This window comes from Synechococcus sp. JA-3-3Ab, assembly GCF_000013205.1.
In the GTDB taxonomy this organism is placed as follows: domain Bacteria; phylum Cyanobacteriota; class Cyanobacteriia; order Thermostichales; family Thermostichaceae; genus Thermostichus.
In genome coordinates, this window is sequence record NC_007775.1 from 2,009,476 (window position 1) to 2,065,148 (window position 55,673).

A 55,673-nucleotide genomic window follows, 5' to 3' on the forward strand; every position below is an offset into this window, starting at 1 on the left:
GGCCGATGGGGCCAAAGGCTCGATGGCCAAGTGGCTCGGCTTTCAAAACCGGCAGCGCCGCCTGGCTGCCGCCCTGGAAGCAGAAGTGCCCGTCTCAGAGCCAAAAACCGCAGCCGCCCATTTCGACTTTGGCGCCGTGAGCAACGGCTACATTTGGAACTTCCCCAAAGCCGATGGCTACTCCATCGGGGCAGGCACCTTTCGGGGTGGCGAAAAACAAAACTTGCGGGAAATCGCCGCCGAGTATGCCCAAAGCTTTGGTGTGGACTTGAAATCGGTCAGGCAGTTTGGCCATCCCATCTGTCTTTGGGAGGGGGATCAACCCCTGCACAGCCAAAATGCCCTCCTGGTGGGAGATGCTGCCTGTGTCGTCGATCCGTTTACCGCCGAAGGGATCCGCCCCTCCCTCCTCACTGGCATGCTGGCAGCGCAGGCCATCGACCAAGCCCTGGCGGGAGATACCGAAGCCCTGGCGAACTACTCCGCCCGCGTGCAGCAGGAGTGGGGCTCAGAGATGCGTTGGGCCAAGCGGATCGCGGCGCTGTTCTACCGCTTTCCGGGCGTCGGCTACAGGGTAGGCGTCAAGCGACCGGGAGCCACTCGGCGCATGGGCCAGATCTTGGCCGGTGAGCTGCGCTACAGCGATGTGGCCAGCTCGGCCATTCGCCAGTTGAGCGCTGGCCTGTTGGCCTAGGCCGGCCGCTGGGAGAGGGGGGCGGGATCGTCGAAGCGCCTGCTGATCAGCAGGCAGTTGCGGCCATCTGCCTGGCGAGTATAGCTCAGGTGGGTGGAGAGAGCCTTCATCAGCCGAATACCCCGTCCCCCCTCGGATTCGACCTCGGCGTCGGGGGGCCTGCTGGCTGCTCGGTTCTGGAAGAATTCCTCCAAGTTGAACTCCTGCCCTTGATCCCAGATGCGCAGCTCCAGCTCCTGGGGCATCAGAACCAGCTCGATATCGATGGGTGTACTGGGAGACAAAGTGCGGTGGGCATGGCGAACGGCGTTGGTAAAGCCCTCCGCCAAGGCCAACTGGCATTCCAACCAGATGGGGCCCGGAATGCCGGCGTCGCGGAAAGACTCAAACCACGTCAAAACTTGGCTGAGAGCATCCAGGGTTGTGTCTACTCTCAGCGCAAAGGTCTGCTTTTCCCCCGACGGGATCCCTGCCGCGTTCAAAATCGAACCCCAAAGCTCAGACTGTTGCCTTGGCCCTCGCCCCCACCAGGGATCGGACCAGTTGATTCTAGACTAAGGCGCTGTTCAAGCCTGCCAACCCCCAACTTTGGGGGGGGCCACTAGGGGGCGATGATGAGATCCACGCGGCGGTTTCGCTGTCTCCCTTCCTCCGTATCGTTGTCGGCCACCGGCAGGGTGGGGCCAAAGCCAGAGGTTGTCCAGCTGATGGGGTGGTCTTCCGGCAACAGGTTAGCTAAGTAGTCTTTCACAGCGTTGGCGCGGCGCAGGGAAAGGTCGAGGTTATAGTTCAAGGAACCGATGTTGTCGGTGTGGCCGTTGACTTGAACGCGGGCGCCGGGCATTTCCCGCAAAGATTTGGCCACTTCTGCTAACAGGGAGGCCGCCTCAGGCCGAATCTCGGCCTTGTCGAAGTCGAAGAGCAGATCGCCCGGCAGGCTAATGGTTCGGGTTCCCACCTGAAAAGAGGTAGGGGTCGGCGTTGCGGTGGGGGCAGGGACGCTTGCTCCCTCCGGGGCGATCTCGGCAGTGGTGGCCGATTCTCGCCTCGGCTCAGGGGCCGCTGCTGGGGAAGACAGCCGTTGCAGCCGCGACTCCAGTTCTTCAACGCGGATCAAAAGCTGGATGGCCTGCTGGCGGAGTTCTCGAATCTCCCTTTCCAGATCCGTGGAGCCGCCGTGATTTGGATTCCCCTTTGGTGAATCTGCATCTGGGCTCACCGCTGGGAGACTGGCCTGGGGTGGAGACAGGGTGGGCAGGAGCGGCGGCGTGTTGGCCTGCGGCTGGGGAACTGGCAGCGGTTGGGTCTGAAGCGGCTGCGGGAGCACCATTCCCGCCCAGATGCCGCTGCCGACCAGGAGGATCCCACTCGAGAGATTGAGAAAGACCGTTGCACGTTCCGATGGGCGGGGCATCGCAGGCAAACCTCTGGCTAGATGGGCGCAGGCGAGGAGCGAAAACCGGGCTCAACTCAACGCCTAGAGTCGATCCTATCCGGCGACCGCAGCTTGCCAAGGGGATTAGGGGCTGCTCAGGCTACCCCTTCCCGCCATCCTCGGCAAAAGCCTAGTCGAAGCTGAGACGGCCCCGATAGCGTCCTATGAGGATCAGGCCGTTGACGGGATCCGCACAATCGACCACAAAAGACGGGAAGCGAGGGTTGTCGCTGATAACTTTTACTCGGGATCCTGACAGGCGTTGCAGCCGTTTGACCCACAGCTCGCCATCCCTCTGAAAGACGTAGATGCCCTCACCCCCCAGCTCTTTTTGCCGTTCGACAAAGATCCAGTCGCCATCTTCCAAGGTGGGAGACATGCTGTCCCCTTGCACCCGAATCAAACTGAGCCCATCCGGGTTCCCCTTCAGATGGGCCCGTAGCCAGTTACGCTCAAAAGCTAGCACCGACTCGATGGACTCTTCCCGCACCAGCGCCCCCGCCCCTGCCGAGGCGACCACATCCACCAGAGGCACGTATACATACTCCGTTTTGGCGTCGCCAGCCTCCAGCCGCGGGGATCCCTCCCCCGTAATCAGCCAACTGAGACTCACCCCCCCCACCTGGGCAATTTTCACGGCCTTGTCGATGCCGGGCACGGATCCCTTGAGGTAACTGCGCAAGGCTGTATCGCTAATGCCGGCCCGCCGCCCAAACGCATAAATGGCCTCATCGCCGATCACCTGTCGCAAACGGTCGGCAAAGGAGGAATCAGAGGAGGTGGACATCGGCTTAACGCTACGGGTTGTGTACAACTAAATTTCTACCACTACCTGTTGACAAGTCAACCCTCGTGAGGGGCAGGGGCTTATGCTGGGTTGGAGGGAAGAGGGCAGGGTTTCCAGTAGTAGGATCTGAGAGACTTCACCTGCTCTGGCTTGCTCCCTATGACCGTCTCAGACTGGAAACGCTGGCTGGATCATTTTCTCATTGCCCTGGTCTTTCTGGTGTTTGCCGGGTTTGTCTGGTTTGTCTTCTCGGTAACGGGAGCTTTCATCGGGATCCCGCTGGGCTACAAACTTTGGCTGCGGCTGTGGTTGCCTTTGTTCCAGCCGGCACTGGGGATCCTGATGGCTGGAGCCCTGCTGAGTGGGGTGTGGGGTTGGCTGGAGAAACGCCACTCCCGCAATCGAGACCATCAGCAGAACTAAAGATCGGGCAGCGCCGGGAGGCGGCAGACTGGCTCTATACTGAAAACGTAGAAAACGTATCTAAATGTTGAGCACCTGAGGCGGTCTGGCGTCGTGTTTGTCTTATCCGGCTACGAGTATTTGCTGGTCTTTCTGATCGTCTGCGCTCTGCTGCCGGTCTTGGCTCTGGGAGCTTCTGCGCTCTTGGCCCCAAAGCGGCGGGGATCCCTGCGCCGCAGCACCTATGAGTCGGGGATGGAGCCGTTTGGCCAGGCCTGGATCCAGTTCAACATCCGCTACTACATGTTCGCCCTGGTCTTCGTGATCTTCGACGTGGAGACCGTGTTCCTCTATCCCTGGGCGGTGGCCTTTCATCGCTTGGGACTGCTGGCCTTTGTGGAGGCCCTGATTTTCATCGCCATCCTTGTGGTGGGCCTTGTGTACGCTTGGAGAAAAGGAGCGCTGGAATGGTCATGACCTCTCAGGAGCCGGAAGTCTTGTTTCCGGCGTCTGCCCCGCAAGTTACCACAGACCTCTCGAACAACGTCGTTCTCACCACGGTTAACGACCTGTACAACTGGGCGAAGATGTCCAGCCTCTGGCCGCTCCTCTACGGCACTGCCTGCTGCTTCATCGAGTTTGCAGCCATGCTGGGCTCCCGCTTCGATTTCGACCGCTTTGGCCTGTTGCCCCGTTCTTCGCCGCGCACGGCTGATTTGATCATCACGGCGGGCACGGTCACTATGAAAATGGCCCCAGCGTTGGTCAAGCTCTACCAACAAATGGCTGAGCCGAAGTACGTGATCGCCATGGGGGCCTGTACCATTAGCGGCGGCATGTTCAGCTCCGATTCCTACACGGCGGTGCGAGGGGTGGACAAGCTGATCCCTGTGGACGTGTACATTCCCGGCTGCCCGCCGCGTCCGGAGGCGATCATGGATGCTATTGTCAAGCTGCGCAAGAAGATCGCCGCCGAAGACATGCGGGAGCGGGGCCGCCTGCAACAAACCCACCGGTACTACACGGTCAAGCACAACCTCAAGCCGGTGCCGGAGATCATCACCGGCAAGTATCTGGAGAGCGAGACCCGCCAAGCTCCTCCACCGGAACTGGCGGCGGCTATTGGCCTGCCGGTGCCTCCGGCCTTGCAGACTGCCGACTTCAAGCAGGCGGAACAGCAGCTCAAAGCTTTGCGGGGAGGGATGTGAGATGACAGAGGACAAAGCCCAGCAAAAGCCGTCCTCGACAGCCGAGCCGACAGAGCCGTTGGCGACGCTGGAACGGGGGCCGGTTTCCCAGTTCCTCGCCGATAACGGCTTTGACCATCAGTACCTGGGCAGAGATGCCGCCGGGGTGGAGCTGCTGGAGGTGGAGCGGGATTTTCTCTTGCCTGTGTGTACTGCCCTCTATGCCTACGGCTTCAATTACCTGGAGTGCCAGTGCGGCTACGACCTGGGGGCAGGGCAACCCCTGGTCAGCCTCTATCACCTGATCAAACTGGCGGACGGGGCAGATCGGCCGCAGGAGGTGCGGGTTCAGGTGAAGCTGCCCCGCCAAGATCCGCGGGTGCCCTCGGTGTACTGGATCTGGAAGTCGGCGGACTGGCAGGAGCGGGAGACCTATGACATGTACGGCATCATCTTTGAGGGACACCCCAACTTGAAGCGGATCTTGATGCCGGAAGACTGGATTGGGTGGCCGCTGCGCAAGGACTATATCACGCCTGACTTCTATGAGTTGCAGGACGCTTACTAGGGGGGATCCCTTAACCGGCTGAGCAGCGTTCGCAGGACGTGAGAGAAATGTGGCCTTTTTTGCTCTTGGCAATCTACGCAGGGGGAGTTTGGTACTCAGCCCGCAAGGCGGATCGCATCTACTCAGGCTCTGGAAAGTGGGCGGTGTCGGCCCTCTGGCCACTGCTGCTCTTGACCAACCGCCAGTTTCGCCAAAATTGGCGTCGTCCCTTGAACAAGTGAGTCTATCCCCATTGGTAAGCCCTTCTAGGCAAGACTTAGGCTTGGGCAATCCGGATTTGCCCTTGTCGCCCTCGCAGGCCGACCGGAGGTTGCCAGAGCTGATCGGCAGCCGCATTCGCGCCCGAGGACCCGTGACCTTTGCCCAGTTCATGGAGTGGGCCCTCTACGAGCCAGGTCTGGGTTACTACGAGCGGGAGCATCTCCCCCTCGGCTGGGACTATCGCACCTCCCCTCACTTGGCGGCGGATTTTGCCCAACTGTTGGCTGAGCAGATCTTCCAGTTCTGGCACATTTTGGGATCCCCTCCCCATTTTGCGGTGATTGAGATGGGGGCGGGCAGCGGGCGCCTGGCCGAAGATTGGCTGGCCTATGTGTGCTCCAATTGGCCCGACTTCTGGCAAGCCCTGGAGTACGGGATCCTCGAGCGCTCTGCTTTTTTGCGGCGGCTACAGCAGGAGCGCTTGGCCGGCTATGGCGAGAAGGTGCGCTGGCTAGAGTGGGACGAGATCCCAGATGGTTCGGTAACCGGCTGTTTTTTTTCCAACGAGCTGGTGGACGCCTTCCCAGTCCATCGGGTGCAGGTGCAGGCGGGGGCCTTGCGAGAAATCTACGTGGATTGGGCGGAGGGGGAGGGCTTCCGAGAAGTGTTAGGGGATCTCTCTACGCCCGCGCTGGAAGCGTACTTTGCCCGCCTGGGGATCCCGATTGCCACCTATCCCTCCGGCTACCAAACGGAGGTCAACCTCAAGGCCCTAGAGTGGCTCCAGCTTCTGGCCCGCAAGCTGCGGCGGGGCTACGTGCTCACCCTTGACTACGGCCACACCGCCCAGCGCTACTACAGCCCCCAGCGCTTCCAGGGCACGCTCCTGGCCTACCGCCAACACGGCACCTACGCGGATCCCTATGTCTGGGTGGGATCCCAAGATCTCACTGCCCACGTGGACTTTACCACCTTGCAGCAGGTGGGGGAGTCTCTGGGGCTCAAGTGCCTGGGCTTCACCCAGCAGAGCTGCTTTTTGGTGAACCTGGGATTGGCGGAAAGGCTGGCCGCCCTCGGCCAAGTTGGCGACGAGGGGGGGGATCTGGGCCAGGTGTTGCAACGGCGACATGCCCTTCACGCTCTGCTGGATCCGCTGGGGTTGGGGAGCTTTGGGGTGTTGCTGCAGGCCAAGGGCTTGAGCGAGGCGGAAGCGGCCCAGCCGCTGCAGGGCTTTGTCGAGCCGGAGCTACACTTATGAACCTCACCTTTTGGGTGGGCCTATCGGCTGCTGCTCTGACCACTGCCAGTTTCTTCCCGCAAGCCTGGAAAACTTGGCATAGCCAAAAGGCGGACGATTTTTCTTGGAGCTACCTGCTGCTGTTTGGGGCAGGGATCCTGATGTGGGATCTGTACGGCCTGTTGCGCCAAGATGCGGTCATCCTGCTTGCCAACACGGTAACCCTGGCGCTGGTGGGAGTGATTATCCTAACCAAACTGAGAACCTCGGCTCGCTAGGGGGAGAGGGGAGTTGCTCTGCATCTGGCCTGGGTTTTAGGCCTTGCTTGCCTAGAACTCCTCCTGACTAAGGGATCCAGGCCAGTGCGCTGCTGCTCAGCGGCAGGCGGCGACGGCTGTTGGGGATCGGCAGCCCATCTTGCAAGTCCACCAGCCACACTTGCCCGCTGCGGATCGCTTGCCCAGTGCGGCTAAAGGGGGCCCAGGGATCCGGGATCTCCTCTTGCAAGGGCTCCAAAAGCGTGTAGGCCAACAGGCGGCCGTCAGGGGAAAGGCTGAAGTCCAGCTCAAAGGGATAGTCGGCCCGCCCCACCTCTACGGTCTTGCCCGCCGGGGCCGCGCCGCCGCTGCCGAACACCACTGCCAGCAAGCGGGGGGACTCGGTGTAGGCCAGAGATGCCAACGCGCCCTCACCAACAAACTCGGCCTCGCTGACCAAGCCGTAAAAGACGGGTGCCCTCGGCGAAAAAGCTCCTTTGGTTACGGATCCCTCGGTAACCCAAATCTCCTCGCTGGTGCCGGTATTGCTGACGATAAAGAGGCTGCGGGTGTAGTCGGGATTGAAGCGCAGCAAAGCCCCGAAAGCCCCATCGGGACGGATGGCCAAGGTTTGGCCGAACTGGGCCAAAAAGCTCTCCGCTGCCGCCCGCGGCTGCAAGGGCACAATCCCCACCCCCTGCCCCTGGGAGATGAGCAGGCTGCTCTCATCAGGGCTGATGAAAAAGTCTCCCCCCAAAGCCGTATCCAGATCCAGCCGCTCAAAGGGATCCCGGCTCCTTTTCTGGATCCACAGTTCCGTCTGGACGGGAGCCAGGGGATCCCGTTGCAGGGGGATCCGCTCCGCTACCACCAGCTCCCCCGTCGGCGAGACCTGGAAGCGCAGGTTTTGGTAGCCCTGGTGGTCCAGCAGCAACCGGGAAGACAGATCCTCCAGATCCAGGCGGTAGAGATCCTGCTGCTGGATGGTGCTGGCGGTGGCAAAGTAGTAGACGAAGCGGCCATCGGCGCTGGGCTGCATCTGGGTAACCTTCAGCCCCGCCGGCGTCAGCAAAGTGGTGGATCCCGTCTCCAGGTTAAAGAGCAACAGCCGCCCCCGTTGGTCTGCTTCCGTGCCGATCCCCAACAACTGCCGATCCGGCGTGCGAAACTCGCCCTCAAAAGGCCGCGCCATGGGCTGGCCCCGCTCATCCACGGCTGCCTGCAGGCGCACCCGGTAGGTCTGGCCGTAGGGGGCCGGCTCTGTCAGCGTCCAAAAAAAGCGGCGGCCCAGCTTGCGCATCCGGCCCGGCAGAGGCGGCTGGATCTCCAGGTTGGCCGCAACGCTGTCCGCATCCATAGGGCGGTTGAAGGTCAGCACCATCTGCAGTTCCTGGGATCCCACCCGCTGCTGTTGCCAGTTAAAGTCCCGCACATAGGGGGCCGTGTGGTTGCCCAGCAAAAATAAGATCACCCCAACCGCCAAGTTGCAGAGGGTGATCCCGGCCACCCAGCGATCCAGGGGCTGGGTCAGCCCTCGCTGCAGAGCTGCATAGAAGCGACGTGCCGGCCAGGCAGACATCCGAGTCGTACAGTTTTCGACCTGATACATTTACGCTGAACACTGCTGAGCATTACTGCTCAGCGGTGAAGCGATAGCATTCTGTCCGTTTCCGTTGTCACTACGCGATGCTGACGCGACCGCGCTACTCGGACGGAGTCCAAACAGAAAGGCGGTATCCCGCAAAGCCCTGAGCATAACACCCAGAGCGCCTTGCCAATCTCGTGGTAGCCTATGGTTGCACTTTGGGCATCTAAACACCTTTGCGCCACCCAACTTGGTGTGGATGTGCCCGCACTTGGTACAGGTTTTGCTGGTGTACGCTTCCGATACTTCCACGACAACCACGTTTTTCTTCTTGGCTTGAAACTTCAGGAGCTGCTTGAACCGGTAGTGCGCCCAGGTGAGCATCGCCCTTGCTGTCTTGCTACCAAACTTCCTCCCTGCCTTGGCAACCATCTTGGCTGACTCGAAAGTGGGGAGGAATATCAATCGGTAGTTATCCGTCAAGAACGCTGCTACCTTACGATGGCACTCGTCCACCAAGTTCCTGATTCTCTCCCGCAGACGAAACGCCGCTTGCCGCATTCGCCTACGCTTGGGTCTCGGTGCTTTACTCAGCCTAGACTGCAGATCGTCTAGGTGGTAGCACAGCCGAACGATCCTGCCAAAGTCTCCCTTGGCGATATCTACAAAGCCCGCCCCATCAAACCCTGTAAGGAAGCTTCTTACTCCAGGATCAAGTGCGATCACCCCCTTTGCTAACGAACACTGCTCGTTCACGGGCTCAGGGAAGATGGCATACCATCTGTCTTTCACCCGCATTAGCTCAGTTCCACGTGCCCATTCTCTGGGCATCTCCTCGGATGCACGGAACGTCAAGCCTCGGGTGAGTTTCGGATACCACGTCCCATTGCGAAAGTTGCCGGCGTTGAATTGCAGCGTATGCGACCTGTCCCGCACACTGCGAAACCTCGCGTCTTTGCTTCGGCGAAACGCCAGCCACGCCTCGACGACCGCGTTCTGCTTGATGTGGCAAGGGACGTCCTTCACCCACCCGGGCAGGTCGGAGCGCAGGATGATGTCCCGCAGCTTTCTGGCCGTTTTTGGGGCACCATGCTGACGCTGATAGGCAATCGCTTGGTTGTAGCAGTACCGGCACGCCGCTTGCCACCGCTTCCAAACTTTAGCCAGCGCTGGCTCCGGATAAATCCGTATCTTTCTCGATTGCAGCCCGATATTTTCTGAGTCCGTAGAGCCGACTGCTGAAGCAGTGCAGGATGGTGAGGATATCCTCAACCAGTTCCTGTTGGGGAGAAAGGTGATCGTCATCGAGAACCAAGATTTCGCATCCGTATTGACGGCAGTACCACTCAACGAACTCAAATCCAAACCGGCAGAGTCGATCCCGGTGAGCGACCACAATTGTTCCGACATCTCCCGCACGGACTCGTTCCAATAAGGCAAGGAACTTTGGTCTTTTGAAGTTGAGACCGCCGCCAACCTCTCCGACCACTTCGGCTCCAGGATAGAGGTCAACCAGTCTTGCAATCTGTCTCTCCAAGTCTGGTTTCTGCCCTCGACTGCTGACTCGGGCGTACAAAACGACTCGTTTGTCCTTCTTGGGCGCTCTGTTCGCGTCAGCGGGCCGGAGGCCAATGTAGCTGTCGAGGTCATACCTTCTCGCCCTACCGGATGGTGTACGTGTTGCATTGATCCAGCCCTTCTGTTCCCATCGCCTCAAGGTGTGGAGACACACCCCAAAATAATCCGCCGCTTCTCTCGGTTTTACATACCTAGCCATACCAAGCAGCTATACTGAACATATTGTACATTATTTTCAGTATAGTCCAGCATATCATTGACTAGAGTCATGCTCTCAAACCAGATTAAGACACTTCCCAGGCACTCCGCGCCACTGCCCTCACCCCCAACCCCTCTCCCAGAGGGAGAGGGGAGTTGGGATTGGTCGGGAACGGGAAAACGGCTCTACTGCAGCATGACGAATAGAAAGTCTTCCAACGCCGTCAGGAAGGTCAGCACCTCGTCAGTTGCCTGTTCTTCCGTCAGGGATCCCAACTCGACGACCCGCTGAATCAGCTTTGCCACCGGAGTTGGCCCCTGCAGCAGCGGGGCCAGCCATTTCACCTTCTCGGCAGGGATGCGGATCCGCCCGTGGGTGGCCCCTGTCCACTGCATTTCGTAGGTGCAGTTCTCTTGCAGGGCCTTGTTGTACTCCTGGTGGAAGCGAGCGTTGTCCATCAGCAGGGGGTTGAATTGCACGGATCCCGCCAACCAATCTGCATCCGTCCAAGGTAGCACCAGGGAAGAGCCGGCGTGCTCGGCCCAAAAGTCGATGAGGCGATGGGCAGGCCGGATCAGCTCGTAGAGGTGCAGCCGCTCCATGACGCTGAGGGTTTCCAGCCGTTGCCGCACAAACTCCGGCACTTGCTTAAAGAGAGACTCCAGCGACCAGTCGGGCATATCCACCAGGCTTAAAAAGCCCAACCCCGCCTGCTGCAACATGCCAAACACCTCGGGGATCGTGAATCCCTTGTCGTTGGAGAGCAGATAGTTGTTCATGATGGCGGCATCTTCGGTATAGCTGGCCGGGTTCCACAGCACCGCCTTGGCCACCTCTTCCTGCAGGGATCCCATGAACTCCCGCACATGTTGCGCCCCCACCGCCGGCGGGACGTCGAATTGCCCCACCTTTTGCAAAGCTGCCTGCAGGCGGAGAAACACCTGGCGTTGGCGGCGGCTGTGGAGATTGGCGCGAATGATGCCCTCGGGCTTGAGGACTTTTTTCATCGCCCGCAAGCCCTCAGTGGGATCCGCCAACAAATACAAAACATCGTTCAGGCTGATGAAATCGAACTGGATCCCCAGGCGATCCAGCTCCAGCACGTTGAGGACGTAGCACTGGACATCGGTGAAGCCGTGGTGCCGCAGGCGTTCCTCGGTGAGCTTGACCGAAGCCGGCGACAGATCACAGGCCACGATCTGGGCGCCCGGATTGGCCTCCGCCATCATCAGCGTCTCCCAGCCGGAGCCACAGCCGGCGTTGAGCATCACCTTGCCCTCGGACGGGACGAGGGCGTGGGTGCGTAGGTACTGGGCGGTGGTATAGCTCATCTTGAACATCTCCCCCAGGGCATTGCGGGCCGACTGCGAGAGGGGCACGTTGGGGTAGGGCAGAGCCTCGTAGAGGCTGAGGGCCCGGTCTGCAGCCGAGAGGGCGGATCTGGTCATACGCAGAGGAAAAGCTCAACAGAGAGCGAGAGAGCGGTCGATGCAAAGGCAGGATGAATTTATGATTGAGTGTAGCCGTTGAGGGATCCGCTCAGAACTGGCTATGACTGCTGCTGCTTTGCCCCGTCGCCGCTCCCGTTTCTCCCTGGCAGGCACCCTGGCCGCCGTGGGCGGGGCGCTGCTGTGCGGGATCCTGGTGGTGCGGCTGCAGGTGCCGATGCTGGAGCGGATCAACCTAGAGGCCCTGGAAAATGCCGAGGCCCGCAAAAACCGCAACATCGCCCTGGCCACCACCCTGGGCTGGCTGGGCTACCGCAACCTGGGCGCCTCCTGGCTGTGGCTGGAGCTGATCCAGTACTACGGCGACGCCCCTGCTCGTGCCCAAACCGGCTACGGCCTCGCCTACGAGTACTTCGACCACATGCTGCGACTGGATCCCAACTTTTTCTTGGGCTACCGGCTGTCTAGCTTGGTGTTGGCCTATCGGGCCGGCCAGCCGGAAAAAGCTGTCGAGATTTTGGATCGCGGCCTGCAGCAGTTTAACCCCCAAAACAATCCCGACGCCTGGCGGCTCTACGTGGATCGCGCCTTGATCAACTTCATGTTTTTGGGGGATGCGGAAGCGGGCCGCCGCGACTACTACCAAGCTGCCGCCTGGCGGGAACAGGTGGGCCTGCCCGGCGACGACTTTCGCCAACTGGGGGACAACATCGCCCGCAGCCCCCTCAGCCGCCGTTCCCGCTTTGATGTCTGGCTGAGCGTGTTCAATGCCACCAGCGACCGGGATACCCGCCAGTTTGTTCTGGAACAACTGACCCAATTGGGGACGGTGCTGCGGACGCTGCCCACCGGCGAGATCGAGATTCTCCCACCTCCTCTGCCCGATTTTCCCGAGGAAGAGCCCTACCGCTTGCGCCTGTAATTCCAATCCCCTAACTGGGCAAAGATTGCGCTCTAGGGTTGTGACGTTGCCCCAAGAGGTGAGCTAAACTCTAACCCAAATTGTCATCCTGGAAGCCGTCTTCTTCACAGGACCGATCCCTGCGTCAGAGAATCTGCTCTCTCTGGCGCAAGCGAAGTGTTGCTCCCGCTGCCTCTCCTCGAAGAAGGGGCGGCTATCGTTCTTGCTTCCGGTTCGTGAAGACGCTCCAGGCTTTCGGTAAGTTCCCGCAGCTTCCCCATTTCTTATTATTTCTTAACTTTTGTTGTTCTGCACAATAGGAGTGATCCCCATGGCCTCAAGAACTTCTCTCCTGATGATGGCGGCTGTCCTTTCGGGCAGTTGGTTTGTCCTCCCTGCAGCGGCCCAATCTTCTGGGACAGCGCGAGTACGGTCGGTGGTGGATGGGGACACCTTTTGGGCAGACTTGAACGGCAGGCCAACCCGTTTTCGTCTTGCCTATGTGGATGCCCCAGAGCTGACGCAAGGGCGCTGGGGGCGGCTCTCGCAGGAAGCTTTGCAAAGCCTGCTGCCGCCGGGATCCCTGGTGCAGGTGGATACTCTCTACGTCACGCCAGAAGGGCTGCACATTGCCCAGGTGTACAACGCCGAGGGTTTGGTGAATTTGGAGATGTTGCGCCAGGGGCAGGCGGTGGTTTATGAGCGCTTTTTGTACGGGGCCAACCGGGAGCGCTACTTGGAAGCTCAAGAATTGGCCCAGGCGGCGCGACGAGGTTTTTGGCAGCAACGCAATCCGGTGATGCCCTGGGAGTTTCGGGAGACAGCCGCGCAAACCTCAGCCTTTGCGGGATCCAACGTTTTGGACGGCTCCTTCCTGCGGGAAAACCCGGCAGCGGCTGCGGGCGTGGGCATTGCCACCGCGGTGGTGATGGTGGGCTTGAGCAAGCTGCTGTGGAGAAAGCCCAGCCGGCAGAGGGTGAGCATCCGCCAGATGGAGCGGGATCTCAAACAACTGCAGCGCAGCCTGGCCACAACGCTGGCCAGCCGCAAGCAACTGGAACGGCAGTACGATCAACTGCTGCAAAAGGCCGAGGATTGGTTTGTCAGAGCCCAAAAGGCCAGCCAACATGACCAGGACGAGCTGGCGCGCCAGGCTTTGGTGCAGCGGAACCAACACATGAGTGCTGCAGAGGCGGTTCGCAAATCTTTGGATGAAGTTGAAGCGCAGGCGGCAACCCTCCGCGAAGGCATTTCTCGCCTGGAAAGCCAGATCGCGCTGGCCAAGCTGGAACGGGAGATGAACAACTAAGCCTGGGGCGGCGGCTTAAGATGGGGGAGCATCTACCTAGTGAGCCAACTGGCAATGGCGATGAAGGCAAGAGTATCCCCTCTTTTAGCTGCCCTGCTGTTGGTGCTGCTTTGGCTTGGGATCCCCCTTGGATCTGAGTCAGCGAATGGGGCAGCGGCGGCGAGTGCCAAGATCGATCCTGAGATTGACCGGCTGTTTGAGGAAGCCTTTGCTGCCACCAACCGGGGAGATTTTGCCCGGGCAGAGGCCTTTTGGAGCCAATTGTTGCAGCGCCAGCCCGACAACCCGGCCCTGTGGAGCAACCGAGGCAACGCCCGCGTCAGCCAGAACCGCTTGCAGGAGGCTTTGGAGGACTATGCTGAGGCCATTCGCCTGGCTCCCAACGCACCAGATCCCTATCTAAATCGGGGGACGGCTTTGGAGGGGCTAGGGCGCTGGCAGGAGGCCATTGCCGATTACGAGCGGGTGTTGCAGTTGGATCCCAACGATGCGGCAGCCTACAACAACCGGGGCAATGCCGAGGCAGCGCTGGGAGAGTGGCAGCAGGCCCTGGCCGATTACCGTCGCGCCACGGAGCTGGCTCCTGACTACGCCTTTGCCCAGGCCAACTACGCCCTCTGCCTTTATCAGGTGGGAGAAACGGAAGCTGCCTTGCGCCTGATGCGGGCTTTGGTGCGCAAGTACCCGAAGTTCCCGGATATGCGGGCTGCCCTCAGCGCTGTTCTTTGGGTGCAAGGCCGGCAGGGAGAAGCAGAAAGCCAATGGGTGGCTGTGCAAGGGCTGGATCCCCGCTATGCCGACCTGGAGTGGGTGAAAACCGTCCGTCGTTGGCCACCGGCGATGGTGGCAGCCCTGGAGCGCTTCCTTTCTCTGCGTTGAAGAGCCGTCAGCAGACTCCCCTGCAACTCTGGATCGCAGCAATTCTTAATCTCATCTCAATTGAGAGGAGACATCGATCCTAGAAAGGAAAAGCCCCCACGACTCCCTCAAAAGAGGAAACGGGGCGGGCGCAGTGCCTCAGTCTAAATCGAAATAACAACATTGCCATCTTTGAGTTATGGTTTCGGACTTGGCTCTGCGCATTGGCGAAGCGGTTGCTAGGGATCCCCGCAGCCAGAGGCTCAGGTTGCAGCCTGTCTGGGGGGGCGGGGATTGCCTAAATTGGGATCAGGACAACTGAGGATCCCGGCAGCCAGCTCAACCCAAGCCCAAGAGAACGCGAAGGGATCCCGACGGTTTCGATAGACTGTGAGAGGGACAGTGTAAAAAATTGCTTCCTCGAGCTTCCTCCCGCTCTGCTGTGTTTCAGTTCTATCGCGGCGTGTGGTACTGACGTGAGTGCAATGGCCTTTTTCTCTCGCTATTCTTTCCTCTCTCCTGGTTGGAGGAGGGCACTACGAGCTCAGGGGAGCTGGGCAGGGCTGTTGCTCATGGCTCTACAGCTTGGGCAGCCCGCCGTGGCTCAGACAGAGACCCAAGTTTGGAGTGGCACTGGCCAGATCTTGAGCGGTCAGGGGCAAGGGGCCACGGTGCAACTAGTTCTGGAAACCGGTGGCGGACGCATTTGGACGCAGTCGGGGCCGGCGTTGGATGCGCCCTTTTCCGGCGGGCAGATTTCGGTTACCAGCGGCGACGGCACCTGGCAGATCCAACCGCAAGGGGATCAGTTGCTGGTGACCTTTTACCGCGGCGAGCAGATCATCCGCTGGCAACTGCGCCCCGTCGGCGAGGTTCCAGCCTCTTCTCCTCCTGTGCCATCCAGCTCCTTGATCGGCGACACCGCCCAACCGCTGGCTCTGCCTGTGCAAGAGCTGGTCGTTCCCATCCAGAATTTGCCTAACAATCGCTGAGGGATCCCGCGGGCAGGTCTCCCGGTTCAGACATAAGTAAACTACCCGGCTCCGACCGCCCCCCTTCCAGCCCCCTGCCCCTGCCCCCCACTCCCCCCGTATACGGAGGGGATTGAGGGGGGCTGGGCGGGGGGATATAGGGGGGTACAGGGCGGGTCTCCTGCGGTTTCTAGATGAAGGGATTAGGGGTGCTCCTGCTTTGCCTGTTGCCAGAGGGCCTCTAACTCCGCGAGGGTGAGTCTTTGGAGAGGGGAGGCTTGGCCGCTGCTAGGCAATGCCGCTTCTGCTGGTTGCCGCGCCAGCTCTTCCAGGCGCAAAAAGCGGCGGGCAAAGCGCAGGTTGGTTTGGGTCAAGGCCTGTGCGGCATCCAGCCCATACCAACGGCCCAAATTGACCAGAGCAAACAGCAGATCCCCCAACTCGGCTTCTTGTCGCGCCGGGTCAGGGGGATCCCGTTCCAGCTCTCGGCGCAGTTCGGCCTCTTCCTCGCGCACCTTGGCCCAGATCCCCTCCACCGTCGGCCACTCAAATCCTGCTCCCACCACCTTTTGGGAGATCTTCAGGGCGGCCATCAGGGGGGGCAAACTTTCGGCGTAGTGGAGCAGTTTCTGGCCGAGGGTTTGCTGCGGCTGTTCCTTCTGCTTGATGTCTTCCCAGGAGCGGTGCAACTCAGAAAGGCTGGAACTATCTGACTGCGGAGCCTCCCCAAATACATAGGGGTGACGGCGGATCAGCTTATCGGCAATCCGCGCGGCTACAGTTTCCAGGTCGAAGTGGTTTCGCTCGGCAAAGATCTGGGATTGCAACACCACCTGCAGCAACAGATCCCCCAGCTCTTCGGCAATCGCTGCCGGATCCCCGGCCCGAATGGCCGCCACCGTCTCGTAGGCTTCTTCGAGGATATAGGGAGTGAGCGACTCAGGCGTTTGGGCGCGATCCCAAGGACAGCCGTCGGGGGCGCGCAACTGAGCCACAATTGCCGCCAAGCGGCTGAGGTGCTGTGCAGACGCAGAGCGCTCCAGATAAAGATGGGCAAAAGAGCCTGTGGCCTGCGGATCCCAGCTTTGCAGCGTCAGGGGGCCGCCCACTATCTGCAAGTCTTCTGTGAGCAAGGTCAACGCTTGGACAGGGGCGCAGACCTGCTGTAAAAAACGACGCAGCTCCGCCGGATCCTTCTTCCCGCAACTTTTCAGCAGCAGGGATCCCTGCCCAGCCGCAGACCAGCGGGCCAGATGCTGTTGCCAATCGGGCTCAAGGCTATCCAGCGTTTGGAGCATGGTCGTAGGTGCGGCCCAAATCCAGAAGGCGCCTGAGCTGCTCGAGATCGATGAAACTCAGCTCCAAAAGGATCATCAGCAGCGGCCCCTGCTGGCGATGCTGCAGCTTTTTGGCCAAGCTCAGCTGCGAGCGGTCAATGATGCCCGCTTCCAACAGGTATTCTTCAAGGACAGGAGGGGGAATGGGATCTAGCATAGTCGTTTCACAGCGCTGAGAAGGACAAGTGGGAAAACTGAGAGGATGACAGACTAGTGTAATCATTCTTAACACTCTTACAGAGCTTCCGCAAAGATCTGGCCGGCAACTAAGCCAAGAGGCAGTAAGCCAGGTTTGCCGAGCGCAGCTCCGCCAGGCGATCCCTCCCGTTACCGGGACAGATGGGATCTCTGTATCCAAGAGCACAAAAAATGGATTCAGTGAGGTCAATGTATAATAGCAAGCTCGCTGCCGATTGACAGTGCCCTGATGAGCCGATTCTCTTTCCCCGACGAAAAGTACAGCCTTTTAATTTAAAATAGGGTACAGGTATTCAAGAGGAAGGAGAGAAAGGAATGCCGACTCATTCTTTGGATTTGCGGCAAAGAGTTGTAGCAGCCTACCAGGCAGGTAACACCTCCATCCGCCAGGTAGCTAAACGCTTCATGGTGACCAAAAGAACAGTACACCGCTGGGTGCGTCAGTACCAACAAACTCAAGATTTAGCCCCTAAGAAAGCAGGCACCAAGCGAGTGGGCATTTTGGAACAACATCGGCAGGAAGTGATGGCAATTATTACAGAACACCCAGACTTCTACCTGTGGCAGTATCAAGAACTGTTGCGCGAGCGCTTAGGAATCAATGTAAGCATCGTCACGATACATAATTTCTTGAAAAAGCAAGGAATGACTCTAAAAAAAGACCTACTGCAGTGCAAAAGTCAAAGAAGAGGAGGTGCAAAGGGAACGACTAGCTTATAGTCAAGAAGTCAGGAATATTCCAGCCGAGGATTTGATTGCCATCGACCAGACGGGAGTCTGGGAGGGAATGGAGCGGGGAGTATCTCGGAGTTTACGTGGTCAACGGGCTTATCATTACCGTCAAAGATACAAGGGTGAAAAGTATACGGTTATTGGAGCTATTTCCTTGAGAGGTGTAGTTGGCTGTCGTGTCATCAAGGGTGGGATGAAGAAAGGAGATTTTTTGGAGTTTTTGAGAAGCGAGCTATGTCCGAAGCTAGATGCGAGGAAGGTTGTGATTATGGACAACTTAAATATCCACAAGAGTCGGGAAGTTGAGGAATTGATTAGGGGGACAGGAGCACGAATCCTATACCTGCCTGTGTATGCGCCGGAGTTGAATCCCATTGAGATGATGTGGTCGGTGTTGAAGCATTTTATTCGGCAGCTTTGCAGAATTGGGAAATATAGCATGGAGCAGATAGTGAAGACTTCTTTACTACTGATCAATCCATCCTCCTTCCGAAGTTGGTTTGCTAAGTGCTGCTATTGTACCCCTTGAGCCCTTAACAGGCTGTATCGCCGGACGGAGAAGAAGCTGAGGCGGTTGCAAAGGGCCGTATCCCGGAAAAAGAAAGGGTCAAACCGCTACAAGAAAGCGGTAAAGAGGTTGTCCAAAGCGCACCAGAAGGTAGCCAACCAGCGCAAAGATTTTCACTACAAGACGGCAAAGGAGTTGTTAAGTAGGGGGAAGCACATTGCTCATGAGGCGCTTACTATTGGGGGTCTGGCTAGAACCAGACTAGCCAAGTCTATTTATGATGCCGGGTGGGGACAATTCCTGCAAATCCTTAAGGTCAAGGCTGAAAGAGCTGGGCTGTTAACGATTGCAGTGAATCCAAACGGCACAAGTCAAGAGTGTTCCGGGTGTGGTCAGGTGGTTCCCAAAAAACTCCACGAAAGGTGGCACGATTGCCCCTACTGTGGGCTAAGGCTGTCACGGGACCACAACTCGGCAAGGGTAATCAAATCCAGAGCGGTGGGGCATCCTGTTCTTAAAGCTCGGAAAACGTCCTATGCGGTAGCAGGAGTCACCGAGAAGCCCGCCCTCTACCCGTTCGCGTCAGCGGCGCGGAGCGCTTTAGGGTGAGGGACGGGAGTATGTCACGTCAACAAAGCCGGCCCCAACAGGCGGGCCTGGCGTTCTTCCAGTATGCGGCGCAGGCGGGGCCACTGCTGCAGCTCCGGGTCTTGGGCAATGAGCTGCTCGGCCGCCTGGCGGGCCAACTGCAGCACCTCTTGGTCGTCCATGAGGCTGGCCAGGGCAAAGTCGGGCAGCCCCGACTGGCGGGTGCCCATCACCTCCCCAGGGCCGCGGAAGCGCAGGTCCATCTCGGCAATGAAAAAGCCATCGTGGGACTGCTCCAGGACTTTTAGCCGACGCAGGGCCTCTTCGCTTTGGGATCCCGTCATTAGAATGCAGTAGGCCTGGTCGGATCCCCGCCCCACCCGCCCCCGCAGTTGGTGGAGCTGGGAGAGGCCAAAGCGCTCGGCATGCTCCACCAGCATCACCGAGGCGTTGGGCACATCCACCCCTACTTCCACCACTGTGGTGGAGACGAGGATATCCAGCTCCCGCCGGCGAAAGGCTTCGATGACAGCCTCTTTCTCGCTGCTAGTTAGGCGCCCGTGCAGCAGGCCCACCCGGAACTGGGGGAAGACCTTCTCCTGCAGGCGCTGGTGCTCTTCAATGGCTGACTTGAGATCCAGCTTCTCCGACTCCTCAATCAGGGGCAGCACCACGTAGGCCTGCCGTCCCTGGGCAATTTCCCGCTCCATCAGCCGCACCACCTGCAGGCGATCCCCGGGTCGAGCTACCACCGTATGCACCGGCTTGCGCCCCGGGGGCAGCTCGTCAATTTGGGTAACATCCAGATCCCCGTGCAGGGCCAGGGTAAGGGTGCGGGGGATGGGGGTGGCCGTCATGGTCAGGACATCGGGGTGATCCCCTTTCTGTTGCAGGGCAGCCCGCTGTTCGACGCCAAAGCGGTGCTGCTCGTCGATAACCACCAAGCCCAGGTTGCGAAACTGCACCGCCGGCTGGATGAGGGCATGGGTACCAACAACTAGGGGCAGCTCCCCGGTCTGCAACTGCCGCAGGATCTCGCGCCGCTTGGCGGGGGGGGTGGAGCCGGTCAAGAGTTCAACGGGCACTTGCAGTTGGCTCAGCCACTCCACCAGCTTGCGGTAGTGCTGCTCGGCCAAGACCTCGGTGGGGGCCATGAGGGCCGCCTGCCAGCCGGATTGAATCGCCGCCAGCAAGGCCGCCACCGCCACCACAGTTTTGCCGGATCCCACATCCCCCTGCAGCAGGCGGTTCATGGGCAAGGGATCCCGCAGATCCGCCAGGATCTCATCGATGGCCCGCTGCTGGCCCGCAGTAAGCTGGAAGGGCAGGATCTGGTAGAAGCGATCCAAGAGCTCCCCTCTGGCCGGCTGGTAGCGAGGTACAGCCTGAGCTTGGGCGCGGTAGCGCTGCCGCCGCTGCAAGAGGCTAAGTTGCAGGTAGAAGAACTCATCGAACACCAGCCGCCGCCGGGCCTGGGCCAGCAGCTCTTGCGTCTTGGGAAAGTGGATCTGCTGCAGGGCAAGGGGCAAGTCCAACAGCTGCAACTGCCGCTTCAGGGGCTCCGGCAAGGGATCCTCCACCAAGGCAGCTGCCGGCAGGGCGAGCTGGACGGCCTTGCGCACCAGATCGGCGGGGATCCCTTCTGAAAGGGGGTAAACGGGTAGAATCTTGCCCAATCTCTCCGGATCCTCGCCCTCTCCCCCCAGCACCTCCAGTTGCGGGTTGTCCAGCGTCAAGCCCAAGCGGCCCTTTTTCACCAGGCCGCTGGCCGCCACCACTGCCCCCTTGGGGTACTGCCGCTCCAGGGCCGCCTGCCAACTGCGCTGGGCAAATTGCCGCCCGCTGTAGAAGCGGCTGAGGGTGACTATGCCACTTTTGTCGGCAATCTTGAGGTTCAAGATGGTCAGCAAGGGGTTTTTGGGGCTGGTAAAGCAACTGCAGCTTTTCACCGTCCCCACCAGGGTGACCGTCTCCCCCACCTTGGCCTGGCGGATGAGCACCCGGCGGGAATAGTCCAGGTGATCCCGTGGGAAGTAGTAGAGGGCATCGCGCACAGTGTGCAGGCCCAGTTGTGCCAGCTTCTCCGCCGACTTGGGGCCAATGCCCTTGAGAAATTGCAGCGGCTGCTCCAAGCTGAGGCCCTTGGGCGGGGGCAAAGCAGGGCTGGGTGGGCCAGATTGGGCTTGCTCTTGCTGACGACGCAGCCGATCCAGCCAGCGGCGGGTTTCCGCCACCAGGTGCTGCCGCTCCGCCAGCTCCAACTGGGGGTAGAGGCGATAGCGGGATCCCAGTTCTTTCCACCGCCGTCGCTCCTCTCCATCCAGCGTCCAACCCGCAGGGGGATCCTGGCCAAACACGCTCTGCAAAAACTGGGAGAAGGTCTGCTCTCGCCCCCGCAGGTCGGTAAATCCCAACTCCGCCTCTAGAGAAAGGGCGCGCTGAAGCCGCTGTAGATCCACCTGGCTCAAGTTGCTTCTGGGTCGGCTGCCGGTAGTCTCTCTAATCCAACTTTAGCCAATGGCAAAGAGCCCCAGGCGCGGCCTCTGCGCCTCAACTCAAAAGGGCCTGCTCTGTAGGACAGGCCCAGGGATCCAGAGCAACCTTATTCCAGATGGAAACTAGCTGCGGGCCAAGGCGGATCCCAGGAGCGCGGCCATCACGGCCGGCACCAGGGCAATGGCCAGGATGGTGAAAACTTGCGCGTCGGTCATAGCCAACTCCCTAAAACCCAGTGCTGTGAACCTGCTCCTCACTTTACCCCGGCTGGTGACCAGACCTGGGGCCTAAAAATATTCTTTACAAAGCGGCCTTTGGCTCTGGGTTTGGCCGCTGCGGGATCCCCCAGCCCGGCCCCAATCGTGTTACGATGTTGCTCCGCAACGCTGTCGCGACAGCGGGGCAATTCTGGATCTTTGTTCTTTGCAACGTTCGCTCTTGGCGTCACCATGGTAGCCGCTCCGCAAAGCTTGACCACTCCCCGGGACAACCTGGCCATTTTGGCGGAAACGGATCCCGTCGTCTACCGCCTCATCCAGCAGGAGCTCAACCGGCAGCGGGATCACCTGGAGATGATTGCCAGCGAGAACTTCACCTCGCCGGCTGTCCTGGCCGCCCAGGGCTCGGTGCTGACCAACAAGTATGCAGAGGGGCTGCCCGGCAAGCGCTACTACGGCGGCTGCGAGTTTATCGACGAGATCGAACAACTGGCCATCGACCGCGCCAAGCAACTCTTTGGAGCGGCCCACGCCAACGTGCAGCCCCACTCCGGCGCCCAGGCCAATTTTGCCGTTTTCCTGGCCCTGCTGCAGCCGGGAGACACGATCATGGGCATGGATCTGGCCCACGGCGGCCACCTCACCCACGGCTCGCCAGTGAACGTCTCCGGCAAGTGGTTCCGCGTGGTGCACTATGGTGTGGATCCCCAGACGGAGCGGATTGACTTCGACCAGGTGCGGGATCTGGCCCGGCAGCACCGGCCTAAGCTCATTATCTGCGGCTACTCGGCCTATCCGCGGATCATTGACTTTGCCGCTTTCCGCGCCATTGCCGACGAGGTGGGGGCCTATCTAATGGCCGATATCGCCCACATTGCCGGCCTGGTGGCCACCGGCCACCACCCCAACCCGGTACCTATCTGCGATGTGGTCACCACCACCACCCACAAGACGCTGCGGGGGCCACGCGGCGGGCTGATCCTCACCCGCGACCCGGAATTGGGCAAAAAGCTGGACAAGGCGGTGTTCCCCGGCAGCCAAGGGGGGCCTTTGGAGCATGTCATTGCCGGCAAGGCGGTGGCCTTTGGAGAAGCCCTGCAGCCCAGCTTTGCCCAGTACTCAGCCCAGGTCATTGCCAATGCCCAGGCGCTGGCGGCAACGCTGCAGCGGCGGGGCATCCGGCTGGTTTCAGGGGGCACCGACAACCACCTGGTGTTGCTGGATCTGCGCTCGGTCTCGGCAGTGCTGGAGAAAAACGGGGCTGCTGATCCAGTGATGACAGGCAAGCGGGCGGATCGCCTGATGGAAGAGATCCACATTACTGCCAACAAAAACACCATCCCCTTTGACCCGCAGCCGCCCTCTGTGGCCAGCGGCCTGCGCCTGGGATCCCCGGCCTTGACCACCCGCGGCCTGGGGCCGGCAGAATTTGAGGAAATTGGGGAAATTATCGCTGACTGCCTGTTCCAGCCAGGGGATCCGGGTGTGCTCGAAGCCTGTCGCCGGCGAGTGGCCGAGCTCTGCCGCCGTTTTCCGCTCTACCCCCACTTGGGATAACCCCCCTCCTCGCTACGGCTTGCCATGCCTTACTTGGTTGCCTTTTTGGCTGCTGCCTGTGTGGTTCTCTGGGCAACCCCGGTGGTGAAGGCGGTCGGGATCCGCAGCGGCCAGTTGGATTTTCCCGATGAGCGCAAGATCCACCGGCAGCCGATGGTGCGCCTAGGGGGGGTCTCTATCTTTTTTGGCAACCTGGTGGCACTACTCTTGCTCTGGGGAGCCGGAGCCTTCGCCGGCTTGCGCACCGAGCAGGAGTACGAGATCTGGGGGGTAACCATTGGCGGCGTTTTGTTTTTTTTGATCGGCCTGGCCGACGATCTGTTCCAGTTGTCGCCCTTTTCCCGCCTGGCGATGCAGTTTGGGGTGGCTGCCGCCGCCTGGGGAGTGGGGGTGCGCATCGAGTTCATTAACCTACCGGGGATCGGCATCTGGCCCTTTCCGGTATGGCTGAGCCTGCTGGTTACCCTGCTGTGGCTGGTGGGGATGGCCAACGCCATCAACTTCATGGACGGCCTGGATGGCTTGGCGGCAGGCGTGTCGGGGATCGCAGCAGTCGTGATGCTGATGGTAACGCTGCTCCTGGATCGGCCGGCGGCGGCCATGCTGGCGGCAGCCTTGGCCGGGGCCTGCCTGGGCTTTTTGCGCTACAACTTCAACCCGGCCCAGATCTTCATGGGAGATGGGGGAGCCTACTTTCTGGGCTTTACCCTGGCCGGGATCGGGGTCATTGGGGTGGCCAAGGGGGTAACCACGCTGGCGGTGGCCCTGCCGTTTTTTATCCTGGCCGTGCCGATTTTGGATATGTCTGCCGTGATCCTCAAGCGGCTGGCTAGAGGCAAGTCCCCCTTTCATCCCGACAAGGGCCACTTGCACCATCGCCTGCTCAAAGCCGGCCTGTCGCAGCGGCATTCAGTACTCTTGATCTACGCCATGACCCTCTGGGGGGGATCCCTGGCCTTGGCCCTGGCCGGCCTGCCGGCAGGGAGTACCTATCTGGGCGGGGCCTCGCTGGTGTTGGCGGGAGTAAGCTGGGGGGCCTGGCAACGCCACCGTCAGCGGCAACGGTCTTTGGCTGCTGAAGATACCCAGGTTCAAGCAACAGATTCAGTTAATTCAAAAAAGGATTAAGCCTGGGTTGTTCCCAGCCGCCCGCCTGCCTAGACTGGAAGGGATCTCCTCTGCCGCCTTGATGATGCGTCCTACACCGGAGCTGGCGGCCCTTTTGCGCCGCACCGCCGATCGCTTGCAGGCCCAGCACTGGGGCTTTTGGGATCGCGAGTACTGCTGGCGGGATAGTACCCGCTGCAATTGCGGCCTGCTGGTGCGAGAAGCCCTGGGCTGGAATCAGCAGCAGCTTAGCCTACACATCCACCGCGGCACTTGGCGCACCATTGCCCAAACAGCCTATCGCACCGCTGCCTTTGTCCTGAGGGATCCCTGGCAAGCCCGGTGCCAGGCCACGGGCCTGCGGCTGGGGTATGTGTTTGAGAAGATGGCAGAGCTGGGGTTTGACCGGCCAGAGGACTTTGCTGCCCTGGAAGAGCTCAGCGATCCGGTTATCCTGGCCCGCCTCGCCGAAAAGGGGGTGGAGCCAGTGCGGCGCGACCACGCCCTCCATGTGGCCCTCTACATGCGGGAGCTGGCCGACTGGATTGAGGAGCAGCTGCAGGCCCAGGCTCAGCTCAGCCACTTGACCCAACCCCTGCCCAAAGCCAAAGCAACAGAGGTGGCCGTCCGCCAGCCGCTGCGCCTGCGGTGAGGTGTGGATCCCCTAGTTGGATTCGTCCACCATCACCACATGGGTGGGGATCTCAGGGGGCAGGAGCTTGCGGCCCGACAAGAAAGCCAGCTCAATTAGAAAGGCAAACCCTCCCACCTCAGCGCCGCTCTGGGCCACCAACTGAGCGGTGGCGGCAGCAGTGCCCCCGGTGGCGATGACATCATCCACGATCACCACCCGGTCGCCGGGGCGCAGGGCGTGGGCATGGAGTTGCAGCTGGTCTTGGCCGTACTCTAGACTATAGCTTTGGCTAAGCACCGGCGGTGGCAACTTGCCGGGTTTGCGAACCGGGACAAATCCCAACCCCAAATGCTGAGCCAAAGCAGCCCCCAGAATAAACCCCCGCGACTCAATGCCCACCACATAGTCCAGGGATCCCATAGTGGCAGTACCGGCAGCCAACTGTTCAATTGCCGCCCGAAAGCCTGCTGGATCCCGCAGCAGGGGGGTTATGTCGCGAAAGAGGATCCCGGGTTTGGGAAAATCGGGCACCAAGCGGATGAAGGCGCGCAAATCCATCCTGTTTTCCTCGCTGGCCAGTGGCTTGCCGAAAGAACGCAACCCATCATACCCACTTAGCTTAAGGGCAGATGGAATGCCTTTTTGTCCGTTCGGCAGCGGGGAAGATTTTTTATAATTAGCAGGGCTGGGAGCCGCGGCTTACCTGGTCTTTCTGTTTGTGACTCGGAGATTTCCCATGCGCTACTACATGGCCATCGACTCCAATCCCCTGGCAAGTTTGCCGCTGGCTCTGTTTGGGGTGGGCAGCGAGTCGGCATACGTCGATCTGCTGCAGGACAAGTTAATGGTGCGGGTGGGCAACTTGTTCAACGAAACCTTTTCTCTAAGCGAGTTGGGACGAGGGGAGCGCTTCTCCTGGCCCTGGTTCTACGGCCTGGGTGTGCGCACCGATTTCCAGGGGTTGGTGGGCGCGGTAACCAGCACCCAGGGGGTGGTTGCCATTCCGCTGCTGCAGGAAAAGACCCTCTTCATCCCTCTGCTGGGGCCGCTGGGGCTGCAAGTACCCTGCAAAAAGCTGGTCTTCAGCCTCAAGGATCCGGATACCTTTTTGGCCAATTTCAACCAGGGGCGCCCCGAGGTGAACGGCGCGCCCAAGAATGTGGTGATTGAGTAGCCAGGGCCAGCTATTTTGACAAGACCAGCACCTCAGTGACGGAGCCGCGCTTGCGGCCGTGGCAGTTGATGGCGCGGCTGTCTCCTTCTCGCTACGCCAAAGGTCAGCTGGCCGCAGTCCCCTAGTTTTGATCCTCTTCCAGCAGCTCTTCCAGCACCTCGATCCAATGCTCCAGTTCCTCCAACCCCTGCAACACTGCCTCTGGGTCGCTTAGCTCCACCTGGAGCAGCTGGGCCGATTCTGCCCAGCTTAGGGATCCGGGCGGGCTGGCCAGCCAATTCAGGTAGCTGGGCAAAAAGGTCCGCGGAGACAGATGATACTGGCGGTAACAGGCCAGGGCAACCAGGCTGGCCAGGCTGACCTGAGGGGCGCTGAAGGGGCGCAGAAACAGCTCCGGCATCCCCACCCAGCGGAACTGCTCTTCCGGCAACAGCTCCACCGCATCGCCGCACAGCTCCTGGCTCAGCTTCAGCCACTCTTCGCCGACCCAGTAGGTAGGGCCAGCCTCGGATGGGGCCAGTGGAGCGGTGTCGCCTTGCGAGATCTCCGACCGGTAGAGGAGCAGCTCCAGCCGCGCAATCAAGCTCTGGTAGAACACGGCTTGCAACTGCGCCTCCAGGTGGTGAATCAACAGGGCCTGGGCCAAGGTAAGGCTGCCGGAGCGCAAGGCCTCCGGCCCGCTTCCCCGATCGCGGAGACGAGGTGGCGCCGGCGTGCCCCGCGCCCCCTCCAGCAGGTAGTCGAGCAGCATCTGCTGTAAAAACGCGGTGTGCACCCGAATTTCCCAGGAGGGCTGGATAGTTCCTTGCAGCTCCTCCAGATCCAGCCAAACCCGAGGCCCCTCAGGCCGGAGCCGCCGGCTGAGGGCTTCAAGGGCTTGCAGCAGCAAGGCGAGGGGTTCACCCCCTAACGATGGCGTCTCTGGCTTGCCGGCGGGTGCTTCCAAGTTGGAGCGGATTTCCGGTAACCAGGGTTTGGCCTGGGCTGCACAGTCGGGGCAGAACTCTTGCAGGGCCGCCCAGACCAGGGAGGTAGCCTCGGCGGCGGTGAGGGGAGGAGCCGGATCCCCCCAGGGCGCATAGAGGTCGCAGGTACGGATGGAACGGCCCAGGGCGCGGCTTTTTAGGCGGTAGTAGCGCTGGAACAGGTCGAAGCGATCGCGGATCCCGTCCAGCAGCTGCTCCCAAAAGGGCTGGCCGAGGCCATGGCGAGCCAGGTAAAGCTCGGCGGCAGAATCGTAGCCCCGCCACTGGGCTTCCCAGAGGTGGTCGCGGATGAGGACGCTGAGAATAAATCCCCCTAGCTCTGCATGGGCTTCTAGGTGTTGGCCCAACCGCTGGTAGGCCGCCCAGCGGATCTCAGCGCTGGGGTGGGTTTGCAGGCTCTGCAGGTGGGCAAGGGTTTCAGTCGACTGCTGTTGGGGGAGAGCGGGGGAGCTAAGGGTGACTTGCCACAACTGCCGCCAGGCCAAGCGTCCGGCCAGGCGCTGCTGGTGGAGTAGACGTTCCAGAGGCTCCGCCTGCTGGTGACCTCGCTGCTGGAGGAGGCCACACAGAAACTGGCGAAAGGGGCGCAGCCCTGGATCGGCACAGGCAGCAGCCAAAAGATCCAAGCGCCGCTCCTCTGGCTCGGGCGGCAACTCGGCGGCAGGCTCGTCGGGAGAGACAGCCAACAGGGACTGCAGCTCCAGGGGGAAAAAGAGCAAGTGGCTTTGCAGGGAGATAGCCCGTTCCAGATCCCGCCAGCTTGGGGCCTGAACAGGGGTAGCCGGGATCCCTTCCCTGCCCTCTGCAAGGTGAGCTGCCAGGGCTTGTGTTAGCTGCAACAAGACTTGCAGCGCCTTTCCCAGCTCTGGTGGGCTGAGCTGGGCCACTTGCCCTCGGTAGCAGCGGGCAAACTGCTGTACCTGCTCTTCCAGCTCATCCCACGCTGGGATGGGCTCTTCCCCGGGGCCAGAAAAATGGTCAAAGGGAGGGTCGGAAGTAGGAAAGACCACTGGGATAGCCTCCTAGCGATGAGGGCCCTCCCTCCATTGCCTTGTCGGCTGAGGGGAGTGCCCCCTTTTGAGGGGCAGGGAAAGCCTGAAACGATTGTGACATTCTCCCCAAGCCCCTGCAGCCAGAGCGCAGGGATCCCTGGCCAGGGCAGAGGCCAAAACTTCTGCCAGGATTAAGCTAAAGACTTTCCTCGGGGAGGCAACTGGAGTGTTTGCTCAGGTCACTGCTGCTGCCCTGGTGGGACTCAAGGCCGTGGGGGTCACGGTAGAGGTGGATGTGGGCGGTGGCTTGCCCCAGATTACCCTGGTGGGGCTGCCCGATACAGCCGTTCAGGAGGCCAAAGAGCGGGTACGGGCGGCCATCAAGAACTCCGGCTTTGCCCTGCCCCAGCGGCGGATCATCGTCAACTTGGCCCCCGCCGATCTGCGCAAAGAGGGCCCCAGCTTCGATCTGCCCATTGCCATCGGCATCCTGGCAGCCGCAGGAGTAGTTGAGCGGGAAGCGCTGGCCAACACCCTGCTGCTGGGGGAATTGGCCCTGGATGGCACCCTGCGTCCTGTGGCGGGAGTTTTGCCCATCGCCGCCAGCGCCGCCGAGATGGGGATCCGCCGCCTGGTGGTGCCCCGAGAAAACGGCCCGGAAGGGGCGCTGGTGCAAGGGATCCAGGTGTATGGGCTGCCCTCTTTGGCGGCAGTGGTGAGCTGGCTGCAAAACCCCCAGGGAGTTGAGCCGGTGCGGATCCAGCGGGAGCAGATGCTGCCCACCGAAACGGAACCCCTGCTGGATTTGGCCGATGTCAAGGGGCAAGAGCACGCCCGACGGGCCCTGGAGATCGCGGCGGCCGGCGGCCACAACCTGTTGCTGGTGGGCAGCCCGGGAGCGGGCAAGACCATGCTCGCGCGTCGTCTGCCCGGCATTTTGCCGCGGCTGCAGTGGGAAGAGATGTTGGAAATTACCCGCATCTACTCGGCAGCCGGCCTGTTGCGGCAAAATCTCCACCTGGGGCGCCAGACTCCCCTGATTACGCAGCGGCCCTTTCGGGCTCCCCACCACTCGGCTTCGGCGGTGGCGCTGGTGGGTGGTGGCCCCTACCCCAAGCCTGGCGAGATCTCCCTTGCTCACCACGGTGTCCTGTACCTGGATGAACTGACGGAATTCCGGCGGGAGGTGTTGGAGGTGCTGCGCCAGCCTTTGGAAGATGGCAAGGTCACCATCTCCCGCGCCCGCGTTTCTCTGGAGTTTCCCGCCCAAACCACCCTGGTGGCCTCCACCAACCCTTGCCCCTGCGGTTTCTATGGAGATCCCGTTCAGCCCTGCACCTGTACGCCGCAGCAGCGGGAGCGCTACTGGTCCAAGCTCTCCGGGCCGCTGTTGGATCGCATCGACTTGCAGGTGCGGGTCAACCGCCTCAAGCCAGAAGAAATTGTCCGCCTCCAGGGCGGCGAATCTTCCCAAGCGGTGCGGCAGCGGGTGGAACAGGCGCGGCAGCGCCAACGGCAGCGCTTCCAAAACGAGCCAGGGATCCACTGCAACGCCCAGATGCAACCCCGCCACCTGCGGCAGTGGTGTGCCCTGTCCGAGCCCTGTCGCAAACTCTTGGAGAGCGCCATCCAAAAGCTGGGCCTGTCTGCGCGGGGGAGCGACCGCATCCTCAAGGTGGCCCGCACCATCGCCGACCTGGAGGGTGCCGAGGCCATCGCCCCCACCCACCTCGCCGAGGCCATCCAGTATCGCAGCCTGGATCGCGGGCGGCCCTGAGCCCTCACCCCCGGCCCCTCTCCCAGAGGGAGAGGGGAGTATGGTATGGGATTGGCCTGCTTTAAGCCAAGGGGAGCGAGGCGGGGGAGGGAGCAATCTGCCCCTGGTGCACTTGCAGGATTTGCGCCCCTTGGAGCCAAGCGGCGTCGAAGGATCCCAGGTGGGTGGTGGTAACCAAAGTCTGCACCCGTTCTTGAATCGCCTCCAAGAGCTGGTTTTGGCGGTGCAGATCCAGCTCTGCCAGCACGTCGTCCAGCAGCAGCAGGGGCGGATCCCCCTTCACCTGCTCGATCAGTTCCAGCTCCGCCAATTTGAGGGCCAAGACCAAGGTGCGCTGCTGCCCCTGGGATCCATAGGCGCGGGCGGCAACTCCGTCGATGCCCAGCTCCACCTCGTCTCGGTGGGGGCCAACCAGAGAGGTGCCCAGGGCCTGTTCGGCAGCAGCCTTGGCGCGGATCGCGGCCAAAAATTGGGCTTGAACCACCTTGGGATCGGCCTGGGGATCCGGCAGGGGCACCTGCGGGCGGTAGGTGAGGCTGAGGGTCTCCCGTCCGCCGCTGATGGCCTGGTGCCAGCGGGCGGCCAGGGGTTCTAGCCGCTGCAACAGCCGGGCGCGGCGGCGCAGGATGCGGCTGCCAAGGGTGGCCAGTTGCGCGTCCCAAAAGGCCATCTGAGGTACTTTGTCGCCCGCAGCCAAGGGATCCTGCTTCAAGAGGGCATTGCGCTGCTTGAGGATCTGACGATACTGCTCCACCAGGCCCAGGTAAGCCGGCTCCAGTTGAAGCAACACCCCGTCCAGCCAGGTGCGCCGCGCTTCTGGAGCTCCCCGCACCAGCTCCAAATCCAGGCTGGAGAACACCACGGCACTCACCTGCCCCAAAAAGTCCGATTGTCGCCGTAGCCCCTGGCCGTTAACCCTTAGGGATCGCCCCCCTTGGCTGCGCAGCTCCATCGCCAGCTCGTGGGCCACCCCCAGCCGCTCCACCGTGGCGGCGATCCGGGCCTTCTCTGCCCCCTGCTGCACCAACTCCCGATCCCGACCGGCCCGCCGCGAGCGCAGGGTGGCCAAGAGCTCCACCGCCTCCAAGAGGTTGGTCTTGCCCTGGGCGTTCTCCCCCACCAGGATGGTCTTGGGCGCCTCGAAGGAGATCTTTTGATCCCGGTAGTTGCGAAAGTGCCACAGGTGCAGAAAACGCAGGTACACTCGACAGCCGTGCGCTCTTGGCTCTGGATTTCTGGGCAGAAGAACAGCCCCCGCGGCGGGGGCTTTTACTCTAACGCAACTGCCTCGGGGTCAGCAGACCCACTCAGAAGCTGCTCAGGGATCCCAGACCGCTCAGGCGCTCAGCCGCCAACAGGTGCAAGGCGGCGCGGGCCGAGTGGAAGGCGGCTTTGCTGCGGCTGTAGTCGGCGAAGGTGTAGCTAGCGGGATCGGCATTGACCCTGCCCAACAACTGTTGGGCTTGCTGCTGCAGCTCGGCTACAGGGCCGGAGGTGATGTTGGCGAAGGTCATCTCCGCTTGCAACCGGCTGAGGGACTCTTGGGCGCGGAGGGGGGCTTCGAAGAAGGAACGGCCAGGAGGGCCCCCAAAGCCTAGCTCCGCTTCGTACAGAGCTTTGGCGGCTTTGGCCAGGTTTTCCGCCGCCTTGGCCTGCTCGCGGGCGGCAAAGACATTCCCCCCTTGCAGAGCCTTCTGGGCCTTGGCAAAGCTCTGGCGGCTCAGCTCCAGAAGACGGGCCGCTGCCGGAGAGGATCCCCGCTGGGCGAAGAAGCTGGCTTCCGCCAGGTCCCGCTGCGCTTTGGCCAGGTCGTGGTTGACTCGCTCCAGCTCCCGCGGGCTCTGCCAACTCGGCTGCATTGGCACGGGGGCTGCAGTTCCAGGAGCCGAGGGCCGGCCCCGCTGGGCTTGCGCCGGGGATCCCAGCACCAGGGGGGTGAGGAGCACCAAAATCGGTAGGGAACAGCCGAGGGTACGGGTGAAGGAAGCACGCATCGTCATGGTTACAAACTCCAATCGACAGGACAAGCCGGTTTGGGGTTGGCCCGTTCGCGCTCTTTGGGCGGAGTTCTGGGGGCTTTCCCTTGCGGCTTATCTTGAGAATGGCGAAAGAAAATGACGTGAAGATGACAAGGGCAGCTCTACCGTAAATATCGATCCCTCTCCCACTTGGCTGGCCACTCGCAGGGATCCCCGATGGGCGGTAACGATCTGGTGGGCCAAGGCCAGGCCCAGCCCAAATCCCCCCGTATGGCGGGCGCGGGCCGTGTCCACCCGGTAAAACCGCTCGCACAGGTGGGGCAGGTGCTCAGGAGGGATGCCGATGCCTGTATCCTTCACGTGGATGCTAACCCAGGGAGGCCGGCTTTCCAGGCTCACCTGCACCGTGCCGCCGGCGGGGGTGTACTGCAGGGCATTGCGCAGCAGGTTTTCCACCGCCTGCCGCAGCAGGGCCGCCTCCCCCCGCACCAGCCATTTCCCGGCAGGCCCCGGCAGGTCGCATTGCCAGCGCAGCCCCAGGGACTCCGCTTGGGGCCGGTATTGTTCGCCCAGCTCCTGCACCAGCTTCCGCAAGTCCACCAGGGGCAGATCCTCCAAAGGCAGGGATCCCTGCTGGCGGGCCAACTACAGCAAGGTATCGATCAGCACGCTGAGGCGGCGGGCACCGCTCACCACCTTTTCCAGGCGAGGTTGAGCTTGTTCCGGGGCCAGCAGAGCCATTTGAGCATTGCTCATCAGGGCGGCCAGGGGGGCGCGCAACTCGTGGGAAGCATCGGCGGTAAAGCGCTGCAACTGCTCGTAGGAGCGGCGAATCGGCTGCATCGCCAGCCCCCCCAAGATCCAGCCGGCCCCGCCGATCAACGCCAGCGTCAGCGGGATCCCGATCCCCAACCCCCAGCGCAGACGGCCCAAGCTCAGTTGCAGCGGCTCCAGCGGCACCGCCAGTTGCAAGTAGCCCAGGATCTGATCCCCCTGTTGCACCGGTAGGGTGAGCTGGCGCAGCAGCCTGCCCTCTTCCGCCGCTACCGTCTCAAACCCCAAAGACAGGTGGTGGGGAGGGCTATCTAAGGCAAACCACTTCAGAGGGGGAGGGGATCCCGTGTATTGGCGCAGGGATCCCAAGCTTTCCCTTCCGGTGCCGGGAGCAGGATCGAACCAGCGCACATAGGCCAAGTGATGGTCGAGGGGTTGGGTTTTCCCCCCCAAAAAGGGCACCTCGTTCAACACCAACCGCCACTGCCCCTGGCGCAGCTCGTACTTAATGGCTGCCGCCATGATCCCGGCCTGAACCTGCAGCTCCTCGTCAAAAGCCTGCAACTGGTTCTGATACATTCACGCTGAACTCTCCTGAACATGGTTCAGGAAAGAAGCGATCGCATCCTGCTTATCTCTGAGCAGGAAGGCGGTATCCCGCAAAGCCCTGAGGAATACCCCCCGAGCGCTTTCCCCCTTCACTTCCCGGCAACCGTTGCGGTGGACTCAAGGATCAGGGGGAAACTTGGTCTACTATATCCCTCTCAATGACTTTTGCCAAACCGCCTAAAGCTCAGTAAATTCAGCAAAGTTCAGGGTTTTGGGGGTTAGAGGCATGCTCCACTTCCAAGCGGTAGAAGACGGCGGCAAACACCAGCAGGATCCCCCCCATGACCCCGGCAAAGCTGCGGGCCAAGCGACGGCGGCTGTGCTGAAACAATTCCGCCTCTTTTGTCGCGGCCTTCTGGCTCAGGTGCTGCTGAAAAGTTGGCCTCAGAGAAACCCAGTCCCAGCCCAGCCGCGGGAGAGAATGCTTTGGCCCGGCTCTTTTGGCCTCCATGCCACCTCTAGGGAACTGCTTCTATGGGTCTGCTTCCGGGGAGGGGATGCGCAGCCGGTACCCCTGGCCGTACACCGACTCCAGCCAATCCTGGGCCTCCACCTCCTTTAACCGTAACCGCAACCGCCGCACCAGCGCCGCCACGGCATTGCTTTCCGGCTCACAGCCCCACTCCCACACCGCCTGCTCGATCTGGCCCCCACTGAGCACCTGGTGGGGGTGGCGCATCAGGTACTCCATCAACTGAAACTCTTTGCCCGAAAGCTGCACTTGCCGCCCCTGCCGCTCCAGGGTGAGGCTGGCCAGGTGCAACTGCAGGGATCCGAGGCTGAGGCTGTCGCCTTGCCATTGGGGGGAACGGCGCCCCAACGCCCGCACCCGCGCCAGCAGCTCTATCAGATCCACCGGCTTGACCAGGTAGTCGTCTGCCCCCGCATCCAACCCCTGTACGATGTCCGACGTGGCATCCTTGGCGGTTAACATCAGCACCGGTGCGCATCCCCCCGAGCGGCGGTACTGCTGACAGAGTTGGATCCCGCTGATCCCCGGCAGCATCCAATCCAAGATGAGGAGATCATAGGCTTTCTCCTCCATCAGCCAGGCAGCCGTCTCCCCTTCGCTGGCGCAGTCCACCACATGGCCGCACTTGGCCAGAGCAGCCTGCAAAGGCTCCAACTGCTCCAGGTCGTCTTCCACCAACAAAATTCGCATGTCCCGCTTGCTACCCACCGATCCCACTCTGCCAGGCTAGGATGGCGGAGAAAAGCCATCTCCCGGATCCCTCAAACCATGGCCAACCCGTTCAAGCTTCTTCAGTCACGTGAGCCCAGCCTGGGGGCCGACTTCTGGCTGGCCTTGCCCCTGGCCGGGATCCTGTTTGGGGTGGGCGGAGAATGGGTGACCGGCCAAGTGCTGAGCCGTCCCCGCCCGCAGGTCCAGCCTTTGGCCATTCGCAGCCAGCAGGAGGCCATTCTAACTCTGGATATTCTCTCCATCCAAGCGGAGATCCGCCGCCGCCGCGGCTACACCAAGGTGGAGGTGACGACCACCAATCCCCATTTGCGCAAGCTGGAATTTGAATTTCCGGAGCTGGATCCGGATCGGGTGGCCGCCCAGATTGCCCAAGAGCTGGGCCTCACCCCCGACCAGGTGCAGCGCCTCACCTGCTACAGCTTGGACTAGAAAGATATTTCAAGATATTTCAAACAGGAAGGCTATCTCCCGCGTTCCCTTGGGTCAGCCCTCCGAAAAAATCCGGGCCAACTGCTCGCAGGCCGCTCTAATCTTCTCCAGGGTGCCGGGGTTGACCAAGCCGTAGTAGTCAAATCCATAGACCCTCTGGGTTTGAACAGCTTGCAGTTGATTCCAAAAGGGGCGGGAACGGAAAAAGGCCAAGGGATCCGCCGCCTCCGGGTTGACCACCAACAAAACCTCGGGGTTGGCTTCCAGGATGCGCTCTGCCGCAAGGGTGACATAGCCGCGAAATTGCCCTTGGCTTTGCAGGGCAGCCGTCAGGTTATCGGCGCCAAAGCGCTCCAGCAGATCCCCGGCCCAGCTTTGCCGGTTCGGAGAGAGAATCGGCTGGGTGCCCACCAAGAGCAAGGTTTTGGGTCGAACGCGGGGCAGTTCCTGGGGCAAAAGCGATCCGTACTCCCGCAGCAAGGGATCCGGATCCGCCCCCAAGGCAGCAGCCAGAGTGGCGATGGTTGCTTCCAGGGCAGCCCAACTGTCCACCTGCGTGAGATAGGTGGGGATCCCCAATGCCTGCAATCGTTCTGCCAAAGCCGTGTGAAAGCCACTGGCCCCCACCACCCAGTCCGGTTGCAGGGCCACGATTTGCTCCAGGTTAGGTTGGTTGCCCAGCCCCAGCCGAGTTATGCCCTGAAAGCGGGGATCCGCCTCCAACAAGCGCCCGGACGGGATCCCCACCAGCTTGTCCGGAGCCAGGCGATAGAGAATATCGGCTGTCAAGGTGGTGAGGCTGGCCACTCGCCGAACCGGAGCTGGCGGGATCTGGCTTTGGGCGCGGGCCAAGCGACCCATTCCCCAAACCCCCAGGCTGGCCAGGCCCAAGACAAGGAGTTGACGGCGAGAAAGACAAGACGGCATGGACGATCTCCAAAACAGTTCCAAAACAGTCAATTGAGGGTGAACTGAATCGGCACCGTTACCCACGACTCAATCGGGGTGTTGTTCCTCAAGGCGGGGCTAAATTGCCAGCGTTGCACCGCCTCTTGTGCGGCCCTGTCCAGGGCCGGGAAGCCGCTGGAAGAGACAATTTCCACCTGCTGCACCTGCCCTTGGGCATCCACCTTGACCCGCAACAGCACTTGCCCCTGCTGGTTGAGGCGGCGGGCTTGGGGAGGGTACTGCGGCGGCGGGTTGCGCCCCGGGATGGGGCGGGCCAGGATGTCCGGCCTGGCAGCCACTGCTGCGGGCGAGGAGGTGGGGGAGGATGCCTCCCCGGCCCCTTCTGCCGCTGTCGGCGCAGAACCCTGCGCTTGGGATCCACCGAGGCCACCCGTCCCAGGAGCGCTGGATCCAGATCCCTCGCTCCCGCCGGGGGAAGCAGTGCCCCCGCCACCCGAACGGATCCCTTGGATGAGGGGGGTGAAGCGGGGAATGGGAGCGCTCGTAGCAGCCACGGGGGGCGGCCTGTCGGCCACAGGTGCAGCCGTGGGGGTAGCCACCGGAGTTGGAGGGGGCTGCTGTGGTGAGGGGGTGACCGTCGGTGTTGGGGAGGGCGGAGGAGGGGTTGGTGCGGCCATCGGCGTGGGTGGAGGGGTCGGCTCCGGCTTTGCTGTGGGAACAGGCGTAGGGGTGGGGGGCGGCGTTTGCAAAGCCAGCTCAGACTTGGGAACGGCCGTGGTCTCTACTCTCTCCTGAGGCGCAGGAGCCGGTGGGGGTGGGTTATCCGCGGGAGGTGATTCCGGGGCCGGGTCGCTCGGCTCCCCTGCCGGCTTGGGCAAGGCCGAATCTGCCTCTGCCGCAAGCTGCGGCGGCAGCGGATCCTCCAGCCACAGCGTGACCGGGATCCGCACTTCGGGCTCCAGCAGAGGTCGAAATCCCCACCCAACCCATCCCAGCAGCCCCAGCAGATGCAGAAGCAGCGAGAGCAAAGTCTCCCAGCGCAGCGGGCGGGGCTCCCGACTTTGCCCAGGCAACTCAGGGAGATCCTCCAGCGAGGCGCAGGCAACTGAGAGGGCAAGGGAGCAATAGCCCGCCAGCAGCGCCTCCCTAAGTAGCTTCTCCCCCCAGCCGATCCAACGCAGTCCTCCAGATCTTTGGCGCCGCCCCATTGCCCACAGCCCCAGCTCCAGCCAGGCCAGACCCACCCCGTAGGCCATGCCTGCCTGCTGCCAATACCCCATCTGCAGGCGCCACAAAAGCCGAGGGTGGGATCCCCTCCCCGAAGAAGCGGATCCCCGGTTGGTGTGAGTGGGGGGTTCGGCGAGCATGGCTCGGGGCTATCTCGATGGGCACGGCTGGCGGGGAGTCCTAGAAGCGGCTGGAGAAGCTGAGGGCCACATGGCGCCCCGGCTGGGCCCGCCGCTCCACCTCAGGGCCGACAAAGAGGGTGCGGGTCTCGGAGTAGAGAAAATACTTCTCGTCGAAGAGGTTGAACACCCCGAAATTGAGCTGCCAGTTGTCGTCCAGGTTGTAGTAGCCCAGCAGATCCACCACCGTATAGCCGCTGGGCACAAAGGGAATCTGCGGGGGAGCGTTGGGGTTAGTTTGCACCACCTCCCGCTGCGGATCCCGCGGATCCGCCACCAGCGTGGCCACCAGCCTCGCCCCCCACACCTGGCTGGGATCGTCGTAGTGCAGCCCCAGCACCGCCGTCAGCGGCTCAATCGAAAGCAGGGGCTTGTTTTCTGTAAGATTGTCCCCCACCGCCCAGGCAAAGCTGCCGTTTAGGCTCCAGCCGGTTAGGTCGGGGCTGAAGAAATATTGCCCTGTCGCTTCCACGCCGTAGATGCGGGCGCGGCTGACGTTTTGGCTCTGGAAGAGGATGACCGGCGGGGGCGGCGGGCTGCCGGGGGGGCCGGGGGGCGAGGGCTCAGATCCCACCCGCCGGAACGCCTCGATAAAGTCGTTGTAGGTGTTGTAGTAGGCGGCCAAACTGAAGCTGGCCTGCAGGTAGATCCCTCGCAAACCCACTTCAAAACCCTGGCTGGTTTCCGGGCGCAAGTCGGGGTTGGAGAGGGTGCGATAGCGAAAGAAGGGGCTGACCAAGTTGGTGAAGCCGCTGTTGATCTCGTTGTATTGGGGGGCCCGAAAGCCGGTGTTGTACTGGGCCGTAAAGGTAAGGTTGGGGTTTATCCTCCACACCAGGCCCAGCTTGGGGGAAACGGCATCGGCAAAGAGGCTGGCCGCTTCTGACCCACTTTTGAGGAAAGCTTCATCGGGACTGGGGGTGAGGTTGTAGGTGTCGTAGCGGATGCCGGGGATCAACGTCAAGTTGCCGCCGCCGAAATCGATCTCATCCTGCACATACAGCCCAAAACGGACGGTGTCCGAGTCGGGAAAATCTTTGGTGGGAAAGGTGTCTGGGGGAATGTTTTGGGTTACCGCTCCGGTTTGCAGGTTGGTCTGAAAACGGTTGCGGGGTCGTTCGTTGCGGGTGGTGGAAATCTCCATGCCATACACCAGGCGGTGGGAGAGATCCCCGGTTTGGAAGCGGCTTTGGGCCTGCAGGCTGGCTCCTAAAATGTTGCTGACCAGCTCGTTGAAGGTATCTCGCCGCACAGGTACGGGTCGGCCCTGCACGGTGATGGTGCGCTCTTCCACGCTGGGCTCGCGGGTGCGGGCGGGCTGGTAGTAAATCTGGGCGGTGGCCAACTCAAAAGCGGGATTCTCAGGGTTGGCGTAGCGATACTCCAAACTGAGGCGGCTGCGCTCGGTGTCGATGGTTTCCCTAAATAAGCTGATGCCGGGATCCAGGTTGCGCCGCGAGAACGTGGTGGTGGTGCGGCTGTTGAAGTACTCGCCGGTCAGGGTGAGGCTTTCCAAGGGGCTGAAGCGGTAAACCAGCTTGGCCAAAACGTTGTCCCCATCCACCGTTTGTCGATCTTTAAAGCTGGGATCCGCTTTGATATCCGGCTCCCTGGCGTCGCGGCGGGTGTAGATGAGCAGGGCTTCCAAGTTCCCCTGCCGGCCCGCCAAGCTGAGGGTGTTGACAAAGCCTTGGTTTTTGCTGTCGTACTGGCTGGAGAGGCCCACATGGCTGTCCCGTTCCCCCAGCAGATCCGCCGGGTCTAGAGTAGTGTAGGTTACCACGCCCCCCAAGGCATCGCTGCCGTAGAGGGTGGAAGCGGGGCCGCGGATGATCTCCACCGTCTTCAGGGTCTCCAGCTCAAAGGTGTCCCGCCCGATGTTGAAGGGGCCGAAGGAAAACCGCTCCGGCTGCCGGATCCCGTCCACCTGGATCAGCACCCGGTTGGCGTCGAGGCCGCGGATGTTGAAGTCCTGCAGGCCATAGCGGACATTTCGCCGCACGCTCACCCCCGGCTCGTAGCGCACCAGATCCTGGATGTTCTGGATAAGCTCCTGCCGCAGCCGCTCCCGGTCGATGACGGTGATGGTGGCCGGGGAGTCGGCCAGGGTGCGCTCGGTGCGGGTGCCGGTGACCGTAACCTGCTGCAGGTTGAAGACGGGGGTGCCCTGCCGCAGCACTTGCAGATCCGCTTGCAGCCGCTCCACCTCCGCCTGATCCCCCCGCCGGCGGGCAGCTTCGATCTGGGCTTCTAGCTCGCGAATCTGCTCCTGGATGGTGGTGGCTCCCCGAGGGGTGGCCTGGGCCAGCAAAGGAGTCTCAGGGATCCGAGCCGCGGGTTGCGCCTGGGCCAGGGATCCCCAACTCAGCCCCAGGCCCAGCCCCAAGCTCACCGCCTTCCAGCCCCAACCGGTTACTCGCATAACGTTTCACTCTCCCAAAAACCCACAAAAAACCAAGTCAAACCTTCGCCTCAACACCCTTTCCTCCCAGCCAGAGGGGCCTTGCTGGGTCTGCGCTGCGCAGGGGGCAAAGCTGCGGCCCCACCGGCGTTGGCATCCACTCCACCTCCAGGCCAAACACCTCCTGCACCCTGCTGGGGGTCAAGACCGCCTGCGGGGATCCCAGGGCCTGCAACTGGCCGGATCCCAGCAGGGCCACCCGCCGGCTGTAGCGAATGGCCAGGTTCAGGTCGTGCAGCACGGTAATCACCGTCAGCCCTTGCTCCTGCTGCAGCCGTCGCAACAGCTCCAGCAGCTCCAGTTGGTGGCGCAGATCCAAAAACGTGGTGGGCTCGTCCAACAGCAGCACCTGCGGCTCCTGCACCAGGGCCAGCGCCAGGAAAGCCCGCTGCCGCTCGCCGCCGGAGAGCGTCTCCACCCGCCTCAGGGCCAGGGATCCCAGTCCCGTCTGCGCCAGCGCCCATTCCACCCGCTGCCGATCTGCCCGCGGCAACTGCCACACCCACCAGGGCTGGTGAGGAGAACGCCCCAAGCTCACCAATTGCCACACCGTCAGCCCTGCCGGGATCCGCGGCTGCTGGGGCAAAAGGGCCAACTGCCGGGCCACCTGTTGCGGGCTGAGCTGGGTGTGCAGATCCCAACCGTTCAGGTACACACGCCCCGCCTGCGGGATCAACACTCGGCTCAGCAGCCGCAGCAACGTCGATTTGCCGGAGCCATTGGGGCCGACAATGCTCAGCCATTCCCCCGCCTGCAGGCTGAAGCTCACCTGATGGATCACCTGCCGCGAGCCATAGCCCCCGCTCAGCCCCTCGGCCTGCAAAATTGGCCGGCCCTCCCTCATCGCTCTGCCCCCTGCTGCCGCAGCAGCCAGCCGAAAAACGGCGCCCCCATCAACGCCGTGACGATCCCCACCGGCAGCTCCACAGCCCCCAGCCGGGTGAGGAGATCGGCGCCGCTCAACAGAGCTGCCCCCCCGAGGGCCGAAAGGGGCAACAGCCAGCGGTGATCCGATCCCACCCCCTGGCGCACCATGTGGGGCACCACCAACCCCACAAAGCCGATCAACCCCCCCACGCTGACGGCTGCCGCCGCCAACAAAGCTGCCACCAGGCCGATGGCCACCCGCGTCCGCGCCAACGGGATCCCCAAGCTCACCGCCATCTCTTCTCCCAGGCCCAGCAGGTTCAAAGCCCGCGCCTGCGCCCAGCCCAGCCCCAGCCCGACCAGGATGTACACCCCGGCCACCCGCACCTCCGGCCAGCCCCGCCCGCTCAGGCTGCCGATCAACCACGTCAGGGCCACCTGCACCCGCTCATCGGCCATCAACAATAAGGTGGAGCTAATGGCCCCAAAGAGCGCGCTGACGGCCACCCCCGCCAAGATCAGCCGCTCCACCGCCAGCCCGGAGCGGGTGCGCGCCAGGCCATACACCAACACCGTGGTCAGCACCCCGCCCACCCAAGCCGCCAAGGGCACCCAAGCCGTCCACTCCCCCCAGGTGAGCAGCCCCACCGCCGCCAGGCCCGCCCCCGCCGAGATGCCCAGCAGGTAGGGATCCGCCAGCCCATTGCCCAACATCCCCTGCAGCAGGGCCCCCGCCATCCCCAAGGCCGCCCCCAGCAACTGGGCCAAAAGTGCCCGCGGCAGCCGCAACTGCCAGACAATGGTCTGCCGGACTGGATCCCCTTGCCCCCACAGGGCCTGCCACAGCTCCGCAAAAGTCATGGGAACGGATCCCAAGGCAATCGAGATCCAAAGCAGCAAGAGGATGACACTCAGTAGCAAAACCGCCAAGCCGACCGGGGAGAGGATCCGCCTGGCCTGCCCCCAGCGTGTCTCCGAGTCAACTCCTGATGACAGACGCCCTTGATTGGCCAGCATCGCAAACCTCAGGACTTTTGAGAGGGGGAGATCCGCAAGACAGCTCCGACCGGCTCGCCAGAGCAGCGAGCCCAACCCCGCCAAGCTTTCCAGCTTGTTGAGACTTAGATTCAATAAAGACGTAGCTGCCAGAATAACAGGCTTTCTGGGTTATTGCAAGTCAGTTCTAATAAGCTTCTGCCCGCGTCCCCCCCTTGAGTGCCAACCCTTTGGCGTGAGATCGGGCAACACCCAACCTACTCAGGCCTAACCTGCCAGGGATCCGACTGCCCCGGGTAGGGTCATTCCCAGCAGCCGTGGAATGGGAAGTCCTTGACATACTCCCCTACCTAAAGGCAGGGGATTCTTGTTCTTGGTTCTACGGGCGCACTTACCGTATCGGGTTGCCCCTCTACAGCAGCGGTGCATCTCTCCCCAAGCGTTCCCGACCCCCAGGCCCCCCTACATCCCCCCGTATACGGGGGGACACAGGGGGGCGGGGGGCAGCGGTTCCCTTATGCCCTAAGGTACCGTTTTGCCATTTCAACCCTAAGACGCTTAACTTAAAGATGCTGAGCCCCAAAAGGCTTAGCCCCTTCTTCAGGATATTCAGAGCTGCATTCTGATCCCTATCCAGCACAAGCAGACACTTGGGGCAAATATGAGTTCGCGTAGACAGAGTCTTAACCACTCTATGCCCACAACCACTACAATCCTGCGTGGTGTATTGAGGCGGCACTGCTACGATTGCCTTGCCCCACACCTTGCCGTAGTAGTCTAGCCAGTGAGTGAATAGCGACCAGCTAGCATCTTGGATCGATTTGGCAAGATGACGATTTTTGACCAAGTTCTTCACCGGCAAGTCCTCATACACCACGATGTCGTTAGACATCACTACGCACCGGGCTAGCTTAATCGCCCAGTCTCTACGCTGGCGCTGGACTTTGAGGTCAATCCTACCTACTCGGTTCTTCTGTTTGTGGTAGTTGTTTGATTGCGGTTTTCTCCCTTTTGCGAACATCCTGCTCAACTTGCGTTGATGCCTTTTTAGCCGCTTCTCGCTGCGGCGCAAAAACTTCGGGCAATTCACGGTATTGCCGTTCTGGTCGGTGTAGAAATGCTTGAGCCCAAGATCAATACCGATAACATTGCCTGTGTATTGTCCTTGCTCCTTGCGGTCTACATCCAGACAGAACTGGGCATAGTACCCATCTGCTCTTCGGATCACCCGCACACGGTTGATTTTGGAGCTCAGGATATCCTGTCTTGCTTCTCCATTGCAGTACAGCGCAAAGGTCCCTGCTCCAAACCCGTCCGTGAAGGTGATAGACAGGCCATCATCAGATAACTTCCAGCCCGATTGCTTGTATTCCACAGACCGGCAATGCTTCTTGAACTGGGGATAGCCTTTCTTCTTTTCGCCCTGCTTGCACCGTCTGTAGAAGTTGGAAATCGATAGCCATGCTCGCTCCGCACTCGCCTGCCGAGCAGCAGAGTTGAGCTTATTCGCAAATGGGAACTCCTTCGCCAAGTCTTTGCAGAAAGCATACAGATGCTTCTTCCCTACCCCCCGATTGTCCATCCAATGGCGCAGGCATTTGTTGCGCACAAACTGTGCGGTGCGGATGGCTTCGTCCAAAGCTTGATACTGCTTTGGCGTCCCGTTGAGGAGTTTGGCTTCCCTGACTAACATGAATCTATTTTATTCTGGGTCTTATCAGATAAAACAATCTGCGCCTTATATCCCTGACCTAAAGGGCGGGGCTTTATGGCGCCGCTTGGTAATCTCCTCTCTTCCGGAGGGAGAGGGGGGAAGATCTCAAATCAAATAGAATGGCCCAAGCCGGTTAGCTTGGGTTGGATGGACCCTGAATTTGGCCCCCTCTTGCAAGCATTGGTGCCATGGCTTCTTCTGCTGAGACCACTTGGGATGCCCTGCAGGTGGATCCCGCCCTGCTCACCCCCATGATGCAGCACTACGTGGAGCTGAAGCGGCAATACCCGCACGCCATTCTGCTCTACCGCCTGGGGGATTTCTACGAGATGTTTTTCCAGGACGCGCAACTGGTGTCGCGGGAGCTGGAGCTGGTGCTCACCGGGCGAGAGGCAGGGGCCATTGGCCGGGTGCCCATGTGCGGGATCCCTTACCACGCCTTCGACCGCTATGCCGCCCAGTTGGTGGCCAAAGGCTACGCCCTGGCCGTCTGCGACCAGATGGAGCCGGCGGATCAAGCCAAAGGCCTGGTGCGGCGGGAAGTGACGCGGGTGATCACACCCGGCACCGTCATCGAAGAGGAGCTGCTGCAGGCGCGGCAAAATAACTACCTGGCGGCCATTGTCCGCCTGAGAGGCTCCAAGCAAACGGTCTGGGGCCTGGCCTATGCCGACATTTCCACCGGCGAGTTCTGGGTCTGCCAGGGCGAGGGGCAAGAGCAGCTAGAACAGGAGCTGGCGCGGCTGCAGCCGGCGGAGATCCTGCTGCCCACCGAAGAGGGGCTGGGCCTGGGCCTGATGCGGCCCGGGGATCCCCAAGCCCCCCTGGGCCTGCCCGGCCAGTACACCTATACCCTGCGGCCAGCCGAACCCTTTGAGCTGGCCACGGCGCGGGAAAACCTGCTGCAGACCTACGGCCTGCGCTCCTTGGAGGGCTTGGGCTGCGAGGGGCTGCCCCTGGCCATTCGGGCGGCGGGAGGATTGCTCCACTACCTGGAAGAAACTCAAAAAAACCTGGTGCAGCCTTCCCCTCAGGGGGGCCATCCGCTCCTGCGCCCGCCTCGCACCTACCAGCTCACCGACTACCTGATATTGGACACCCAAACCCGTCGCAACCTGGAGCTGACCCAGACCATCCGCGAGGGGGCCTTTGTCGGATCCCTGCTCTGGGTGCTGGATCGCAGCCGCACCGCCATGGGGGGACGCACCCTACGCCGCTGGCTGTTGCAGCCTTTGCGAGATCCAGAGCAAATCCGCCTCCGCCAAGACACCATCCAGGAGCTCTTGGAAAGCCCCTCCCTGCGCACCCGCCTGGGATCCCTGCTGGACTCTCTCTACGACCTGGAGCGGCTGGCCAACCGCGTCGCCTCCGGCACCGCCAACCCGCGCGAGCTGGTGGCCCTGGGATCCTCTTTGGGCAAACTGCCCCAGTTGGCCGAGCTGGTGGCCGAAGCCCAAACCCCCCTCCTGCAGAGCCTACAACAGGTGGATCCCGCTCTGGTTGACCTGGGCCACCGCATCGAGCACACCCTCCTGCCCTCGCCGCCCCCTGTGCTCACCGAAGGGGGGTTGATCCGGCCTGGGGTAGATGCCGAGCTGGACAGGCTGCGGCAGCAGGTGGAGCAAGACCGCCACTGGATTGCCCAGTTGGAGAAAACCGAGCGCGAGCGCACCGGCATCCCCACCCTCAAAGTGGGCTTCAACAAGGCCTTTGGCTATTACCTCAGCATCAGCCGCGCCAAGGCCCAGCAGGTGCCCAAGGAGTACATCCGCAAGCAGACGCTAACCAACGAAGAGCGCTTCATCACCCCTGAGCTCAAAGAAAAAGAGGCCCGCATCCTCACCGCCCAAACCGAGATCAACCAGCGGGAGTACGAGCTGTTTGTACAACTGCGCCAGGAGGCGGGATCCCAAGCTGCCGCCATCCGCCAGGTGGCCCAGACCCTGGCTGCTGTCGATGCTCTCTTTGGCCTGGCCGAGGTGGCCGTGCAGCAGGGCTACACCCGTCCCGTGATCACCGCCGATCGCCGCCTGATCATCGAAGAGGGGCGCCACCCCGTGGTGGAGAAATCGTTGCCCCAGGGCCTATTTGTCCCCAACTCGGTGCGCCTGGGATCCCCCCACGGCCCGGATCTCATCGTCCTCACCGGCCCCAACATGTCCGGCAAGTCCACCTACTTGCGGCAGATTGGGCTGATCCAGATCCTGGCCCAGATGGGCAGCTTTGTCCCGGCGCGGCGGGCGGAGCTGGGCCTGTGCGACCGCGTGTTTACCCGCATCGGCGCCGTCGATGACCTGGCCACGGGACAGTCCACCTTCATGGTGGAGATGAACGAGACGGCCAACATCCTCAACCACGCCGGCGAGCGCTCCCTGGTGCTTCTGGACGAGATTGGCCGCGGCACCGCCACCTTCGACGGCCTTTCTATCGCCTGGGCCGTAGCCGAGTACCTGGCCACCCAGGTGCGCGCCCGCACGATCTTTGCCACCCACTACCACGAGCTCAACCAACTGGAAACCCTGCTGCCCAACGTGGCCAACTTCCAGGTGGTGGTCAAAGAGCTCCGGGATCGCATCATCTTTTTGCACCAGGTGCAACCTGGCGGAGCCGACCGCTCCTACGGCATCGAGGTGGGGCGCATGGCCGGCCTGCCCCAGCCGGTGATCGAGCGGGCCAAACAGGTGCTGGCCCTGGTGGAACAACACAGCCGCATCGGCCTCGGCCTGCGCAGCCAGGGGAAAAGCCGCCCTTCTTCAAACAACCCCAAGAAACGGTTCAAGCAAGAATCCAATTCCCGCGGGATACCCGACTGCGATGCCAAGGCTGGGGATCAACTATCCCTGATCCCGACCTCCCTCTACCCCGAGGAGCTCTAGGTCTATCCTCGCTCCGGATCCCGTTCTTCCAGCCCCAAGGTGGCGGCCAGCACCTCCAGCTCCTCCCGCTGCCCCTCCACCCAGAGGTGGGATCCGGGGGGCGGAGCGGCCTCTTGCAGCTTCAGGCGGATCTGCTGCGGGCGGTGGCTGCGCCGCCAGTAGTACCAGCCCGCCCAAGGAGAGGCCAGCAGCAGCGTCCAAGGCCAGGCTCCCCAAGCCGGCTGCAGCATCTGCAGCACCAGGGCCAAACAGGCCAGCCCTGCCCCCGCCAGCCCCGTCAAAAAAACAGCCAACCCCACACTGGCCCGCGCCTGACCCACAAAGGTGGCGATCCCCTCCGGGTCAGCAGATTGCAAGCGATAGGCGCGCCCCTCCAGGTGCTTTCGGAGAAGGGATCCCATTTCTTCCAGGTTGCGACTGCTAAAATAGAGACGAGCTTCGACGCGGTCTTTGCCAGAGGCTCGCAGAAAAAAGAACAGGCCGATGGCCAGCAAGACCGTAAGCAGTAGCGTTGAAATTGTCTCCCCTTGCAAGGAAGAAGAGGCGGCTACTGCCGCACGTGCCTCGGATAGAGAGCCAAAGTTGATGGGCAGCGCAACTGCGATCGGGGCTTTCTCTCCTGACCAGAAAGAAGGAGACTTGGCAAGAAAGCAGTTCATGGAATGCTAGTTTACACGCCTGCTGACCAGTTTAGACTTCTCAGAGGAGCTGGCCGCCCCCTCCTCCAAAGAAAAACCGAGTTGCCACCTCTATCGCTTTGTAGCTCGCATGGGCAAAAAACCCCTCGGAGGGCAGTGCGCTTTTCAGCAACCTCAGTGGCAGTTCAAGAGGAGGGGAGGCTACGCCGGATCTCGTGCCTCTCGGCTGGGAAGTGCAACTATAATAATAATTAAGTTATGATAAGAGGCTTCTGCTTTACTGACTCTTGTCTCTCTCCCTTTCCAGGGTAGCCTCCTTTAAGAGGGCAGAGCTCTGCAGCGAGGGTTGAGGAGGAGGGTGCCTGCCCCACTCGAGCGATGACGGCGCAAAGCAACCGCTCCAGGGAGACACCAGCCTTAGAGATTTCCTCCCAGTCCTGCCCTTTTGGTTTGCCTGCCTCTGTCGCTGTTTCAGCAATACCTTACATGTCTAACTACGAACCTGAGCTCAACGACATTTTGTTGGATGGCGATCTCCTCGATCCCGCTGAGGAAGCAGAGGTAGATCTGGCCGAGAGCGAGTTTGCAGAAGAGGAGCCAGCTCGCCGCTCCACCGATCTGGTGCGCCTTTATTTGCAGGAGATCGGTCGTGTTCCCCTCCTGGGTCGCGATGAGGAGGTGGCTCTGGCCCAAAGAGTCCAAGACTACATGAAGCTTTTGGATGTGCGCCTGCGCCTGCAGAAAGAGTTGGGACGGGAGCCAACTCTGGCCGAGTGGGCAGCTAGGGCCAACCAGTACCCCGAATGGGCCAACCTCACCCCCGAGAAGCTACAGCAGATCCAGCGAATTGGCAAGCGCGCCAAAGAGCACATGATCAAAGCTAACCTGCGCCTGGTGGTGTCGGTGGCGAAAAAATATCAAAATCGCGGCCTGGAGCTGCTGGACTTGATCCAAGAGGGCACGCTGGGCCTGGAGCGAGCGGTGGAGAAGTTCGATCCCAAGAAGGGCTATCGCTTCAGCACCTACGCCTACTGGTGGATCCGGCAGGGCATCACCCGCGCCATCGCCACCCAGAGCCGCACTATCCGCTTGCCCGTTCACATCACCGAGAAGCTGAACAAGATCAAAAAAGCCCAGCGCAAGCTTTCCCAGGAGAAAGGCCGTACCCCCACCATTGAGGATATTGCTTCCGAGCTGGAGATGACGGTGCCCCAGGTCAGGGAGCTGCTGGTGCGGGTGCCGCGCTCGGTTTCTCTGGAAACCAAGGTGGGCAAAGACAAGGACACTGAGCTGGGGGATCTGCTGGAAACCGACGACATCTCCCCCGAAGAGACGATGATGCGGGAGGCCCTGCATCGCGATCTACAGCAGTTGCTGGCAGATCTCACCAGCCGCGAGCGGGATGTGATCCGCATGCGCTTTGGGTTGGGGGATGGGCGCACCTACTCGCTGGCGGAAATTGGCCGCGCCTTGGATCTGTCGCGGGAGCGGGTACGGCAAATCGAGGCCAAAGCCCTGCAAAAGCTGCGGCAGCCGAAGCGGCGCAACCGAGTGCGAGACTACCTCGAAGCCATCAGCTAGTCGGGCCTGCCTAGGATCTGGATGGAGATCGCTGGCTGGCAATCTTGCTCAGGCGCGTCTGGATCTGGGCTGCCAGCCAGTTCACTTCCGGGATCCGCAGATACAGGGCCCCTGCCGCAAACAAGCTGAGACCGATGCCGGCGGCCAGACCGGCCCAGAGGGCGGCGGTGATTAGAGAAGAGCCGAGAATCTCGTGGGAGCGCAGTTGCGTCCACAGCCAATGGCTGAGGCCCCCGGCCAAGGCGGTGATCCCCAGCAACGGCAGCAGGGCCTGCCCCATCTCCTGCCAGGGGATCTCCGGCAAGCGCTGGTGGAGGCGGATCCCCAGCCCAATCAGAGCCATCAGGTTAACGCCTGCCGTGGCCAAGGCAATGCCCGGTGCTCCAAAGGTTGGCAAAAACAGGAAGTCCAGCAGGGCGTTGAGGCCGATGGCCAGGCCGCTGATGTGCAGGGGCGTAGCCCCATCCTCCAGGGCGTAGAAGATACGCACCAGCACATCCCGCAGCAGGTAACAGGTCATCCCCAGCCCATAAGCCATCAGCAGGGCCGCCACCTCCTGGGTCACCTCCGGCGTAAAGCGACCGCGCTGGTAGGCTACTTGAACGATAGGTTCGGCCAGGGCCACCAGCACCATCGCCAGGGGCAGGGTGAGGATGGCCGTCACCATCAGCCCTTGGCGGATACGCTGGCGCAGCTCCGGCCAGCGGGATCCATCCCCCGCCAGCTGGGCGTAGAGAGGCATCAGGGGCACCAGCACCATGTTGGAGAGGATCCCCAGGGGGGTTTGCACCAAAAGCTGGGCATAGCCCAAGTTGCCGATGGTGCGATCCCCGGGCACGAAGGAGGCAAAAAAGAGATCCACATAGACATTGATGTGGATCATGCCGGAGGAGATCACCGCCGGCAACAGCAGCAGGCCCACCGCCCGCACCGGCGGGGATCCCCACTCAAAGCGCAGCCGCAGCCGCCCCAGCCCCAGCCGCTGCTGCAGCGGCACCTGCGCCAACCACTGGGCGATGGCCCCGATGAGCACCCCCCAGGCCAGCAACGTCGGGATCCCCGTCCATCCCAACGCGAGCAGGATCCCAATGACTGACAAGCTGGAGATCAACGGGCTAAGGGCGGGCAAGAGGTAGTGCTCGGCCGCATTCAGCGCCCCAAAGCCAATGCCAATCCAGCCCGAGAGCAAGGCCAGCGGCGCCATGATCCGCAACTGCTCGGCGGCAAGAGCATGCACTTCGGGGCTGGCCCCTGGTGCGCTCAGGCGCACCACCCAGTCGGCTCCCCACCAGAGGCCCAACGTCACCGCTAAGAGCAGGCAGCCCACCAAGGTAGAAATGGACTCTAGCCAACGGGCCGGATCCTCTCTTCCCGGCTGCTGCTTTTTGAGCACGCTGACGATGGCGCTGTGAAAGGGGCCGTTGATCCCGCCCAGCAAGATCAACAAAAAGCCAGGCAGGACATAGGCTATGCTAAAGGCGCTGTACTCTGTCCCCGAGCCGTAGACTGCCGCGATTAGGGCCTGACGGATAAACCCCATGCCCTTGCTGAGCAGCGTGGCCCCTGCCACCAGCCCTGCTACCGAGAGCAAGGAACGGGGTGGAGAAGACGCGGCGGATGGGATTCGCGGGGCAGACTCTTTCATACCCCTAGCTCCCCACCGCCGCCTTGGCAATGGGCAACTGTCGGGATGCCCTAATCTTCCCAGGATTCACCCACAGGCTCACAGCCGCTACCCCCCTCGCTTCGGCATAGGGCAGCACCATTATCCCGGATTCTCCCGACCTCTGGAGGGAGGGCAAGGCAGAGCTCAGGCCAGCAGTTGTCGCTCCTGCTCCAGTTGCCGCAACAGATGCTCGTCGCCGCGGGCCTGGGCAGCGCGAATGCGCTCTTGTAGTCGCCGCAGCAGGTTTTGCCGATGGGTTTCTTCGACCAAGGTTATAAAGTCCTTGCGCGGGGAAATAGCCGCCGGCACCCTGCTCGCTGCCTTCGCCGCCGGATTGAGGACAAGGCCTCGATACCTCAAGGCAGAAAACTGTGGCAGCGACACAACCGCCGATTGGGCTGGCCAGCTCCACGCCAGGCCCCGGTAGCGCGTTGGCACCTCCTGCCGCTGGCAGGTTGCGGGGGCAGAAGGGACAAAGTCGTGGGCAATGCCCCGGTAGGTCAGTTGCATAGGAAGACTCCCCCAAATAGACTGCGGCGATCTTTAAAGAGCTGAGGAAGAAAGCGACGCCCCTGAGCCAGCTTGTTGAGAGCCGTTAGACAACAGCTTCGGCTTCCTCGGCGCAGCTCAGAGGGTAAAACCCAATTTTATTCTGTATCGAAATTAACAAAATAAGCAGTTGGGTGTCAACTTTGGGTCGAGGTCGTCTCCCTATCCAGAGAATTAGAGCAGCTCGTCGATTAGCCGTAGCACCTGGTGCAGGTCGGTGCCGGCCTCTTTTCCCCGTCTGAGGTTCAGCTCCACCAACTGCTTGAGGGCGAGCAGCTTGATATTGGCCTCCACCGCTGCCGCTGCCATGGCTTGGGCCGCCGGCAGATAGCCGCTGGCCCCCAGATCCAGCAGGGCAGCCCGCCGCAGATGGATGTTGGGGTGGCTCAACACCGACAGTAGCGGTTGGACAAAACTGGGATCCCCTGTCAGCCGGTAACAGGCCCGCGCTGCCGCGCATTGGAGGCGAATTGAGGGGTGCTCTAGGTAAGGGCGGATCTGCCCCAGGGCGGCAGCCACCTGCAACTGTCCAAGCGCCTCGATCAAAGCCTCCAAGGCGGCAGGCGCTTCTGTCTGCAGACCCTGCTCCACCCAGCGCAGCCCTTCGAGCAACGCCACTCCCAGCTCTTCGGCTTGCCTGGGATCCCGATCCAGATTATTGGCTAGGGCGATCTCCACCAGCGCCTGGGCTGCTGCTGCCACCACTTGGCCATCGGAGCAGCGTAAAGCCTCTTTCAGAGCCGGGATCCCAGCAGGGGAGGCCACCTTGCCCAGGGCACGGGCGGCGTTGCGCCGCAGCGGATATCCCCCCTGCGTGGTGCGATCTGTCTCATCGGCCAAGGCTTCGATCAGGGCCGGGATCCCTTCGGGGATGCGCATGCGCCCCAGCCACCAAGCCGCGTAGTAACGTTCCCCCGGATCCCCATGGCGCAGCTTGGCGATCTGGCCAGCGGGGGTGAGGTCGGCGGCCGGAGGGAGATCTGAAGGAACAGCCGTGGTCATAGCATCAACAGGCCAGAGCGCCTGCAGAGGCCTCAAGCGCTGCGGACGCTGACGATCTTGGCGCCCGACTTGAGCAGCCGCTGCATCGTCGCCGAGAGCTGATCGGCAGAGACAAAGATCTGCTGGTTGGATTTGCGCACCCGGCTGGAGGTGGCCAGGGCCGAGGGCGGGTTAAGCAGCCGCGTCACCTCAATGCAGAACATGCGATCGGACTGGCCCGTTGGCGGCCCCAAGTGTTTGGTAATGGGGCTGGGGGGCAGCAGCCCCCGCACCCCGATGCGGCGGATGGCCGGGGTAAAGCCGGTGGCGAGGGGTACCATCAAGCGCGGCCTGCGCCCCTGGGAACGGTCGTTGTTGGCGTAGCCCCCGTAGAGGGCAAAAAGGTTGGTGAAGTCGCGGGTGGTATGGGCCTTGCGATATTCAAACCCGCGCGGATAGGGGACGATGTTGTCGCCAAAGGCTTCCAGGTATTCTGGGCTGTCGATGTAGGAATCGATCTCCGCGCTGTGGCCCCCAGCGTGGTAGATGTCCAGGTGTCGGGCAATATCCTTAGGGCTGGTGGGAGCTCGCCCCAGCAGGTGCTTGAAGTTGAGCTCGATGGCGCGGGTCTGGGAGTTAGGGTACAAAAACCGCCTCTTGTAGGCTTCGGACTTGGCGATTAAGCGCACAAACTCCCGCACCGTCAGGCTGCCCCGCCGTAGCAGCGATTCCGCACTGGCCAGCTCCTTCCTGTCTGCGCCAAACAGGTGATCGTTGCCCAGCACCTGGCGATAGATGGCCCGCAGGATCGCATTGAGCTGATCCTGGCTGGCATTAGGGCGCAATTCTAAGGGAGTCGTCTCTGTAATGCCCCGGATCCCCATTCGGCTTGCCGCTGTGATTCCACTCATGTTAATTCCTCATGATGAAACTGGCTGGATTAACTTTGAAAAAAGCTTGAAAAGGCTGCTTGGGTTCACCTCTCAACTCAACAACCCTCAGCAGCACAAATATGGGGTTGAAGCGAGAGCAACAGCGGCGCTTTTCCCTCTGGGGGAGAGATCCTCAGACCCAACCGGCCAAAGGGATCCCTTTCTCGCCACCGTTGCCCTCGACAACCTTTCTTCGCTATCCCCCTCAAGCGCCGGGCTGGCCACCTTTTTGGGGGATCCCAAGCTGCAGAACCTAGCTGAGCGCGTTGATGGCGTAGTCGATGTAGGTGTTGGCTTCGGTGGCCGCTTGCCCCGTCAGGCCATGGTTGGCTTTGATGTAGCGTAGCGCTTCGATAAACCAACTGGGGGAGAGTTCAAAAGCGGCGTTGATCTCGCGGATCCCGGCCAACTGATACTCGTCCAACGGGCCGGTGCCACCGGCTACCAAGCAGTAGGTGATGTAGCGCAGGTAGTGGCGCACGTCGCGGGCGCACTTGTCTTTGCCCGCTTGGGTGTGGCATTGTCCCCCAGGCTGAGTGGTATAGGGGAACTTGGCATAGACGGCCTCGGTGGCGCCGCGCACCAGCTCTTCGGCACGGCTGCTCAGGACACGGGCAGCTTCCATGCTGGCGGCAGCCCGCTGAAAACGGCCGTTGATGGCCTGCAACTCGCTGTTGCTCAGATAGCGCCCCTGGCTATCCGCGGTAGCAATGGCATCGACAATAGGGGTTTGCATGATTCAAAACGCTCCTTTACTTAAGCTCAACGCAAAAATCCAACACTGCAAAAGCGGCTTAACTGCAAAATGACTGCAAAAAAGGTTGTCTTCTCAGGGATCCCAGGCCAACCCGAGTTGAACTCCACGGCGGCCTTCACCCTAGGATCCGACTGTTCCAGGCAAAGCGATGGAGATTCCGGCCCTATCAGACCACGGCAGCAGCGGCGCGATCGAAGTAGGACTCGATTTCGGCGATCAAAGCGCTGCAATCACCCCGGGTGATGCCGTTGGGATCGCTCACCACCGCCACCGCAGCTTTTTTCATTTTTTGAATGCCGTTGGCCACAGAGCTGCCAGGGGTGCCCAGCGCCTGATAGGTTTCCCGCAAGCCGTTCAAGCAGCGCTCGTCCAGCACGCTGGGGTCAGCGGCTGCCACCGCATAGGTGATGTAGCGGAGGATGATATCCATATCCCGCATACAGGCGGCCACGTTGCGGCTGGGATAAGCAGGGCCGCCGGGAGCGTTCAAATTGGGCTCCTCGGCAAACAACTGACGGATGGCATCGGTCACAATTTTAGAAGCGTTGCTGGTGAGGCGGTTCACGGCGTCCAAGCGCTTGTTCCCCTCGGCAATCACCTGCTGCAGAGCCGCAAACTCGTTTTCTCCCAAGAAAGCGCCTTTGGAATCAGCTTGCGCAACAACTTTGCCAAATACATCGTTCATGGCTTTAAATCTCCTAGCGAAAGCAAAAGAGGTTATGAATCGTCACTCCCTGCCGCGGAAGTGGAAGCTCCCGCCAGCCAGGAATGCAGCAATGCCCCGATCCCTGATGCCGACCGGCACCGTTGGCACAGCTCCTTGTCCCAACAGACCTGCCCACGGGATCAAAGCCCGTAGAAACAAGATGGGCAAGCTAATCCTCGACCCACCTCCAGTCAAACGGCCTCGCAGGCGAAGCCGCTTGCCGACACATGTCAACGGATCCCGCTTCTTAAAGAAAGATCCTCCACTGCCGACAACCTGAACTGGACAGATGAGGAAAATCTGGCTCGCCTTGTTTCCAGTCTTTTTCTATCGCGAGGACAGGGAGCGATTGAATCAAAAAATGTAAAGGGACTTTACTTGCCGCAAAAAGTCTTGGATCCTCATCCAGACGGGCAATCCCGCCCTCTTCTCTCCATCCTTCAGGGCCTTAGTTTTTACAGAAAAAAATGTTACTTTACACAGCTTTACGACATGAAGAAAAATATAAACCGTGATTGTGGCTTTCGGCCAAGAGGCAAGCCCGCTTCAGTATCCACGCAAACCTTCTCATAAAGGATACATAATTTAACATTTGTGGAACCTCCTCGGCAGAGCAGAGGTTAGGGGAAAATCTGAGCAGGTTTTCATCGACCGCCTGGGATTTTCGGTATAAGTCCCTACGGTATTTCTGGATGCGTGGTTATGTCGAACTGGTTGGAGTCCACCTCTTCCCCTGAGCTGTTGCAGATGGCACGTTGGCTGGCGGGAGACTTCAGCAACCAAGAGCAAGCCTGGGAGAACCCACCTTTTTTTGCCTCGATCCGGGTGGCCTATCGCCCCTTGCCAACTGCTGTGCTGGGGGGAATCGGCTTTTATGTGGAGCAGGCTTACAGCGGCCATTTGGAGGAGCCCTATCGTCAGGCAGTGGTGGAACTCACTCAAGTGGGGGACGGGATCGTGATCCGCAACTACCGTCCTCTGCAGCCGCAGCGGTGGCGGGGGTGTGCTCGGGGGAGGGCGGAGCAACTCAGCCAACTGAGCGCTGCCGATCTGGCCTACCTGCCGGGGTGTGATGTGCAGGTGAAGAGGCAGGGATCCCTTTTTGTCGGCGTGACGGAGCCGGGTTGCCGCTGTTGCGTGGTGCGCAACGGTCAAACCACCTATTTGCAGACCACCTTGCACCTGAGCGAGAACGAGTTTTGCAGCCACGATCGCGGCATGGATCCGGTTACCCACCGCCAGGTGTGGGGAGCTGTGGCCGGCCCTTTTCGCTTTCGCAAGGTTGTCGATTGGCAGGCGGAGCTGCTGCAGTAGGTGGGAAGAGAATCCCTTGCCAATCTCGGCGCCGTCGGTGAAAGATGATACTTTGGGAGAAAGCAACTGCGGCCCGCTACATGTCCAATAGGGATCCTTGTCTGCCGGCTGCTCGGCAACGCTGACGCGAATGTGCGAATGAACTTTCCCCATGCAAGACGAACGAGACACGCTTCGCCAACAGCTTCTCACCCTCCAAGGTGAGGCGCTTGCCCAGGTGGCGCAGGCCGCCGATCTGGACGCCTTGGAGCAGATCCGCATCGACTATCTGGGCAAGAAGGGGAAGCTCTCCAAGATCTTGGGGGGCATGGGGAAGCTGCCCCCGGAAGAACGGCCTGCCATTGGCGCTTTGGCCAACACCTTCAAAGAGGCCCTGCAATCTAGGCTGGATGAGCGCAAACGGG

The 55,673-nt window shown here is 61.4% G+C and carries 56 protein-coding genes (2 of these 56 only partly in view); 24 read left to right on the forward strand and 32 right to left on the reverse strand.

The genetic code is table 11. From position 1 onward, the window contains the following. Positions 1 to 694: the 3' portion of a geranylgeranyl reductase family protein gene (locus CYA_RS09380; protein WP_011430806.1), read on the forward strand. It extends 437 nt beyond the left edge of the window; 694 of the gene's 1,131 nt are visible here — the last part of the coding sequence; its start codon lies off the left edge, out of view; its stop codon occupies positions 692 to 694. Here CYA_RS09380 and CYA_RS09385 read toward each other — a convergent pair. From CYA_RS09385 to CYA_RS09395, 3 genes are all read right to left on the reverse strand, one after another. Next, a complete protein-coding gene (locus CYA_RS09385) occupies positions 691 to 1,176 on the reverse strand; it encodes an ATP-binding protein (protein WP_011430807.1) in 486 nt (161 codons plus the stop codon). The genes CYA_RS09380 and CYA_RS09385 overlap by 4 nt on opposite strands. A 119-nt stretch (positions 1,177 to 1,295) precedes the next feature. After that, a complete protein-coding gene (locus tag CYA_RS09390) occupies positions 1,296 to 2,108 on the reverse strand; it encodes an OmpA family protein (protein ID WP_228375265.1) in 813 nt (270 codons plus the stop codon). 151 nt (positions 2,109 to 2,259) lie between these two features. Beyond that, complete coding sequence (locus CYA_RS09395) at positions 2,260 to 2,916, reverse strand: XRE family transcriptional regulator (protein ID WP_011430809.1); 657 nt, start codon at positions 2,914 to 2,916, stop codon at positions 2,260 to 2,262. A gap of 159 nt (positions 2,917 to 3,075) precedes the next feature. Between CYA_RS09395 and CYA_RS09400 the strand changes: the two genes are divergently transcribed. From CYA_RS09400 to CYA_RS09425, 7 genes are all read left to right on the forward strand, one after another. Then, positions 3,076 to 3,339, forward strand: a complete 264-nt coding sequence (locus CYA_RS09400) for a hypothetical protein (RefSeq protein WP_041438440.1) — start codon at positions 3,076 to 3,078, stop codon at positions 3,337 to 3,339. Positions 3,340 to 3,432: 93 nt separating this feature from the next. Continuing rightward, positions 3,433 to 3,795 carry a photosynthetic/respiratory NAD(P)H-quinone oxidoreductase subunit C gene (ndhC, locus tag CYA_RS09405; RefSeq protein ID WP_011430811.1) on the forward strand — a complete coding sequence of 121 codons (363 nt, stop codon included), beginning with the start codon at positions 3,433 to 3,435 and terminating at the stop codon, positions 3,793 to 3,795. Then, entirely contained in the window at positions 3,786 to 4,526 is a 741-nt protein-coding gene (locus tag CYA_RS09410; RefSeq protein ID WP_041438442.1) for an NADH dehydrogenase subunit K, read from the forward strand. The genes ndhC and CYA_RS09410 overlap by 10 nt, the downstream gene beginning before the upstream one ends. A gap of 1 nt (position 4,527) precedes the next feature. After that, positions 4,528 to 5,073 (forward strand): NAD(P)H-quinone oxidoreductase subunit J, encoded by a 546-nt coding sequence (locus tag CYA_RS09415; RefSeq protein ID WP_011430813.1) that lies wholly within the window; start codon positions 4,528 to 4,530, stop codon positions 5,071 to 5,073. A gap of 47 nt (positions 5,074 to 5,120) precedes the next feature. Continuing rightward, positions 5,121 to 5,294 (forward strand): hypothetical protein, encoded by a 174-nt coding sequence (locus CYA_RS14785; RefSeq protein WP_011430814.1) that lies wholly within the window; start codon positions 5,121 to 5,123, stop codon positions 5,292 to 5,294. A 62-nt stretch (positions 5,295 to 5,356) separates the two neighbouring features. Further along, a complete protein-coding gene (locus CYA_RS09420) occupies positions 5,357 to 6,532 on the forward strand; it encodes a class I SAM-dependent methyltransferase (RefSeq protein WP_049749829.1) in 1,176 nt (391 codons plus the stop codon). Then, positions 6,529 to 6,789, forward strand: a complete 261-nt coding sequence (locus tag CYA_RS09425; RefSeq protein WP_041438445.1) for a SemiSWEET family sugar transporter — start codon at positions 6,529 to 6,531, stop codon at positions 6,787 to 6,789. The genes CYA_RS09420 and CYA_RS09425 overlap by 4 nt, the downstream gene beginning before the upstream one ends. A 67-nt stretch (positions 6,790 to 6,856) precedes the next feature. On the opposite strand, the gene CYA_RS09430 is transcribed toward CYA_RS09425, so the two are convergent. The 4 genes from CYA_RS09430 to CYA_RS09440 form a co-directional block, all read right to left on the reverse strand. Further along, complete coding sequence (locus tag CYA_RS09430; RefSeq protein ID WP_011430817.1) at positions 6,857 to 8,347, reverse strand: Ig-like domain-containing protein; 1,491 nt, start codon at positions 8,345 to 8,347, stop codon at positions 6,857 to 6,859. Between the two features lie 30 nt (positions 8,348 to 8,377). After that, the gene (locus tag CYA_RS09435) at positions 8,378 to 9,625 is read right to left on the reverse strand and encodes an RNA-guided endonuclease InsQ/TnpB family protein (protein WP_148203200.1); all 1,248 of its coding nucleotides are present in this window, start codon (positions 9,623 to 9,625) and stop codon (positions 8,378 to 8,380) included. Further along, a complete protein-coding gene (locus CYA_RS14175) occupies positions 9,513 to 10,130 on the reverse strand; it encodes an IS607-like element ISSoc2 family transposase (protein WP_011430819.1) in 618 nt (205 codons plus the stop codon). Before CYA_RS14175 ends, CYA_RS09435 begins: the two co-directional genes overlap by 113 nt. Positions 10,131 to 10,315: 185 nt before the next feature. Beyond that, a complete protein-coding gene (locus CYA_RS09440) occupies positions 10,316 to 11,578 on the reverse strand; it encodes a class I SAM-dependent methyltransferase (RefSeq protein WP_011430820.1) in 1,263 nt (420 codons plus the stop codon). A gap of 103 nt (positions 11,579 to 11,681) precedes the next feature. Between CYA_RS09440 and CYA_RS09445 the strand changes: the two genes are divergently transcribed. From CYA_RS09445 to CYA_RS09460, 4 genes are all read left to right on the forward strand, one after another. Then, on the forward strand, positions 11,682 to 12,500 hold the full coding sequence (locus tag CYA_RS09445; protein ID WP_011430821.1) for a hypothetical protein: 819 nt from the start codon (positions 11,682 to 11,684) through the stop codon (positions 12,498 to 12,500). Positions 12,501 to 12,810: 310 nt separating this feature from the next. Beyond that, on the forward strand, positions 12,811 to 13,788 hold the full coding sequence (locus CYA_RS09450) for a PspA/IM30 family protein (protein WP_011430822.1): 978 nt from the start codon (positions 12,811 to 12,813) through the stop codon (positions 13,786 to 13,788). Positions 13,789 to 13,848: 60 nt separating this feature from the next. After that, positions 13,849 to 14,667, forward strand: coding sequence for a tetratricopeptide repeat protein (locus CYA_RS09455; RefSeq protein WP_011430823.1), 819 nt, complete (start codon positions 13,849 to 13,851; stop codon positions 14,665 to 14,667). Between the two features lie 551 nt (positions 14,668 to 15,218). Continuing rightward, positions 15,219 to 15,638, forward strand: coding sequence for a hypothetical protein (locus tag CYA_RS09460; RefSeq protein WP_011430825.1), 420 nt, complete (start codon positions 15,219 to 15,221; stop codon positions 15,636 to 15,638). Positions 15,639 to 15,820: 182 nt separating this feature from the next. Here the strand turns inward: CYA_RS09460 and mazG are convergent, their stop codons facing one another. After that, a complete protein-coding gene (gene mazG, locus CYA_RS09465; RefSeq protein WP_011430826.1) occupies positions 15,821 to 16,915 on the reverse strand; it encodes a nucleoside triphosphate pyrophosphohydrolase in 1,095 nt (364 codons plus the stop codon). Next, complete coding sequence (locus CYA_RS09470) at positions 16,896 to 17,111, reverse strand: DUF2949 domain-containing protein (RefSeq protein ID WP_041438447.1); 216 nt, start codon at positions 17,109 to 17,111, stop codon at positions 16,896 to 16,898. Before CYA_RS09470 ends, mazG begins: the two co-directional genes overlap by 20 nt. 356 nt (positions 17,112 to 17,467) lie before the next feature. On the opposite strand from CYA_RS09470, the gene CYA_RS14445 reads away from it, so the two are divergent. Together CYA_RS14445 and CYA_RS09485 are read left to right on the forward strand one after the other, a co-directional pair. Beyond that, positions 17,468 to 18,413 (forward strand): IS630-like element ISSoc15 family transposase gene (locus CYA_RS14445; protein ID WP_148203201.1). Its coding sequence is split into 2 segments (ribosomal slippage): positions 17,468 to 17,808 and positions 17,807 to 18,413, totalling 948 coding nucleotides; the frame shifts between segments, so codons are not numbered across the junction. Between the two features lie 12 nt (positions 18,414 to 18,425). Further along, positions 18,426 to 19,001: an RNA-guided endonuclease InsQ/TnpB family protein gene (locus CYA_RS09485; protein ID WP_228375518.1), complete on the forward strand. Its 576-nt coding sequence runs from the start codon at positions 18,426 to 18,428 to the stop codon at positions 18,999 to 19,001. Between the two features lie 14 nt (positions 19,002 to 19,015). Here CYA_RS09485 and recG read toward each other — a convergent pair whose 3' ends face one another. Further along, positions 19,016 to 21,439, reverse strand: a complete 2,424-nt coding sequence (gene recG, locus CYA_RS09490) for an ATP-dependent DNA helicase RecG (RefSeq protein ID WP_041439124.1) — start codon at positions 21,437 to 21,439, stop codon at positions 19,016 to 19,018. A gap of 159 nt (positions 21,440 to 21,598) precedes the next feature. Then, entirely contained in the window at positions 21,599 to 21,691 is a 93-nt protein-coding gene (gene psaM / locus CYA_RS09495; protein ID WP_041438450.1) for a photosystem I reaction center subunit XII, read from the reverse strand. A gap of 234 nt (positions 21,692 to 21,925) precedes the next feature. On the opposite strand from psaM, the gene glyA reads away from it, so the two are divergent. The 3 genes from glyA to CYA_RS09510 all read left to right on the forward strand — a co-directional run bounded on the left by glyA (position 21,926) and on the right by CYA_RS09510 (position 25,010). Then, entirely contained in the window at positions 21,926 to 23,251 is a 1,326-nt protein-coding gene (gene glyA / locus CYA_RS09500) for a serine hydroxymethyltransferase (RefSeq protein WP_049749769.1), read from the forward strand. A gap of 24 nt (positions 23,252 to 23,275) precedes the next feature. Next, a complete protein-coding gene (locus CYA_RS09505; protein WP_049749770.1) occupies positions 23,276 to 24,379 on the forward strand; it encodes a glycosyltransferase family 4 protein in 1,104 nt (367 codons plus the stop codon). Positions 24,380 to 24,440: 61 nt separating this feature from the next. After that, positions 24,441 to 25,010 carry a hypothetical protein gene (locus tag CYA_RS09510; protein WP_206338311.1) on the forward strand — a complete coding sequence of 190 codons (570 nt, stop codon included), beginning with the start codon at positions 24,441 to 24,443 and terminating at the stop codon, positions 25,008 to 25,010. A gap of 12 nt (positions 25,011 to 25,022) precedes the next feature. Here CYA_RS09510 and CYA_RS09515 read toward each other — a convergent pair whose 3' ends face one another. Continuing rightward, complete coding sequence (locus CYA_RS09515; RefSeq protein WP_011430834.1) at positions 25,023 to 25,550, reverse strand: adenine phosphoribosyltransferase; 528 nt, start codon at positions 25,548 to 25,550, stop codon at positions 25,023 to 25,025. Between the two features lie 178 nt (positions 25,551 to 25,728). Between CYA_RS09515 and CYA_RS09520 the strand changes: the two genes are divergently transcribed. Continuing rightward, entirely contained in the window at positions 25,729 to 26,166 is a 438-nt protein-coding gene (locus CYA_RS09520) for a hypothetical protein (protein WP_011430835.1), read from the forward strand. A gap of 121 nt (positions 26,167 to 26,287) precedes the next feature. On the opposite strand, the gene CYA_RS09525 is transcribed toward CYA_RS09520, so the two are convergent. Next, positions 26,288 to 28,162 carry a peptidase M3 gene (locus tag CYA_RS09525; protein ID WP_011430836.1) on the reverse strand — a complete coding sequence of 625 codons (1,875 nt, stop codon included), beginning with the start codon at positions 28,160 to 28,162 and terminating at the stop codon, positions 26,288 to 26,290. A 208-nt stretch (positions 28,163 to 28,370) separates the two neighbouring features. On the opposite strand from CYA_RS09525, the gene CYA_RS09530 reads away from it, so the two are divergent. Next, positions 28,371 to 29,921 (forward strand): YifB family Mg chelatase-like AAA ATPase, encoded by a 1,551-nt coding sequence (locus CYA_RS09530; RefSeq protein ID WP_011430837.1) that lies wholly within the window; start codon positions 28,371 to 28,373, stop codon positions 29,919 to 29,921. 61 nt (positions 29,922 to 29,982) lie between these two features. Here the strand turns inward: CYA_RS09530 and recF are convergent, their stop codons facing one another. The 6 genes from recF to rppA all read right to left on the reverse strand — a co-directional run bounded on the left by recF (position 29,983) and on the right by rppA (position 34,445). Then, entirely contained in the window at positions 29,983 to 31,125 is a 1,143-nt protein-coding gene (gene recF / locus CYA_RS09535) for a DNA replication/repair protein RecF (RefSeq protein WP_011430838.1), read from the reverse strand. Between the two features lie 103 nt (positions 31,126 to 31,228). Then, positions 31,229 to 31,921, reverse strand: a complete 693-nt coding sequence (locus tag CYA_RS09540) for a hypothetical protein (protein WP_011430839.1) — start codon at positions 31,919 to 31,921, stop codon at positions 31,229 to 31,231. A 90-nt stretch (positions 31,922 to 32,011) separates the two neighbouring features. After that, on the reverse strand, positions 32,012 to 32,518 hold the full coding sequence (locus tag CYA_RS13815) for a sensor histidine kinase (protein ID WP_168175286.1): 507 nt from the start codon (positions 32,516 to 32,518) through the stop codon (positions 32,012 to 32,014). Positions 32,519 to 32,545: 27 nt separating this feature from the next. After that, positions 32,546 to 33,253, reverse strand: a complete 708-nt coding sequence (locus CYA_RS13820; RefSeq protein WP_049749772.1) for a sensor histidine kinase — start codon at positions 33,251 to 33,253, stop codon at positions 32,546 to 32,548. 223 nt (positions 33,254 to 33,476) lie between these two features. After that, entirely contained in the window at positions 33,477 to 33,734 is a 258-nt protein-coding gene (locus CYA_RS09550; protein ID WP_011430840.1) for a hypothetical protein, read from the reverse strand. A 21-nt stretch (positions 33,735 to 33,755) separates the two neighbouring features. Further along, positions 33,756 to 34,445, reverse strand: a complete 690-nt coding sequence (gene rppA / locus CYA_RS09555; protein WP_011430841.1) for a two-component system response regulator RppA — start codon at positions 34,443 to 34,445, stop codon at positions 33,756 to 33,758. Between the two features lie 78 nt (positions 34,446 to 34,523). Here rppA and CYA_RS09560 point away from each other — a divergent pair, with 78 nt between their 5' ends. Continuing rightward, positions 34,524 to 34,916: a hypothetical protein gene (locus tag CYA_RS09560; RefSeq protein ID WP_011430842.1), complete on the forward strand. Its 393-nt coding sequence runs from the start codon at positions 34,524 to 34,526 to the stop codon at positions 34,914 to 34,916. A 54-nt stretch (positions 34,917 to 34,970) separates the two neighbouring features. On the opposite strand, the gene CYA_RS09565 is transcribed toward CYA_RS09560, so the two are convergent. From CYA_RS09565 to CYA_RS09590, 6 genes are all read right to left on the reverse strand, one after another. Further along, complete coding sequence (locus tag CYA_RS09565) at positions 34,971 to 35,843, reverse strand: ABC transporter substrate-binding protein (RefSeq protein ID WP_011430843.1); 873 nt, start codon at positions 35,841 to 35,843, stop codon at positions 34,971 to 34,973. 29 nt (positions 35,844 to 35,872) lie between these two features. Further along, positions 35,873 to 37,192 (reverse strand): energy transducer TonB, encoded by a 1,320-nt coding sequence (locus CYA_RS15595; RefSeq protein WP_011430844.1) that lies wholly within the window; start codon positions 37,190 to 37,192, stop codon positions 35,873 to 35,875. Between the two features lie 40 nt (positions 37,193 to 37,232). Next, positions 37,233 to 39,653 carry a TonB-dependent hemoglobin/transferrin/lactoferrin family receptor gene (locus CYA_RS09575; protein WP_011430845.1) on the reverse strand — a complete coding sequence of 807 codons (2,421 nt, stop codon included), beginning with the start codon at positions 39,651 to 39,653 and terminating at the stop codon, positions 37,233 to 37,235. Positions 39,654 to 39,690: 37 nt separating this feature from the next. Beyond that, complete coding sequence (locus tag CYA_RS09580; RefSeq protein ID WP_011430846.1) at positions 39,691 to 40,536, reverse strand: ABC transporter ATP-binding protein; 846 nt, start codon at positions 40,534 to 40,536, stop codon at positions 39,691 to 39,693. Further along, positions 40,533 to 41,576, reverse strand: coding sequence for a FecCD family ABC transporter permease (locus CYA_RS09585; protein ID WP_011430847.1), 1,044 nt, complete (start codon positions 41,574 to 41,576; stop codon positions 40,533 to 40,535). The genes CYA_RS09580 and CYA_RS09585 overlap by 4 nt, the downstream gene beginning before the upstream one ends. 391 nt (positions 41,577 to 41,967) lie before the next feature. Continuing rightward, positions 41,968 to 43,248: an RNA-guided endonuclease InsQ/TnpB family protein gene (locus CYA_RS09590; protein ID WP_011430848.1), complete on the reverse strand. Its 1,281-nt coding sequence runs from the start codon at positions 43,246 to 43,248 to the stop codon at positions 41,968 to 41,970. 209 nt (positions 43,249 to 43,457) lie between these two features. Here CYA_RS09590 and mutS point away from each other — a divergent pair, with 209 nt between their 5' ends. Continuing rightward, a complete protein-coding gene (gene mutS / locus CYA_RS09595) occupies positions 43,458 to 46,145 on the forward strand; it encodes a DNA mismatch repair protein MutS (protein ID WP_071813525.1) in 2,688 nt (895 codons plus the stop codon). Between the two features lie 2 nt (positions 46,146 to 46,147). Here mutS and CYA_RS09600 read toward each other — a convergent pair whose 3' ends face one another. Continuing rightward, complete coding sequence (locus CYA_RS09600) at positions 46,148 to 46,804, reverse strand: cofactor assembly of complex C subunit B (protein ID WP_083759167.1); 657 nt, start codon at positions 46,802 to 46,804, stop codon at positions 46,148 to 46,150. A gap of 465 nt (positions 46,805 to 47,269) precedes the next feature. On the opposite strand from CYA_RS09600, the gene sigC reads away from it, so the two are divergent. Next, complete coding sequence (sigC, locus tag CYA_RS09605) at positions 47,270 to 48,364, forward strand: RNA polymerase sigma factor SigC (RefSeq protein ID WP_011430851.1); 1,095 nt, start codon at positions 47,270 to 47,272, stop codon at positions 48,362 to 48,364. Positions 48,365 to 48,374: 10 nt separating this feature from the next. Here sigC and murJ read toward each other — a convergent pair whose 3' ends face one another. From murJ to CYA_RS09635, 6 genes are all read right to left on the reverse strand, one after another. Continuing rightward, a complete protein-coding gene (murJ, locus tag CYA_RS09610) occupies positions 48,375 to 50,009 on the reverse strand; it encodes a murein biosynthesis integral membrane protein MurJ (RefSeq protein ID WP_011430852.1) in 1,635 nt (544 codons plus the stop codon). Between the two features lie 165 nt (positions 50,010 to 50,174). Continuing rightward, entirely contained in the window at positions 50,175 to 50,540 is a 366-nt protein-coding gene (locus CYA_RS13825; protein WP_011430853.1) for a DUF4278 domain-containing protein, read from the reverse strand. A 213-nt stretch (positions 50,541 to 50,753) separates the two neighbouring features. Continuing rightward, entirely contained in the window at positions 50,754 to 51,581 is an 828-nt protein-coding gene (locus tag CYA_RS09620; RefSeq protein WP_011430854.1) for a HEAT repeat domain-containing protein, read from the reverse strand. A 32-nt stretch (positions 51,582 to 51,613) separates the two neighbouring features. Then, positions 51,614 to 52,471, reverse strand: a complete 858-nt coding sequence (locus CYA_RS09625) for a phycobilisome rod-core linker polypeptide (RefSeq protein WP_011430855.1) — start codon at positions 52,469 to 52,471, stop codon at positions 51,614 to 51,616. A gap of 274 nt (positions 52,472 to 52,745) precedes the next feature. Further along, on the reverse strand, positions 52,746 to 53,228 hold the full coding sequence (locus CYA_RS09630; RefSeq protein WP_011430856.1) for a phycocyanin subunit alpha: 483 nt from the start codon (positions 53,226 to 53,228) through the stop codon (positions 52,746 to 52,748). Between the two features lie 187 nt (positions 53,229 to 53,415). Then, positions 53,416 to 53,934, reverse strand: a complete 519-nt coding sequence (locus tag CYA_RS09635) for a phycocyanin subunit beta (protein ID WP_011430857.1) — start codon at positions 53,932 to 53,934, stop codon at positions 53,416 to 53,418. 723 nt (positions 53,935 to 54,657) lie between these two features. Here CYA_RS09635 and CYA_RS09640 point away from each other — a divergent pair. Together CYA_RS09640 and pheS are read left to right on the forward strand one after the other, a co-directional pair. Further along, complete coding sequence (locus tag CYA_RS09640; protein ID WP_041438454.1) at positions 54,658 to 55,269, forward strand: chromophore lyase CpcT/CpeT; 612 nt, start codon at positions 54,658 to 54,660, stop codon at positions 55,267 to 55,269. 151 nt (positions 55,270 to 55,420) lie between these two features. Continuing rightward, positions 55,421 to 55,673: the start of a phenylalanine--tRNA ligase subunit alpha gene (gene pheS, locus CYA_RS09645; protein ID WP_011430859.1), read on the forward strand. 749 nt of this gene lie beyond the right edge of the window; only the first 253 of its 1,002 coding nucleotides appear in the window; the start codon lies at positions 55,421 to 55,423; its stop codon lies beyond the right edge, outside the window.

Coding starts and splice junctions, on each gene's coding strand:
- CYA_RS09390 (WP_228375265.1), bottom strand. CDS start 2,108: ATGCCCCGCCCATCGGAACGTGCAACGGTCTTTCTCAATCTCTCGAGT.
- CYA_RS09395 (WP_011430809.1), bottom strand. CDS start 2,916: ATGTCCACCTCCTCTGATTCCTCCTTTGCCGACCGTTTGCGACAGGTG.
- CYA_RS09400 (WP_041438440.1), top strand. CDS start 3,076: ATGACCGTCTCAGACTGGAAACGCTGGCTGGATCATTTTCTCATTGCC.
- CYA_RS09410 (WP_041438442.1), top strand. CDS start 3,786: ATGGTCATGACCTCTCAGGAGCCGGAAGTCTTGTTTCCGGCGTCTGCC.
- CYA_RS09415 (WP_011430813.1), top strand. CDS start 4,528: ATGACAGAGGACAAAGCCCAGCAAAAGCCGTCCTCGACAGCCGAGCCG.
- CYA_RS14785 (WP_011430814.1), top strand. CDS start 5,121: ATGTGGCCTTTTTTGCTCTTGGCAATCTACGCAGGGGGAGTTTGGTAC.
- CYA_RS09425 (WP_041438445.1), top strand. CDS start 6,529: ATGAACCTCACCTTTTGGGTGGGCCTATCGGCTGCTGCTCTGACCACT.
- CYA_RS09430 (WP_011430817.1), bottom strand. CDS start 8,347: ATGTCTGCCTGGCCGGCACGTCGCTTCTATGCAGCTCTGCAGCGAGGG.
- CYA_RS14175 (WP_011430819.1), bottom strand. CDS start 10,130: ATGGCTAGGTATGTAAAACCGAGAGAAGCGGCGGATTATTTTGGGGTG.
- CYA_RS09440 (WP_011430820.1), bottom strand. CDS start 11,578: ATGACCAGATCCGCCCTCTCGGCTGCAGACCGGGCCCTCAGCCTCTAC.
- CYA_RS09445 (WP_011430821.1), top strand. CDS start 11,682: ATGACTGCTGCTGCTTTGCCCCGTCGCCGCTCCCGTTTCTCCCTGGCA.
- CYA_RS09450 (WP_011430822.1), top strand. CDS start 12,811: ATGGCCTCAAGAACTTCTCTCCTGATGATGGCGGCTGTCCTTTCGGGC.
- CYA_RS09455 (WP_011430823.1), top strand. CDS start 13,849: ATGAAGGCAAGAGTATCCCCTCTTTTAGCTGCCCTGCTGTTGGTGCTG.
- CYA_RS09460 (WP_011430825.1), top strand. CDS start 15,219: ATGGCTCTACAGCTTGGGCAGCCCGCCGTGGCTCAGACAGAGACCCAA.
- mazG (WP_011430826.1), bottom strand. CDS start 16,915: ATGCTCCAAACGCTGGATAGCCTTGAGCCCGATTGGCAACAGCATCTG.
- CYA_RS09470 (WP_041438447.1), bottom strand. CDS start 17,111: ATGCTAGATCCCATTCCCCCTCCTGTCCTTGAAGAATACCTGTTGGAA.
- psaM (WP_041438450.1), bottom strand. CDS start 21,691: ATGACCGACGCGCAAGTTTTCACCATCCTGGCCATTGCCCTGGTGCCG.
- glyA (WP_049749769.1), top strand. CDS start 21,926: ATGGTAGCCGCTCCGCAAAGCTTGACCACTCCCCGGGACAACCTGGCC.
- CYA_RS09505 (WP_049749770.1), top strand. CDS start 23,276: ATGCCTTACTTGGTTGCCTTTTTGGCTGCTGCCTGTGTGGTTCTCTGG.
- CYA_RS09510 (WP_206338311.1), top strand. CDS start 24,441: ATGATGCGTCCTACACCGGAGCTGGCGGCCCTTTTGCGCCGCACCGCC.
- CYA_RS09515 (WP_011430834.1), bottom strand. CDS start 25,550: ATGGATTTGCGCGCCTTCATCCGCTTGGTGCCCGATTTTCCCAAACCC.
- CYA_RS09520 (WP_011430835.1), top strand. CDS start 25,729: ATGCGCTACTACATGGCCATCGACTCCAATCCCCTGGCAAGTTTGCCG.
- CYA_RS09540 (WP_011430839.1), bottom strand. CDS start 31,921: ATGACGATGCGTGCTTCCTTCACCCGTACCCTCGGCTGTTCCCTACCG.
- CYA_RS13820 (WP_049749772.1), bottom strand. CDS start 33,253: ATGTATCAGAACCAGTTGCAGGCTTTTGACGAGGAGCTGCAGGTTCAG.
- CYA_RS09550 (WP_011430840.1), bottom strand. CDS start 33,734: ATGGAGGCCAAAAGAGCCGGGCCAAAGCATTCTCTCCCGCGGCTGGGC.
- rppA (WP_011430841.1), bottom strand. CDS start 34,445: ATGCGAATTTTGTTGGTGGAAGACGACCTGGAGCAGTTGGAGCCTTTG.
- CYA_RS09560 (WP_011430842.1), top strand. CDS start 34,524: ATGGCCAACCCGTTCAAGCTTCTTCAGTCACGTGAGCCCAGCCTGGGG.
- CYA_RS09565 (WP_011430843.1), bottom strand. CDS start 35,843: ATGCCGTCTTGTCTTTCTCGCCGTCAACTCCTTGTCTTGGGCCTGGCC.
- CYA_RS15595 (WP_011430844.1), bottom strand. CDS start 37,192: ATGCTCGCCGAACCCCCCACTCACACCAACCGGGGATCCGCTTCTTCG.
- CYA_RS09575 (WP_011430845.1), bottom strand. CDS start 39,653: ATGCGAGTAACCGGTTGGGGCTGGAAGGCGGTGAGCTTGGGGCTGGGC.
- CYA_RS09580 (WP_011430846.1), bottom strand. CDS start 40,536: ATGAGGGAGGGCCGGCCAATTTTGCAGGCCGAGGGGCTGAGCGGGGGC.
- CYA_RS09585 (WP_011430847.1), bottom strand. CDS start 41,576: ATGCTGGCCAATCAAGGGCGTCTGTCATCAGGAGTTGACTCGGAGACA.
- CYA_RS09590 (WP_011430848.1), bottom strand. CDS start 43,248: ATGTTAGTCAGGGAAGCCAAACTCCTCAACGGGACGCCAAAGCAGTAT.
- mutS (WP_071813525.1), top strand. CDS start 43,458: ATGGCTTCTTCTGCTGAGACCACTTGGGATGCCCTGCAGGTGGATCCC.
- CYA_RS09600 (WP_083759167.1), bottom strand. CDS start 46,804: ATGAACTGCTTTCTTGCCAAGTCTCCTTCTTTCTGGTCAGGAGAGAAA.
- sigC (WP_011430851.1), top strand. CDS start 47,270: ATGTCTAACTACGAACCTGAGCTCAACGACATTTTGTTGGATGGCGAT.
- murJ (WP_011430852.1), bottom strand. CDS start 50,009: ATGAAAGAGTCTGCCCCGCGAATCCCATCCGCCGCGTCTTCTCCACCC.
- CYA_RS13825 (WP_011430853.1), bottom strand. CDS start 50,540: ATGCAACTGACCTACCGGGGCATTGCCCACGACTTTGTCCCTTCTGCC.
- CYA_RS09620 (WP_011430854.1), bottom strand. CDS start 51,581: ATGACCACGGCTGTTCCTTCAGATCTCCCTCCGGCCGCCGACCTCACC.
- CYA_RS09625 (WP_011430855.1), bottom strand. CDS start 52,471: ATGAGTGGAATCACAGCGGCAAGCCGAATGGGGATCCGGGGCATTACA.
- CYA_RS09630 (WP_011430856.1), bottom strand. CDS start 53,228: ATGCAAACCCCTATTGTCGATGCCATTGCTACCGCGGATAGCCAGGGG.
- CYA_RS09635 (WP_011430857.1), bottom strand. CDS start 53,934: ATGAACGATGTATTTGGCAAAGTTGTTGCGCAAGCTGATTCCAAAGGC.
- CYA_RS09640 (WP_041438454.1), top strand. CDS start 54,658: ATGTCGAACTGGTTGGAGTCCACCTCTTCCCCTGAGCTGTTGCAGATG.